Origin of the sequence: Methanolinea mesophila, assembly GCF_017873855.1 — an archaeon.
Taxonomy (GTDB): Archaea; Halobacteriota; Methanomicrobia; order Methanomicrobiales; family Methanospirillaceae; genus Methanolinea_B; species Methanolinea_B mesophila.
Map to the genome: position 1 here is coordinate 113,882 of NZ_JAGGKR010000001.1, position 55,874 is coordinate 169,755.

The window sequence follows — 55,874 nt, forward strand, 5'->3', positions numbered from 1 at the left end:
CCCCTGTCTTTCCGGTCTTCGCCTCCCGGATCATCCGGCACAGGTCGAAGTCTTCCCTGCTGATCCTGATCATAGTCTTCGCTCCACCTGGTTCATCCCCCTGCAACGGGAGGAAAGATCGCGAGCTCGTCCCCTTCGTGAAGACCTTCCGCCTCCCGCTCCCGGTTCGGGAGCCTTCGGCGGTTGACCATCACGATCACGTGGTTTTTTATGTGGCCCTGCTCATCGAAGAGCGCTTCCCGGGCCGTGGGATCTCCCGAGACCAGGCAGGCAACCCCGTCACGGACCGTTGAGCCGTCGGGGAGCTCGATCTCGAGCTTCGTCCCCATGAGCTCCCGGAACCGTGCAAATGTCTTAACCCTGATTTTCATGCTATTCCCCGGTTCAATCCCGTTCTTCGCGCCCCCCGCAGGTCTCGCAGTCGGGATCGCGTTCAAGCGGCAACAATTCGCATTCGCAGTGTATCCCGTCCCATACGAGCATCTTCCCGGAGAGAAGGGCTCCTTTTCCGGTGATGACCTTGATCGCCTCGAGAGCCTGGATCGAGCCTATAATTCCGGCCACGGCTCCCAGCACGGGATGACACTCTTCCGGGGGCGGGTGGGGTATCGCACACCGGAGGCAGGGGCCGGAACGGGGCAGGACTGTCGTCGCCTGACCCGCAAAACCGCTCACCGCCCCATGGACCAGCGGGACCGCCTTCCGGCGTGCCTCCCGGTTCAGGATGTAGCGTGCCTCGAAATTGTCGAGTGCATCGATAACCACGTCCGCACGCCCGATAAGGGCGGCCGCGTTGGATCCGGTAATCCGTTCCGCATCGGTGGTGATCAGGATCTCCGGATTCAGCTCCGTCAACTGCTCTTTTGCCGACGAGACTTTCTGCATCCCGATACCTGCGGAACGGTGAAGGATCTGCCGGTTGAGGTTGCTCGCTTCGACCCGGTCCCCATCGATCAGGTGGAGTGTCCCGATTCCTGCGGCGGCGAGATAGAAAGCCGCCGGCGATCCGAGCCCCCCGACACCGCAGATGCAAACTTCCGCTCTCGCAAGACGGTCCTGCCCCTCCTCTCCGATAAGCGGGAGTTGTCGCAGATATCGCAGGGGATAGTTCAGGCCTGGCATGGAAGGTCCGACGTCTCTGGATGATGCGGGGGATGTTTTCCCGTTCACACCTTTCTCATCATAATTGTCACCGCCGGATCATAACAGTATTCTGATGCGGGCAGCATTCTGCCACACTATTGACCCGGTATAGTGCACCCGATCCTTACCGGCCACCGGCTATCCGGGCTATTACCCTATCCCTGGTCCGTCTCCCGTGTATCGCCATCTATTTGTCGTACGGTGACTACATTCAGGCATGAAGTGCCATTTCCTCGGAACCAACGGGTGGTACGACACTCCTGCCGGGAACACCACCTGCATCCTGATCGAGACCCCCGACCTTACCGTGGTCCTCGACGCCGGATCGGGTCTCTGGAAACTGGACCGCGTAGCCCGGATGGACCTGCCGGTGCACCTGTTTCTCTCTCATTTTCATCTTGACCATCTCTTCGGAATGCATACCCTGAACAAATTCCCTCTTGGCCACGTTCTCAGTATCTACGGTCAGCCCGGGACACGGGAGGTCCTCTCCACGCTGGTCGGTCCTCCGTTCACCGTCGGGCTGCACGACCTTCCTTTTCCGGTGCACATCATCGAGCGGGAAGAAGGAGACTATCAGGACCCGTTTCGCGTATCCTGCCGATATCTCCGGCACTCGACCCCCTGCATGGGCTACCGGATTACCCTCGGAAAGAAGACCATTGCGTACTGCCCCGATACCGGGTATTGCGAAAATGCGGTCGAACTGGCGAAGAGTGCCGACCTGCTCATTGCAGAGTGCGCGCTCAGGCCGGGCGAAGAGAGCCCGGAATGGCCGCACCTCAACCCGGAGACCGCGATAAGGATTGCACGCGAGGCGGGGTCGAAACGGTTGGCGCTCGTTCATTTCGATGCCCGGGCCTACCCTTCCCCCGGGGACAGGGACCGGATCGGGTACCTGTACGCGAGGGAGTGTCCCTCACTCGTCATCACTCACGACGATCTTACGCTTGACCTCTAGGCGAGCACTCTGCCAGGTCATCATGCGAAAAATTGCGTCTTGCGGGCTCACCCGGCATTGCGTTTCAGCTTCCAGATAGCCAGGCTACGGGTCCCGCGAAGATCTGAGGGACAATGGGCGTTTTTCCCGAAAAAAACCTCATTTTTTTTTACGGGTTTTGTGCTGGAATCCCGGATGGGAAGAGGTATGACCCCCTCGCGTCGGGCATGAAGGATATCTTTTTGTAATCCGGGGCCCAGTAGGGAATACTAATTTTTGGAGGTATATGGATGGGAAGGCCCGACCTTTGGCACAGGAACGTTATTGAACTGGCAGTGGCGGACGGGCGGTTCTCGGCATTTCTCCGGGCGATCCAGTCTGCAGGGCTCTTTGAACTTCTCACCGGTCCCGGGCCGTTCATCCTGTTCGCTCCTGTGGACACCGCGTTTGTCTCGATCTCCCAGGGCTTTTTCCAGAGACTTCGTCTCGCACCGGAAGCCCTTTCCCGACTGGTCTCCTGTCACGTGGTCAGAGGGGCGATGGAGATATCGAGGCTGACCGATCCCTGTCACCTCCGTTCACTTGCCGGCAAGAGCCTCACCGTCATTCCGGGAAGGATCCTCAGGGTGGAAAACGCCCGGATCCTGGCCGACGACCTGGTTTCCCGGAACGGCAGCCTGGTCCCCATCAACAGGCTCCTGCTGCCGAAAGACCTGCAGGAACACGGAACGTGATCGAACACGGGAATGGTTTCCTCCCTACCGGCCAGGTTGACATCACATCTTTTTTTACACGACGTTCCAGGAGGATCCGTCTTGTCCGCCATGGCAGTACCCCGCACAAATCTCTGATATTTTAAAAAAAAATAGGGACATTGTCCCTGGAAGGGAAAATCCAATACTTAGCGTACCGATCGGATCAACCCGTCGAACATCGTGTTCAGCCTGTCGACGGCGGTCCCGAACTGGTCGAGCCCCGTCCTGTTCACCGAACCTTCCCGTTCATATGATTCAGCCAGGGCATTTCCTGTTGATTCGAATGCAGCGATTCCGCCCCGGAGTTCATCCAGGGAGACCTGGTCCGCCCCGCTTGCGGTAATAAGGTCCGGCCCGGGTACGGCCAGGGCATCGTCGATCTCTCCGGGGGATATAATGAAGTCCTGTTTCTTTCCGGAGTCGCCGGTAAGAAGGTACCCGTACAGGTCGCCCGATCCGGCGAGCATCGCATTCTTTGCGTCGGTAAGCCGGACTGCCGCACGATCACCGGCGCTTCCGGAATCTGCGGCGACTCTCGAGGAATAATCCCGGTAAAACCAGTCCATCTCGTTGGAGAGGTCGTCAAACTGGTCTTCCATGTTCTTGAGAGACTCCCGGTCCACGGTACCCCCCGAGCGGGAAATGTCGAGTATGTCGTTCACCGACATCTGGTATGCGTCCTTCATCATCAGGATGGCCTGGAGCCCGGCATACTCCTGGGAATGGTCCGGCCGGGTAAGGTCCGCCTCGCCTGCGAAGGTCGCGGCTCCGGTATCGAAATGATCCATACTCGCGATGAAACCCTCCGTCTCTTCACTGTTCCCGGTCAGCAGGGAGGCGAGGGCCTCCTCATGCGCCTCGAGGATATCTGCCTTCATCCCCGCGAGCGTGAGCGCGGCCGCGGTATTCCCGGGGGGAGGCGGGACGGTGGCCGGGGGAGTCGGAATGGGAGTAGCTTGTCCCGTCATGTCCGGTCCCTGAGGAGCCGTACACCCTGAGACAAGCATCACGGCGAGAAGAAATATTGAGAGTGGAATTGCTGTCCTTTTCATGGTCCTTATTCAGGATAGGGCCGGATAACGAATAAAACTATCAGATTTCCATGATACGAAGTTCTCAACCTTCGCCCGGATTTCACGGGCCCCCCGGGCGTCCGGACTCGGGTATATGACCTATGACCTCCACATTTCTGTGCAATGGATTTCGAGGTTGAACCCTACCGGTCCCGTCATTTTTCGCAGGTTTGCGGGCTGGAACTCAGGGGGGAGGAGTGCGGGTACGCTGCGGCGGTGTTTGTCCGGCAGATGGAGGAACTGACCCCCTCTGCTTTTTTTATCGCCACGGCCGCTGACGAGGTTATTGGGTTTGCCGTAGGGGCCATGTCGGGTACCGGGAACCATGACTCCTGGGTCCTTCGCCTCCGGGTCCTTCCTCCGTACCAGAGGAAAGGTATCGGGACCGCCCTCATGCACAGGCTTCTCCGGGCCCTTGCATCGGAGGGCGCCGGGAGGGTTTTCCTCTCGGTATCTCCCCTGAACACATCCGCACTGGCGCTTTATATAAAATTAGGGTTCCTGGTGACCGGAGAAAGAGCCGGGTATTTCGGACCGGGTGAAGACCGGTTGATTCTCGTCAGGGACCTTTCCGGTCCATTGTCGTAGGAAAAGAGGGGAAGATCTCAGCGCCTTCTCATAACCAGGAGTGCAGTGACCAGGAGCGCCCCGATTATCAGTTCATTCCACAGGCCGGCAGGAGTCGGGGGAGAGACCTGGACCAGGCCGGCGTGCACAGAGACGACCTGTCCCGGAGTGACGGTAAGGTTTGACGTATAGTCATTATACCCGGCAAGCTGCACGACGAGCGAATGGGTTCCTGCCGGGATGTTATCGAGGGTAAGGGGGGTTATCCCCCGGAGCGCATCATCGAGGAACACGTTTGCCCCGCTCGGGTCGGAATTGACCTGTACAGACCCGCTCTGGCCCAGGGATGTACCCGGCACGAGGATGGCGTTTACCCTCGAGGTCTGTCCGGCGGCAACCGAGATCGAGTCATTGTAGTCCTGGTAATTCACTATGGTCAGCTCGAGCAGGTGGTCGCCCGGCGCGATCCCCGTAAGCTCGAGAGGGGTGCCTGCATGCGTCATCCCCTGGTAGGCCCCGTCGAGGAAGACCGCAGCGCCCACCGGGGTGGAACTCACCTCGATATCGCCGGTCGGCGCCCTGGATGCAGGAGCCAGGGTTGCATCGACGATTGTCACCGCATTCTGCGTGACCAGGACCGTGGACGTCCAGTCCTCGTACCCTGCCAGGCGTATCCGCACGATGTGGTTCCCGGCCTGCATGCTCCCCACCGTGATGTCGGAATGGCCCTTAAAAAAGCCGTCCACGTATACGTCCGCTCCCGAAGGTGAACTCTTCACCTGGATGCTCCCGATCTGGGTGAGCGCGTTTAACATGGCATTGACCGTAACCGACCCGCCTTCGGGGATATTCACCTGCGTGGAAAACGGCTGGTACCCCGAGAGGAAGGCCTGGACAACGTGGGGGCCGGAAGTCATCCCCTGGTACGTCCACGGCGCCTGCTGGCCGTTCCCCCCGTCAACGGTGATAAGCGCCCCTCCCGGGGACGAGGTCACCACGAGCGTCCCGAACGGGGTAACGGGTTCCAGCCGGGCCACCACCGCGACAGTCTGGCCGACCGGGGGGTTATCCGTCAATGTTTTCGAATAAGGGAGATATCCGCGGGAGGTAACCCCGAGGGTATGAGGCGGGGAGGAGGAGATCGGCACCGCGATCGTCAGGGGCGTTTCTCCCTGGAACACCGAGTCGAAGGTAACTTCCGCCCCCGAAGGTATCGACTCCACCTGGAAATACCCGATCATGTCCGTGTTCTCCGGGATTGCTCCACCTGCCAGCGCGATAAGCCCCATGAGAGAGACCGCAATGAAAAGCCTGAATATTCCGGCCATAGCACTCTTCACCTGCTCCTAGGGTGAGAGAGGCGCGATAAATTATTTAATTTTATCATCGGTCCCGGACGCGCAGGCTGCGGCATACGATTTTTCAACAGGCTCATATATTATGCGGTCAGATATGAGACTGAAGGCCCGGGATAATGCTCGAATATCTCAACAAATATGAAAAACTGGTATATTATACCCTGAGCATACTCCTGGCGTTCGTGATCTTCTTTGCCGTACTCGAGTTGATCTGGCTCATCATATCGGGGCTCTTCAACGAAACCGGCCTTCGGCTTGATAATTATGAAATACTCAATCTCTTCGGCTTTTTCCTCCTCATCCTGATCGGGATCGAACTGCTCGATACCATCAAAGCCTATATCACAAAACACGAGATCCACGTGGAAGTCATCGTGCTGCTCGCGATAATCGCGGTGGCCCGGAAAATAATACTGCTCGATCCGCTCACCACCGGGGAATCCCAGGCGGTGAGCGATATCGCATTGATCGGGCTCGGGGTCATCGTGATCGCCCTCGCAGGGGCATACTACCTCATAAGAAAATCAGGAATCAGTCAGATTTGATCCCGTGACCCGCCCTCGGGTGGTCCCGCATTCTTTCCGGACCCGGGATATCCCGGTCTGTTGCCAGGGTGATCTTACCCCGCCACCCAGTCTTCCTCAACGACCTGAAGATGAAAAAAGATCCGCTCAACAGGTCTTCCTGCACAATCACGGGGTGTTGCAGGGAAATGGATATGAAGGCGACAGGCAACAACAGGCAGCGATTCGTAATGCTTTTCGACCGGATCCTCAACCGGGCCAAAGGAGAACTCCTCGACGGACTGATTTCCGGGGAGTATGTCGACCATAACCCCGTGCCGGATCAGGCACGGGCGCCGAAGGGATTAAAAGCAGGTTGAAGGACCTGCGTGCTGCATTTCCGGACCTGCAGTTCTTCCCTGAGGGCCTCGTCGCGGAAGGAGACCTTGTCGCAGTACGCTATCACTGGACGGGAACCCGGACAGGGAGGTTCCTCGGTCTTGCTCCAACAGGAACACAGGTGCTGGTCAAATGAATGGACTTCTATCGGTTCTACGGGGGCAAGCGGGTGGAACACTGGGACTCCGCCGACCAGCTCGGGCTGATACGGCAGCTCGGAGTTTCCCGAACTCCGCTGATCCACCTGCGGGCGATAACCCGTTAAGGTTGAACGACAATACTTCAGGAGTGAGCGTAAACCCGCCGGGGGAGGTGCAACCGAGACTTCTCCCTGCCGGACGGGCTCATATGCGCGAGCGATCATGAATCTACCTCATGCAGTGGTGCCGGATGAAGAACACGGGGTACAAATCGACCCCCGGTCGCGACCGGAGTTCGCGCGAATCAGCGCCATCTGCGACAGGATATCTGGCTCGAAAACCCGCGGGGAACTCGGGATGGCCCTCGCCCGGGAGGTGGGACACTATTCCATGTATGACCTCCAGGTGATATGCGGCAGGCTCCAGCACGAGATCTCGCGTCTGCCTTCACCTTATCGCGAGGCTATACGCCCGTACTTCCTGGAACAACTCTTCGGCATGCACCACAGGCTGCTCCTCATGGACCGGGAAGGATCGTTTCTCCCGATGACCTCCCTGGTCCCGGACCCCGATCTCTTCCTCTCCTTCTGCAGTATGGTCCCCGAAGGGTGTTTCCGCTGGGAGGACGGCAGAGAGTATGTAGCCCACTTATATTCGCCCTATCACCGGCTCTTTTACTACCTTGTCAGCGCGTTCGCCATGTTCGTCCTGGAACTCCCGGGCCACCCCGCAGGCACCCCTTTCCCGGGCGGCTTCCGGGTCGAGTTACGGGACAACCGCTACGTGTGCCCGATCCGCGACAGAGAGGAGGATGTACCCTACTCCATCTGCAATTTCTGCCCTGCGGTCCAGGACGAGAAGAACAGACCGGAATCGGAGTGAGCTCCAACCCTCAATCCCGGAATACACGGCTTTTAAAAACAATCCCCGGCATCCCCGAGGAGGAACGGTGCGGGGTTCTGCGGGGGTTCCGCGGGGCCTCCGGAGAGAAGGAAATTTTCGAACGTTCCCCCGATCCGCACCGGTTTCTCCTCGAAAGGAGCAACAGATTAATAGTTCCGCACAATCGAGCTACATTGGATACCCATGCTGAATGTTGAGGGAATAAGTACCGAGGCTAAGATCGGAAAGATCCTGATTCTCGTGGCCATCGTTATCGGCCTGCTGGTAATCATCGCGCTTGCGATCGTTGCGGCTTTCATCTACACCGCAGGAAGCGTCTCAGGGTTCGGGGCGAACCTCACCATCCCGCTGCTGATAATAATCCCGCTGCTCGCGCTGAAGGTCGTAGGGCTTATCATCGGGTTTTTCGCCCTCGGCTCCACCGAGAAGAAGGACTTCAACCGTGCCGGCATACTGGCCATAATTTCATCGGTCCTGCCCCCGCTGGACCTGATCATGCTCATTGGCGGGATATTCTGCCTGGTGAGCAGGGAAGCAAACCAGGAGAGGGCGCCCGCGGAACTCGTTCCTTCCTGAAACGGAGATCATTCTTTTTTTCTCACTCACCTTCGTTCTCTCTCCCAAGCGCTCAGATGACAAGGAATGCTGATGGAAAAAGAAAATAAACGGACCACGTCGCACACGACGGGGTTGGAGACGACCGGGCCGGAAGACTCACCAGATACTCCGCGCTACAGGGAAGTTCAGCGTTTCCGGCAACCGGTCCTCTGGGTACTTCTGCTGGGAATTTCCGCAGTCTCCCTCTGCACTGCGGCGGGCATTGCCGTAGAACATATCGCGCCTGGTCAGGCCGGAATATCCGATCCCTTCTTTACCGCGGCAGGTATCCTGTTCGGGGCGGGGCTCCCCCTCTTTTTTTGGTTCCTTGCCCTGGAGGTCGAGGTTATCGATAAGTGTGTCCGATACCGGTTCTTTCCCGTTCATGCATCCTACCGTAGTGTTGCGTTCGATGCGATCGCAGGATACCGCGTGGGGTCCTGCCGTCTTGCCCGGGAATACAGCGGCTTCGGGATCCGGTACCGGTGGAAAGGGTACGCCTGCACCGTTCGCGGTGACAGGGGGATCATCTTTACTCTCAAGGACGGGTCCACCGTGATTATAGGATCGGCAAGTCCTGAGGATTTTGCGCGGGCGATTGCCCGGACTTCGGGAATCTTACCGGCCGGATGACAATTTTGGGTGGGAACCCTGTAAAGCCGGATGCACAATCCGGGTCTTTCGCAGAAGATAATCTTTCGTATATTCCTCTGGCGACACTCTTTCTTAAGCAGGCGTTGTGAAATCCGATCAGGCGGCTCCCCCAGGGTTACCGATCCCTGTCGACGGTTCCCCTCGCAGGATCGGTAGACTACGCGGAGCCCGCTACAGCCCGTCATCCACTCATGGAAGCTCTTCCTGAGGGCACCGGTGCCCGTAAAGCAGGTTTTCCAGTGGTTCAACCCATAATTCCCGGTCTCCGACCAGGCACCGCTCGTGGACATCCATTGCCCATACCGGATATGGGACGCATGCCACATCGAGTTCGGGAATCGGGACTGAAGGCAGCCGCGAAAGGTCGATGAACTTCTCGCCGGGAAAATGCTCTTCCACCAGACGGTCGAGTCCGTTGATCATCTCCAGTAAAACGTACACATCCTCCCGGTCCCAGTTCATGATCGCTTCCGCGAGCCGGACCGCCTCGTCTTTCATTGGATATTCCAGCAATCTGCACCGCGGGTGATAAACCTGATCCGCGGTCGCCCTCCCGATACACAACGGGGAGCAGGACAGTCCTCTCCGGACTTATTTCCGGCCCGGATCCGTTCCAGACCCCTCGTCCCGGCCTTCTACCCGGATGGAAAATGGCTCCCGTGCAAAATGAATGACCTGCTGGGCATACGGAAGCTCGATCCCCGAGTCCTCCAGGACCTTTTTCATTCCCGGGAGAATCCCCGTCCGGAGCGAGATATCGTCCCTGGTATTGGCCCACTCGGAGGGGAACCATACCCGTGCCTTGATGATTACGGAATTCGAATCGATATCGCTCACGAAGATGTCAGGCGGAGGGTTCTTCAGGGCGAATGGAAATTGTTCCAGGTGAGCCCTTAACAGGCGGATCGCGCGGTCGGTATCGTCCTCGTATCGGATCCCGAGGGTATACTCGTACCTCCTGGCCGCGTTCGCATAGTAATTGGAGACCTGAGTACCGTATACCTGGTCGTTCGGGACCCGGATGAATACCCCTGACGTTGTCCTGACCAGGGTGGAGAAGAGCTTGATGCCTTCGACAGTACCGCTCACTCCCCCGATCTCGACAAAATCCCCTGCGGAGATCACCCGCTCCTGGTGGAGTGCGACCCCGGAGACGAAGTTCGAGATCACCTTCTGGCTTGATACGGCGATAACCACCAGGATCCCGACGATCCCAATGAGCATGAATGTAAAGCTCACATCGAGGAAACTCGGCACGGCAATCCCGATCGCGATGACGAAGATGAGAACCTGCACTATCCTTATGAAAAATTTCAGCTGGTCCTTCTTCATCCGGTGCCCGAACTTTTTCCGGAGATAGATCGCCACGATCTTCGCCACGATGAACGCGACGATAAGGCTGACAATAAACAGGGCGACCCGCGTATAGGTGATGTTCCCGAGGACGTGCTCCTCCCGGAGCTCGAAGATCTGGTTGACGGTAAAATTGAACGCTTCGGGGATCATGCGACACCATGCTCCATGAGAAACCCTTTATGCTGCACGACGGGTATCTTCTGCGCTGAGTACAGGGGGAGGGATTCGGTAAGACCGGGGAACGGAGCGCGGGGTGGGAACCTGGTCTGGGCAACGACGTGGGAATAGATCTCCATTACCGCGGCCATCGCCGCTATTTCACCGTAAAAGATCCTCATCTCGCTCCGTTCGAAGATCGTCCTCGAGACCTCGATATAATCTGCCGAACGATTCTTCAGGGTTAATTCAAGCACTCCCTCGCGATGCCTGTCGGGTGCAGGCGGCGAGCCGCCGACCCTGCTGTAATACCATCGGGTGATAATCCCGGCGTTCGGAGTCCCGTACAGGGAAAATTTCACGGGTGCGAACGAGAAAAGGTCCAGGATATCGTAATCTCCCTCGGCCCCCAGAAACACCCCAATCTCCACCGGGAAGGTGAGATAGACCTTCCGTTCGGTCCCCGGACGCAATACTATCGCAGGAAAGGCGATCTCAAGGTGCTTGCAGAGCGGCACGGGGAGGTTGATCGGCTCGACGGGATTGATGAGCAGTGATTTCTCGTCGTTTCCCAGGATCTTCTCCACCCGGCTCTCTCCTATCATCCTCCGGTAGGTCGTTGTTCCCTCGTGCGGTCCCGCCGAGATCGTGATGAGATCGTTCCGGTATTCATAAGGCAGTGGGTGGACCCCGTACACACCCAAAGGTGACCGGTGGATAAAATAAAGGTGCTGATACCCTGTCGACCGCGATCCGGCTATTCACGGCGCGGTCCCGGCATACCTTCCCCGGGTCCGGCGTTCCGCATCGCCGAGAACAGGGTTCCGATGAAACAGAAGGCGGCCCCGATCACCATGATAACGCTTATGGATCCCGCGAGGAGGGTCGGGTCCGCTTTTGTGACCGGGCCGGTATACCCGGCGAGGAGGAGCTGGTATGCGAGCAGGATGCTGGAGAGAGATACTCCCAGGGTCATCCCCAGGTTCCTGATGGTCGCAGAGAGGCTCGATGCGATCCCGAGCTGTTCCTTGGGGAGCGCCCGCATTATCTCGGTATTGTTGGGGCTCTGGAAGAGCGCACTTCCGATCGATAACGGTACGAAGGTGAGCACGATGGTCCCGAGGTCCATCGTGAGCGCCCCGTAACCCAGGAGGAGCATCGATATCCCGCAGAGGAAGATTCCCGCAGCCGCGGTGAACCTGTACTGATAGCGGTCATAGAGCCATCCGCTCACCGGAGAGGCGATGATCATGATGATCGGTGCGATCAGGAACACGAGCCCCACCTGCGAAGGCTGCAGGCCCATGACCCCTTCGAAATAGAACGGTCCGACGAGGTTCACCATAAAAAACGCGATGAAGAGCAGTATCATCGCGATGCTCGGCAGGGTGAACAACCTGTTCCTGAATATGGAGAGGTCGAGGAGGGGATCCTTCTGCCGTCTCTCGTTCGCAAAGAACACCCCGAACGAGACGAGGAAAAGGATCAGGTACCCGATGGCTGCCGGGGTAATGCCCGTCCCTCCTGCAAGCTCTCCCATGAAGAGGATAATGGCGACCATGAACAGGATCATGGTGATTGCGCCGGCCCAGTCCATTTTCAGGCGGGCCTTCCTTTCTTCTCCGGGATGCATGTACTTCAGTGCAAGGGGGAAAATCACCGCCCCGATAGGGACGTTGATCAGGAAGATGTACTCCCATCCCAGGGTATCGGTGAGAAAACCCCCGAGGACGGGTGCGATCATACTGGCGATTGCGATTGTCGCGCCCACGTATCCCATGGCCCTTCCCTGCTCCCCGGTGGGGAAGATCTCGAAGAGCAGGGCGGCACTGATCGAAAAGAGCATCGCCCCTCCCGTTGCCTGGAGGACCCGGAAGAGGATCAGCTCGGAGAGGCTTCCCGAGAGGCCGCACGCGAGCGAGCTCAGCGTAAAGAGCGCGATGCCGGCCAGGAACAGCTTTCTTTTCCCAGTATACTCGGATACTTTGCCGAAGATCAACAGAAGGGATGTCTCGGTCACCAGGTACCCGGTGATCACCCACTGGGACCCGGTCACCCCTACAGAGAAAAAATCGGTGATGGTGGGGAGGGCGATACTGACCACGATCCCGTCGACTACGGCCATTGCCGTGCCGATAAGGACCATGAGCATGATGAGGGTCCGGTTGCAGGCCCCTGGTGATAGTGATCCACTCCCGGTGCCCGGTTCGACCTTCATCAGCGCTGCTCCTCTTCCCGTGAGCGCATATTTTTCTTTCCGGTTATTCAAATATCTGCTGGTGGAACCGAAAAAAGCACCGATAAAAAAGAAGTTATGTGGTGGATCAGGGCTTGACGACCAGGGTGGTGACCGGCGAATGGGTTACTACGTAAGTGCTCACGCTCCCGGCGAGCATCCGTTTTACCTGGCTTTTCCCTACTGAACCCACGATTACGAGGTCGGCATTGAGATCCCCGGCGGCCCTGACGATCTCCTCCCCGGCATGACCATGTTTTTTGTGGATGGTCACGACACCACCGTTGGCCTCGATCTCGTTCCGGATAGACCGGAGCAATGCATCGGAATCTTCTTCCATCTCCCGGATGGTAAGTTCCCTGGCGACATCGCCCTCCGGCCACCCGGATTCGATCACATAGATCAGGTGCATCCCGGATCTCCAGATCTTCGCTTCATCGACCCCCACCTGCAGGACCTTGTGCGTAATAGGCGAACCGTCAATCGCGATGAGAATTGTATGGAACATTCTGACCGGATGTAGGATATCCCCCCGAGCTCATAAGTCCTTCCTATCCCGGTCGCCTTTCACTTCCCGTTCCGGATCCTTTCCAGGGCCGACTGTGCAGCGTTCTGTGTTGCTTCGGCCTTGCTGCTCCCCACGCCTTCCCCGTACAGCGTTCCCTCGATCAACACATGGTAGGTGAAGACCGGACGGTGATCCGGCCCGTCCTGGGAGGTGAACCTGTACACCGGGATGGGACGATGATGTTTCTGAAGGAATTCCTGCAGTTTCTTCTTGTGATTCCGTTCGGCGGAGAAATTTTTGAGCTCGTCGTTTAAAACCCCGAGCACGATCTTCTTGGTCTGCCGCATCCCGAGGTTCAGGTACAGGGCCCCGATAAACGCTTCAAAGGCCCCTGCGATAATCCTCGAGTTCGGCTCCTGGCCAGGGCCGAGCCGGATCAGAGTCTCGAGACCTATCCCCATGGTGGGAACGATGGCGGCGAGATTCTGGTTCATAGTGACCTCCATCCTCTGGGTCATCTCCCCCTCGCTCAGGTGATCCGCACGGTAGAGGTGCTCTGCTACGATAAGGTTGAGGACGCGGTCTCCCAGAAATTCCAGGCGTTCGTTATTCGCCTCGACACCCGCGGTTCCCTGATCCCCGGGAGTCGCGGAGCGGTGCGTAAGCGCCCTGTCATACAGTTCGAGGTCTTCGACAGAAATCTCTTTTAATCCGATTTCCGGTAAAAATAAAAGTTTTTCAAGCTCTTTACGTCGGTTTTCTTCCATGTAACCCCCCTCACATGTGGTGTTACCCGGATTTTTCGCCGGGCTTACTGTGTTTCAGGAGATCGATGATCTCGCTGACATCAGGAACAGAATGAATAGGATATATCCTGAAAAAAATCATCCGGTGTTCCTCGTCAAGTACGATATGTGCCCGCTCGGAGATTCCGTTCTTCTCGCGGAACAGCCGAAACATCGTGGCAACTGCACCGTGGGGCCAGAAATCCGCAAGCAACGGGGTCCGGGAGACTCCGAGCGTCTTTGCCCATGCCCTCTTGGACTGGACAGAATCCACGCTGATCGCCACCGCGACGGTATTGAGCGATGAAAACATCGCTGCATGCTCCTCAAGAGCCAGGACCTGTCCGGCGCAGAACTCCGTCCACGCAAGAGGATGGAAAGAGAGAATAATCTTCTTTCCACGGTGATCGGAGAGGCGGAATTCAACGTCGTTCTGGTCCATCAACCTGAAGTCGGGTGCGACTTCCCCCATGTGCCCCATATAACTGCCCCTTTTCCGGAATATGTCTCGCTTGTATATGAGTTCTTTCCTCGTTCCGGAAAATAAAAAGGTTCAGGGTCCGGACTTCCGTGCGTTGAATCCCGTGGAGGGCTTGGCCCGGAGTGGCATTCGCCGCCGGTACGTTCCGGGGCTCCCCGGCATCCCGGCCGGGAATCACAATAATTCCGGTTTTGTAACCGATCTGTCGTAATTCACCCGGTATGACCCTGCCGTCCCTACCGCGGGCGGTCAGGGATGATCAGAGGGGGCCGTCAGGTATGCAATTTCTTTACCTCCGGAGCACCAGTACAGGATGGACCGTGAAGACGTGAAGAACGAGATGAATGGCATGCAACCCGTAACGTTTACTCTCCGGCCGATCGGCGTCGTCCGCTCGCCGTACCACTCCATGCGGGACGCCCCCCGCCAGGGCCGGCTGTCCCCCGGAGTGCTCTCGAAGATAGCCATATTCGAAGAATTCCGGCCGGGTGTGGGGGACCTGGGAGGAGTCCGGCATATTATCGTCCTCTACTGGCTCGACCGGGCCGAACGGGATCTCCTCCATGCCACGCCTCCGGGGACTACCACGGAGAAACCCGTATTCGCAACCCGTTCGCCAAATCGTCCCAACCCCATCGGACTTTGCGTCGTGGAGGTCATGAAGATCTCGGAGGGCTGCATCACCGTAGCGGGGCTCGATGCACTCGATATGACCCCGGTGCTCGATATCAAACCGTATTCACCGGGGATCGACGCCATTACGTGCGATGGGCCGGGTCAGAACACGCCGAACCAGGCCATGTAGGACACTATCACCATCACCACAAGGATGATGATCCCGATCTTCATCAGGCAGCCATGGCAGATCCGGCTGCGGGTGTGGATGCACTCGTCGCAACATTCGCCTCCGCATATCCGGCACTTTTCGGCCGAAGGTTTTTCGTGGTGATGGACACAGTGGGTCATACCATACTATTCGGGGGAAAAACGTTAAAATCTCTTCGAAATGAATGAAAAAAAGTTATATGTGCTCATTCGCCCTGTAGCGGGCCAGGAGCTGAGACGCGGTAGGGGTATTGCTCTTCCCGGCAACCAGGGTTGAAAAACTCCGGGCCGGCAGCACGTTGAAGACAAGTTCATAACGCTGGTCGTCCTCTTCGGCAGGCATCCACGCGGGGTGATAGGTAGCCGAAAACTCCTGGGTCCCTGCACCTGAGATTACATAGTCCCAGGTGCGCACTCCCCCGGCACCTTCTCTCGGCGGATAGGAGAACGGTCTCTTGAATTCATCCGATTTCAGGGTAAGTCCATCGGTCGCCTGGACATCCCACCTATACCCGGTGGTAGGGTTCTCGTGGAGGGATATGATCACCAGATCGTTCACCCGGGCGTCGACAACCCTTCCGTTATCCTCTTCGTCAAAATACATGATCTTTGCAGCAGCCGGCTGCACCGCGAGAAGGATGCAGATTATCAGCAGCCCGCAATACACATACACCTTTTTTTGCACGGCTTCACCTCGGATCGCTACCAGATATCTTTGCCTCGTCCGCCATAAAGACTCTGCGTAACGGGTGGCGGACGTTTCGGACCCCCGGAAGGCGTGTCCTGTGGGCGGCCTCTCCCCTGCTATTCGACTTTTATCGGTTTTTTCTCTTCTTTCTGCCCCTCGGGCTTCATCGATTTCTTGGCTTCCCTGACCATGTCCTTGATCGCGGCATCGAAATTTTTCCCGGCATCGTCGATCTTCTTCTGGATTACCTTATGCCCATCCTCGGTAGTGATGAGGTCATGAGCGAGGCTCACGATATTCCCCATGACCTTCGAAAAATCCGCAGATACCTGCTCGATCTTCTTTTCCATCTCTATGGCTTTTACCGCACTTTGCTTCGAAGGTTCGTCGGGGATCTTTTCTTCCACCCACACGCCGTTTTCAAAATGTCCTCGTGTCCCGGCCATAACTATCATTTTCTCCTGGATTATTCCTGTTTGTACCGGAACGTCTTTTCGTCCCGGGGCAAAGGATATACATACTTATTTCCAGGTAATATATCCTTTTTCCGGGTGATTTTCCCGTGGCGCCGGACAGGGTGCGGAGAAGAGGGGCGATGCGTCCTGGAAAAAATATGCGCGAGTGACCGGGTACGAGTTCCCGGGCCCGGGGCTGACGAGCGATGACTGAAATGTTCGAAGAGCAGGGAAGGGATACACAAACCCTGGCGGACCACCGGAATGTGCTTTTCCATGGATTCCGTGCCGGCGTCTTTTTGTTCGCGGGGGTCCTCATGGTTCCGGCCCTAGTATCGCTGCTTTCGGGTGTCCCGTTCCCTCTTATCCTCGCAGTGATTGGGAGCACGCTCGTGATAGAATATGCCGCGGTTGTCCCTGGTGCCGCGCTCCAGGTTCCGGCATACGTCACGGTCACGGTAGCGTTCTCGACTGCACTCGGGATCATCGCCGGGTCGCTCGAAATATTCGAGGCTTTATTCAGGACCTCCCCTGCCCTGTCGGGTTTTATCGCCCGTGCACGGAACAGGTCAGCGGGAAAATTCACGCGAAAATACGGGATATGGGGTCTTGTCCCGGCAATTCTTGCCGCCGGGTTCTACATAACCCCCGGGCTTGCGTTCGTCCTGGGAATGCCGAAATCGCGGTCTGTCGCCATAATGTCCGGTGCATTTTTTCTCGGAGAACTCATAACCCTCGCCATTGCCACAGGTGTGCTCCGGTTGTTGTGAGCACACCGGTCCTGGATCGCCCGCAGCGGCAGGTGCCGGGTCCGTCCTGAAATAAGGTTCCGGTCATTCCGCCAGATCCCCCCGCTGATACGAGTGTCTTCCGGGACTTCCAGGATCCCTCCGGGGGGACACCCTGCCTGAACAGATCCTGCAGTTCCGGGGGTACCAGGCGATTGTGAATATCCGTCTGTTATACTGACCCACCCGACGGCGGGTAACTGACCAGGATGTATCCGGCCCTTCGTCACCACCTGTCATTCTGCATGCAATTTTCGTGATTTCCACGCCCGGAAAGGAGATATTTTCTCCATCAGGCCCCATTTTCCGGGATCGTGGTTCCGGAGGTATATCCAGGCCTGCATTACCTTTATTGTCTTTTCGCGCCGAGTCTAGATTGGTGGCATATGAGATATCGGTATTTTCGGGGAGCCATAGCTCCCGCAATAATTATATGTTGTTTTCTGGTATTTTCCAGCCCCGCAGCGGCTTTTGTTCCCCCTGCGGGTGAATATTACGGGACCGTCACCATCGACGGTTCCCCTGCTCCGGCAGGAACCCAGATACAGGCGATCATCAACGGCCAGGTGAGGGGAAGCATCGTCACCTCCGTCCCCGGGCAGTACGGCTCGAGCTGTCTGTTCGCGACCCGGCTGATTGTACAGCCGACAGAGGCGGACAGCGCGAGTCATCAGCCGATTCGGCTGGAATTCCTGATCAACGGGGTGAAGGCGGACCAGACCATGTTCTTCTCAAGCGGAATTCGTTCGGTCTCACTGTCCATGCATCACCCGGATACCCCTTCGCCCACCCCGACTCCTACGGTGACCACACAGCCTCCCACCGCTACGCCGACCCCTGAACCGACATTAAAAGCCCCCGTGGCTGAGATAAACGGGGATCCGTTGTCGGGAAATGCACCCCTCGACGTTTGGTTCAGGGATGTTTCCGGGAATGACCCTGCCCGCTGGAACTGGAGTTTCGGGGACGGGACCTTCTCTACGGAGCAGAATCCCACTCACCGCTACGTGTCCCCCGGGGCCTACACTGTGACCCTGACGGTCTGGAACGATGCGGGAAACGGATTTACCGCTGAGCCGGGTTTTGTCCGGGTCACTGGAACCCCGTTCCTCATGTTCCCGGGTTCCGGACGGTACCCGGACGACCTTGACGGTGATGGGAAATATGAAGACCTGAACGGCAATGGAGGGCTCGATTTTCTCGACGTCATTCTCTACTTCAACAACATGGACTGGATCGCACAGAACGAGCCGGAAGGGATCTTCGATTATAACGGGAACGGGAATATCGACTTCAACGATCTGCTGATCCTTTTTGACCGGGTATAGATTGCCGGTGCAGGAGTCCCCTGACGTGCAGGAGGGGGCGCCGGGGCTCCCCTCCTGTCCACCGGAAATTCAGGTTACCTAGGGACGGGCCGTGAATCAGCTATGGGAGGCAAGCCGGGTTTCCCCGCTCCTTCGTTGAAAAATTTTTGATCGTCCGAAAAAGGCGGTATTTCTGTCCAGCGGGAGGAAAGATCTTCGCTTCGTCATGCAGAGTTCCGGTGTCCCGGAGCCAGGACCTCTTTTCCCGGGGCCGGTCAACACGGGGCTATTAAGTTCCGGTTCACCCCGGGTGACGGCCTGCGGTTCAGATCAGACCCCGTATCAGGACCTTCACCCGGTCTTTCAGCCCGGGGACCCGGCGTATGTCTCCCAGTTCGTCGGTCCCGTCTACGAGTATCTCTCCCCGGGGTTCGATCCCGATATTTCTCATGAACGGGCCGATCACCTTTTGCACACACGTAAAGTTTTCCTGGCCGTTTCTCCCCGCGACCGCGAGCAGCACCCCGTATGTCGGTCTTCCATCCTCATGCGGGGCGATTGTTCTCTCGGCGTGATACGCCTGGAACCGGTCGATGAGCACCTTCAGTCCTCCCGGGACCGTATTGGTATAGACCGGGGTACAGACGACCAGGAGACGGCACTTCCGGACGTCGTCGATGGTCTCTGCCATTTCGTCCGCGAACGTGCACGTGCCGGTATTATAGCACTGGTAGCAGCCGATGCAGGGAGAGATAGCCATGTCGTGGGGATAGATCACCTTCACAGTCCGTTCCAGCCCCGATGCCTCCTCCATTGCCCAGGCCGCCATGATACTCGAGTTCCCGTCTCCGCGGGGACTTCCCTGGATTATCACCACCTCTGGTTCCGCCCCGGCGGGCGGGGGAGTACTCCTCCTTTGCACGATCCCGGACAGGAATTCACGGGTATCACCGCGAAGCGACTCCGACCAGATTTCCGCTTTCCGGTCGAGCGCCGCCTTGGCTTTCAGTGGGTCGAGGGGGCTGTACTCGTAGGTATTGGTCCGGAAGACCGCCAGTATGTCGCCTTTCTTTTCGAGTGTGAGTGTGTAACGCTTCAACCGGGGATAGACAGACGAGAGGTCTTCCTCTGCAAGGGTCAGCACGAATTCCCCTTCGTTCGTGAGGATGATTTCCTGTCTGATCAGGTGCTCCTTTCCCGCCATTACCACGCATGAGACCCGGGTTCGTATATACGCTGCGATCACCGGGAGAGCGCCGGGGCTGATCTCCGGGCTTCGGGAAATTTCCGAGGGGTTTTTTAATGTTCCGTTGACCTTTCCGCGAACCGGAGGAGCCCTTCCCGCCGAAGATCACTACTCCACGGCGCTCATTATCGCCGGGACGGACGTATAGGTCCTTGTTCCCTTGTGTTCTCCGCCATTCCCCGGATTTCCGGGTAAAAAATATCGTCGTGATGACGGGAGAATTCTCGGCAGGTTGTGTCCGGTACCGGGCTACCGCCGGTATCCCCAATTTTATAAGAGCGGGTGCGCGAGCGGGCAGACACCATATTCGGCTTCTTCCGGTATCGGGTGAGCGGAAAAATGTGCCCGTTCGTTATAGCGGGTCAGACGGACCTCCCGTCATCTCCCGACGCTGCAGGACTGTTACTCGAACATCGGCCCCGGTCCTCCGCCGGGTCCGGCAGGAGGTTCATGTTCGACCTGGAGTTCCTTGACCATCCAGCGGAGAAACGATATCCCGACCGCTCCGGTGCTGACTACCGCCTGGAGGGCCATGTCCAGTACCCGCATGGTGAACTCGGGGTGGTAGGGATAGATATATTTCGTGACCGTGAATCCCACCACCCGGTTTCCGTCCAGTATCCGGGAGTACGCAGTGAGCGCGGAGGTAAACGCCCTGGTTAGTTCGTAGATGAATTTCGCGTCGTTCTTTTCATAGAACTCGTTGAGGTGGCCGATAGCGTGCTCGTCCGGGATGGTTATCTGGAACGCCACGATGCAGTAATGGGACCCTTTCCGGTGGTCGATGAGGAGGGGGTATTCACCGAAACGGATCCAGAAGCCCCAGTTTCCTTTTTCCTCCATCTCATTGACGATTTCCACGTCCATGCTCGTGAGATACTGCCTAATGGCCTCCCGTGCTTCCTCATCCGTTCTAAGCCGGATCTCGCTGCTCATAGTGTTCAGCTGGGGTCGGGCATGATATAATCATATACACAGGCCGGATCACGGGGGTATGACGAACCTCCAGCCACAGTAAAAACCCGGGACCGGGGGATCGGGCGGGCAGGAGATGCACTCCACCCTTATCCGGGGGTCGATGACCCGGGCAAAACTGCGGTGCTCCACTTCCCCGAGCTCCCGGCAGGGGAACTTCGGGAGGCCCTTCCTGTCCCTCGCCTGCTGCGTACGACAGGTGACCAGGTAATATTCGAGTGTGCGGGGGTCCACTCTCGTCACGCGCTGCTCGTTTACGAATGAGAACAGCCGTTGCCGGAGAGCCTGTTCGAGGGCATCGAGTCTTCCGTTATCCGGGAGCTGCAACCGTTCCTTGATCCGCCGGGCTTCGATGGCCGAGAAACGCTCCCAGACCTCTTTGTCGCAGGATATCGCTGCTTCCATCCCGAACCTTGCCTCGACCGCGATGAACCAGAGCCCGTCGATCGCATGCCAGTTCTTTGCCGCATCCACGAGTTCCCTGCCGGCATGCCCCTGATTTGCCATATCAAACGTTCACCGGATTAAAGTGCACCGGGAAGGAAATATACCTCCCGGGAAGTCCCCGCCATGAAATATCTCTGGTAATCTCGCGTGTCCGGGAAAGAAGTGACATCATGAAAGTGCATCGGGAGGTGTCCGGATCCGTCGTCCGGGCATCCGTCGGGGTGGTGAGACGTTCCTGAATCTGCACTTTAACCAGGAAAAGTGGAACCCATTGACGCAGGGAGCGTCCCGCCGCAGCGGTGCCCTCATACGATTGGCCCGGTATTCTGTTATCGATCGGTATTCATCGGTATCATTCAGCCAGGATTACACTTTTACCCGCGATATTGCGCAACGGTGTGTTGCTGCACTGGCGGGGGGGAGCCTCGTGAACTTCACGAAGTGAGGACGTCAACAAACCTGTTTTTTCCCGGAATTACCTGTTGATCTTTTTGTAAGACTCATGAATTGTAAAAACCGCAGAATGTTACTGGACATTCGAGAGTCTTCCCTTCACCTCGTCGATGCTGCAGTGCCGGGCTTCCATCATTGCCGTGATGATCGCATCGGAGAATATCAGCGCAGACGCCTCGTACAGGGTTCCAAGCGGGGCAAACGAGGCGGAGGTCGATCTGTACTGCCCGGTGATCTGGCGGACTTCATAGCCGGCGGGCGCCTCCACGGTATAGGCGAGGGTTCCAGAAAGGACCACGGCACAATCTGCTATCCGCATAATCCTGGAATCTTCCGCCCCGGTGATCAGGCAGATCCTGGCACCGACATCCCGTGCCGTTTCGCATATGTCCACGATGGAATTCGTCTCACCCGATCCCGAGAATGCGACAAGGGTGTCCCCGGGGGACAACGCGGGGGTGATAGTCTCGCCAACTACGTAGGACTCGAACCCGATGTGCATGAGCCGCATCGCGAATGCCCTGGATACGAGGCCTGATCTCCCGGCCCCTGTCACATAGATCCTTTTCGCGGCGAGCATCTCGTCGAGAAAGCAGGATGTCTCCTTTCGTTCTAGATCAACTGCGATCCCCTTTATCCTGGTCGCCATCAACTGCATGAGTTCGCCGATGGAGTAACAGGAGGTCTCCAGATCCCTCTCCCCGTCTTTCATCCCTGATCATTCTTGTGCTCCATCCCTACATCAGAATTTCGAGATCAGATCACTCCACCGTCCGGGGAGCGTCTATAAATCCGGACGAATAGGTGTATGGCGACAAGATGATGCGCCGGGGCAGCCCTCTGAATCCCTCAGCGTTCCCCCTGGTATGCGGAGTTATGGGCAGGTCTGCCGGTCCCCGCGTATACCGCCAAGGGGGTCCCGGCTCACCTTTGGTTTTTCCGGCCTGTTGCGGGAATCTTTATCCGTTAACAGGATATCTTAGCAATTGTATGTTATCTCACGTTGCGGAGAAAGTAAAAGGCTTTCTCCTGAAACCTGCCGCTACATTCCAGGCTACCCGATCCGAGAGCCTGACCAGCGCCTTTCAGTACTACGTGGTTCTCCTTGTCATCTTCAGTATTCTTAATGCGATAGTATCGATCACCGTCGGTGTAGTATTCTTCACCGACTACGTAAACCAGATTGCAGCAACCGGTCTCCTCGGGACTATCGGCGCGAACGTCCTGTCGGTGTTCACGGGATTCGTGGCAACCCTCAGCCTGTTCATGGCCTATTTCCTCTTCCTGATCCTGCTCTTCGGGGTATTTCTGGACGGGTTCTTCTATCACGTATTCGTGTTGCTCTTCGGAGGGACGAAAGGAGTGGTACAGACTATCAAGACCGTGATGTACGCGTCCACGCCGTTCTTTATCCTGGGGTGGATCCCTTACATCTCCATTATCGGAGTCATTTGGGCGTGGATCCTTCTCATCCTCGGGATAAAGGAAAACCATGAGATGGTGCTCGGTCATGCAATCCTGGCGGTAGTCGTTCCCCTGGTGCTTGTCCTGATATTCGTGGTCCTGGGCATCGCGGTAGTGGGAACCTTCATGGCCGCCCTGATGAGTCTCGTCCCGGGCGGACCTTACTAACTCTTTTTTCCGGTTATGAGGTACTTCAGGGGGTACAACCCGTCCTGAACAGACCTCTCCTGCTTTGAGGAAATTTGTACTCCACGAGAGGACTGGCCATGTCCCCCGATTCCTCTCTCCATCCGGCCCCGGGGGTTTATTCCTCGGATAATAGATTCTTCAGCATCACCAGATGAGAATCAAGGCTTTTTTTCTTCATCCAGGTCTCTTTCATCGGGGTCAGGACCTCATCTCCGTGGAGCTCCCCCGCGACACAGCCGGAACTGCCGTCCTGGAGCGCGTTCACCGCTGATGATCCCAGCATGCTCCCAAGGACTCTGTCCCTGGCCGTGGGCGACCCCCCGCGCTGGACATGTCCGAGCACACAGACCCTGGAATCAATCCCGGTCGCCTCGTGCACTTCCCTTGAGAGTCGGAAACTCCATCCCGGGTTATCCGCCTCCGCGACCACGACGATGGCGCTTCGTTTCCCTGCCCGGAAGTACTCTCTGAGCCGGGAGATGAGCTCCCATTCGCTCATCGGGTCCTCAGGAATGAGCACCTCCTCTGCGCCGCCCGCGATCCCGCTTTCCAGCGCGATGAACCCCGTATCCCGTCCCATCACTTCGATAAAGAACAGGCGCTCGTGAGAAAGGGCGGTATCCCTGATCCTGTCGATCGCCTCCAGTGCACAATTTATGGCGGAATCAAAGCCCACGCAGTAATCGGTTCCATAAACATCATTATCGATCGTCGCGGGGACACCCGCCACCTCGATACCGGTCTCTTCCTGGAACAGGGTCCCGCCGTGGAATGTCCCGTCGCCTCCGATCAGCACCAGGCCATCGATCCCCGCATCCCTGACCATGGATGCGGCACGCGACCTCCCCTCCCGGGTCTCAAACTCGGCCGAGCGCGACGTTTCGAGGATCGTGCCGCCCCTGTGTATGATATTGCAGATGACACTCCGGTCCAGAGGCGTGAATTCCCCGCGGATGAGCCCGGAAAAACCCCGGAGGACGCCGACAGGTTCGATGCCGGCGGCCAGCGCCGTCCGCACCGCCGAGCGTATGCAGGCATTCATCCCCGGCGCGTCTCCTCCGCTGGTCAGAATCCCGATCTTTTTCATCGTTGAGCCTTTTCACCTGCCTTTCCAGATAAACCTTTTCTTAAAGGATTCGTACGGGTTGTTTCCACAGCCGGAAATAGCAAAATTCCTTGAGAATGTTGCGTTCCTATGGTCAAGGTACCATCCGGACGCTGCTGGCGGGCAGGCGAACAATTTCATTGAACTGCAGTCCGGCTGGTGAGCACTTATTTCTGCCCGGGAACCGCCCAGTCAGAAGGGTCCGGACCCGCCGGATTCTCCCCGGGCCCTCGGAACTATCGCAGCGTGGCCCGCCGAAAAGAACGAAACCATTGTAACGGGGGTCCCGGGGCCGGGGAGATCACCATTCCAGGACTCCCCGGGAAGTGTCGAAGGTCGGGGAGGACGCCGGCGGTCATGCTCCCTGTGGAGAGTCCCACTCCCAGGCGGCGGACACCCCGGTGGATGTCTCATATCCGGCAGGCTGGAACGACCGGCTTCACCCTTCTCAGGCCGAAAAGAACAATAACGGGAACGACAGGATGAATTGCCATGAAGATTGGGGATGAGGGCTTCGTCCCGCTCGATGTGCCGGTGGAGACGCGGGATATATATCGCGAAAATTACAGGGAGATAACTCACGGGCGCGGACGGCTGATGCTCTTTGCAGGCGACCAGAAGATCGAACATTTAAACGACGACTTCATGGGACCGGGAATCCATCCGGATGATGCCGATCCCGAGCACCTTTTCCGGATCGCCGCGAGAGGAAGGATAGGCGTGTTTGCCACTCAGCTCGGGCTGATCTCCCGGTACGGCATGGACTACGGGAATGTCCCGTACCTGGTGAAACTGAACTCCAAGACAAACCTTCGAAAAACCGCCGACCAGGACCCCTTCAGTCCGATGCTCCACACGGTCGGGGACGTAGTACGGTTCAGGGATCGGAGCGGGCTCTCAATTCGTGCCGTGGGATATACGGTCTATCCCGGTTCCGAGTTCGAGTCGGAGATGCTCCGGCAGGCGGCCCGGATCGTGGTCAGTGCTCACCGCTACGGGCTGGTGACGGTACTCTGGATGTACCCGCGGGGAAAAAGCGTCCGTGACGAGACCGCTCCCCACCTCGTCGCCGGGGCTGCCGGCATCGCCGCGGCGCTGGGAAGTGACTTTGCGAAGGTGAACGTGCCTGAAAAAGACGGGGTCCAGGTCCCGGAATTGCTAAAAGAGGCCACTAATGCCGGGGGGCGGACGAAGATCATCTGTTCGGGGGGACCGAGCGTGGACGAAGCGCAGTTCCTGAAAGGTCTCTATAACCAGATCCATCTCGGAGGGACAAGCGGGAACGCCACCGGGCGGAACATCCACCAGAAGTCTCTTCAGGAGGCTGTCAGGATGTGTGATGCCATTGCTGCCATCTCTCTCGATGATACCGGCCCGGATGAGGCTTTGAAAATTATCGGAAAGTAGATCCCGTTTGGGTACGCGAGGCAGGGATCCCTTTTCCTTCAATCTGCGGGCAAATTTCCCCCGGGTTTTCCACTCTCTTTTACCAGGATGCCCGAAGGTTCCCTGCCGAATACGCGGTAGGCGAGCAGCTTCACCCGGTCCTGGAAGAAAAACATGACCAGGGTGTATCCATACGATCCCGGCGAGCTCCCAGCCGATAGGGGTCATAAAAATTCCATACACGGCAATGAGCGTGGCCGGAAACTGGGTGCCGATAACCGCGAACAGGAGGATTTTTGCGGGAGGTATGGACCAGAACGGCCCCCGGGTGCGTGCGACAAGCACCGTGAGATGCCCGCCGACGGAAAGGTTAAGGTAGACCATGGTCTGCACCATGTCCTGGGACAGGTGCGGTAGGTTTCAAGCCTCGGTGCGGCCTCTTCAGGTGTCAGGCCGATGAAAGAGCGGGATAGTTTCTTATCCAGTTCTTAGGCCGTGAGCATCTCCCCCGCGGACTCGCGGTCTCGATCCCGTATATTTTCCGGCTTCCTGGCGTGCATTTTCATCTCCCGGATCGCGGGAATGGTCTCACTCCGGTCAACCAGGATCTTGTCTTGTGGTAATCCGGGCAATCCCGCCGGTTTACATCCTGACAAAACCCACATGTGACCGGTCATCATCATGTGATCGACCATAGGGTCATACCGACTGTGCCTGTCACGGTACCATTTTAAGAATGTTTCCCAGGATTACGGGTGTCGCCGGGCCTGCGTTATCATTCCCGGCACCCCTGCATGTGTCAGGGTAATGAATAGAAGTTCCGATGGGAGCGTATGCAGGTGCCGCATGGACAAAATATATATGCTTGCCACACGGTATCCGGGCTGATCATCTGCCTTCCGGGGGAATGTGGGAGAAGAACCGGTTCCGGGTCCTTTCATTCTTCTTTCGGCAGACGCATCGTAATCGGAGGTGATCCACATGAACAGGTACGCGGGCACCATTGTCCTTCTCGCATTCCTGCTGGTTACCCTGGGGACCGCGTCAGGTTGCATCAGCACAATGGATACCGCAGGCACGGGATTCCCCCTCCAGAATGACACCCCTCCGGTACCTGCACAGGAATCCGCCGTCGTCAACCTCACTGGTAATCAACCGGATTATTCAGCAGGATCTGAGAACGAATCCATGCCGGCAGACGAAGCCCCGCAGGAGAATTCATCCTTTACGGGCACACTCGTTAATTACTCCCTGAATGAATCCCTCATTATCCCCGCCGACGGATCCGGCAACTCAAATCTTTCAGGGGAACTGTCGAACGATTCCCTCAACGAATCCCTCATTATTCCCGCCGACGGGTCCGGCAACTCAAATCTCTCAGGGGAACTGTCGAACAATTCCCTCAACGAATCCCTCATCATTCCCGCCGACGGGTCCGGCAACTCAAATCTTTCAGGGGAACTGTCGAACAATTCCCTCAACGAATCCCTGACCTACCAGGAAGAAGGATCAGCAAACACCACTCTGACCGGTGATCAGGAAACCTCACTGCGCCTTGAGGTGATCCGCTTCCTCCCGTCAACTCCGCCGGTTTCATCCAGGTTCGCATTCCCCCTCAACGGGACGTTATCCGCAGGGATATCCGGGATTTCCTCCCGCCAGGTCGAGTATGCATGGGATATCAACGGGGACGACTACCCGGAGTATACCTCAGAAAACCCGGCCCACTCCTACGGGGCCCCCGGCGAATACGAGGTTACGCTCACTGTTATCGACACCACAAGCGGGCGTAACGCTACCCGGACCGACCTTCTCTGGGTCCCTGAATACCTTGTGCCGCTCCACCCTGGGTGGAACTTTATCTCGGTACCGCGGGAGCTCGCACCATACGCCATCCTCGGAAAGATCATGGACCTGAACCTCACCGGAAACCACCCGGTGCTCGGGTATCAGCCACTGACCGGGTGGGAACCGCTTGATGGCGGGACGCGGGTCAGGCCGCTTGACGGGATCTGGATCTATTCCACGGAAGAGAGCGAACTCTCGTTGATCTTCAGCACCGATCCCGCGCACCCCCCGGCGGTCAAGGAGCTCTTCTCCGGGTGGAATGCCGTCGGTTTCACCGATATCGCACCGGTCCCGGCAAACGAGACTCTTTCATCCCTGGGCGACCTGTGGACCAGTTGCACCGGGTATAACGCTTCAACCCAGACGTATGACTCTTCGATACTCAGGGATTCGAAGGGAGCGAGCAATGATTCCGGCCTGCTTCGCCCCGGCCAGGGTTATTGGGTGTACGTCTCCGGAAACGGAACTCTTGCAGCCATCGGAGCATGATTCTTTTGTCCCGCGAAAAAAACGGTTATCCGCCCCTGCCTGGAGGGGACTTCTCCGAGGAAGGGGAAGGCAGCGCCCGGGCTTTTCTGCCCGCGCTTCAGGCGCTCTCTTTAAGAATTCGTTTCAGTTCCGGGACATCAGCGACACGACCGGAGACTTTCAGCTCCCCGTCCACTGCGAGCGCCGGGGTGAGCATCACCCCGCGGTCAATTATCTCGGTGATGTCATCCACTTTCCTGACCTCGGCCTCGATCCCGAGCTCCTTTACCGCGATCTCCACGTTCTTCAGCAAACGCGTGCATTTCATGCAACCCGTTCCGATCACTTCGATTGTTTTCATAGATATACCCCTGTAGATTCCGCCGTCCTTTTTCCTTTATTGGTCATTCCTGTATCATCTCCTCGATCTCCTCCACGCAGGGGATTCTTCCCTCAGCCCTTATAACCCCGTCGATAACCAGGGCAGGAGTGAGCATAACTCCCCGATCGGCGATGGAATTTATGTCTTTTACCTGGATAACCTCCGCATCCGCCCCGGTCTTTTTCACCGCCTCGAGGACGTTCGCATGCATCCTGCTGCACTTCACGCACCCGGTCCCGAGCACCTCGATCCTGATCATCGCTGTTCTCCCTCAGGCCCCCGGGGGCCTGTACTCGCGGTACTCCCTGAGGAGAGCCTCGGCATATGCGGGTGCAGCCGCCCGCGGGACGTAATTGTACACCTTTACTTTCTCAAGGAGGGTTTCCTTAAGGCGGGCTTCATCCGATATTCCCAGTGCGTTTACCTCCGAAAATACCTTCTCCATCATGGCAATCCCGGTGGGTATGCCGTTGACGGATATGGTCTTTACCTGCCGGAGGGCGTCAGCCGCACAGCAGGGCGGTTTATCATAGAGATTTGTCATCGCGGTTCACAACCCCAGCGCCCCGAAGAGGTAACCCCCCACAGTGGCGAATATGATCACGAGCACGGCATATGCAACCGTCTTCTTCCCCCCGATGACCCTGTAGATGACCAGGAGGCTCGGCAGGCTGATGGTAGGGCCGGAGAGGAGGAGTGCGAGTGCCGGTCCTTTTGCCATCACCCCAGAGAGGTACCCCAGCGTCGTCCCGATGATCGGGACCTCCAGAAGGGTGGGCATGTAAAGAATTGCCCCCACGAGCGCAGCCAAAAAGCATGAGAACAGGTCGTTCGACCCGAAGTAAGGCTGGAACGTCTCCGGGGGGAGAAAATACGCAAGCACCCCGAGGGCAAAGGTCCCCACGATAAGGAGGGGCAATATCTTCTTCGTAAGGTCCCAGGTTTCCAGCCCCCAGATGGTCACCTCGTCCCGGGTGAAGTAATAGATAAGCAGCACCGCGATACCCATAGTCAGGAAGTAGACGACGAACAGCCGGACAAGCACGTCCAGGAACCCTGAAGTCGCCACCAGGAGCACCGCGACGAGAAGAACGAAGAAGAGCGGCACCACCCAGCGGGGGCGTTCCTCCTCGCAGGGCGCGGCGTCGGAGCGGGGAGCACCGCTCCCTTTCTTCTGTCCGTCCTGGACTTCGTGCCGGAAGAGCCAGGCCATGATCAACCCGATGGCGATCGCACTCACCACCGCGACCACCGCACGGGCGAATCCGAGGTCAAGGCCCAGGACATTTGCGGTATAGACGATTGCGAGGATATTTATCGCAGGCCCGGCGTAAAGGAAGGTGATCGCGGGTCCGAGTCCGGCGCCTTTCTTCAGGATTCCCGCGAACATGGGGAGGATGGTGCAGGAGCACACCGCAAGGACCGTCCCGGATACCGAGGCGATACCATAGGCGACGGATTTCTTTGCATCGGGACTGAAATATTTTAGAATTGCCTCTTTTTTGAGGAATGCAGCGATCCCGCCGGCAATGAAGAATGCCGGCACAAGGCAGGTCAGCACGTGCTGGCTAAGATAGGAATACAGGGTATCCCAGCCGGCAAGAAGCGAGCCGGTGAGGGGGTCAGTCATCCCGGGCAGGCCTCCTTCACCGGGACTCTCCCCACACCTTTCCGCGTATCCTTCATTCCATATTCCTCATCGCATATACCTCGTGCACCCCGGGTGTCCGGTGTGGGAGGGGTTCACTATTTCAACTATATTTGAAATATTCCGGTATAAACCTTATCACCCGGATGTATTTCCGTCCGGGGGCCGGCGTTATCATTCACCGGGCCGGGCCGGCAGTTTCAAAAAATGTTGTTTGAACCGGAATCCCTGCCTACCGCCCGGTTCCGGACTTGGGACGCGGGACCATATACACATTCTTCGTGACCAGGTAGCCTACCAGCGTGGCCACGATCACGACGAGGATGATCCCCCACTGGAAAAAGATGAGGATAAGGAGCGGGATCACCACGAATGGTGACTTGAGGATGCAGACGATCATTCCTGCCATGACCGCGGTGATGCCAACCGTCAGCGGGATGACGGGAAATACGAGGCTTATTGCCATCCCGAGGGTCCCACCGGCAAAAATCAGGGGAAAGATTGGGCCGCCTTTGAATATCGTGGCCATGCACCATGTACTCGCGAGGATCTTCGCCACCACCAGGAGAAACAACGTGGCCGCCCCGAGCGCAGCCCCCTCGATGAGTACCGTCTGGAATTCATACTGACCGGAGAAGAGGATCAGCGGAGCAGCAATACCCAGGAGGCCCAGCACAAGTCCGCCGAGAACTCCCCGGAGAACCGGTCTCCCGGCCAGGGGGGTCATCGCGCGGGAGAAGATACGGTAAGAATATACCAATGCGAGACCGGCGACACCCCCTATGAGACCAAGCACGGCGGCATAGAGGAGGTCGATCGGAATGAACTCCGCATAGGAAGGAACAGGATACAGCGCTCCGGACGTGGTCGCGGTCGCCCCCAGGAATACCCCGAACCCGACCAGGGCTCCGCTGATCCCGATCAGGCTCAGTATTCTGATATTTTTTGTCGTATCCTTCGTTTTATCACCGGACCAGGTCCCCACGCTCCCGCCCATATCGACGGCCGCCATCTCGGGTCCGAGGCTTGCGCCGAAGATCAGGGATAAGAATATCGCAAGCAGCCCCCCGGGGAGGTACTTTGGTTCGAACCTCCCCGACTCCCGGAACATGAACAGGGTCTGCTGGAGAAGCCCGACATGATCGCCAAAATGCCGGAGTGTCAGTCCGACCACAAGTCCCCCGAGGATCGTCATCGCCAGGATGAAGAACGGACTGTACCGGGTCCCCTGCCAGATGAATCCTGTCACTGTCGTCTGGGCGGCAAGGAATACCACCATTGCGCCTGTAGTGACCAGGAACAGGAGTAGTGCGACCACGAAAAACTTCCCCGAGGGCATGGGTCCGCGTAGGCGGGGAATTTTCATGAATCCCCCGCCATAGAGGAGGCGATCAGCGTACCTGCATAAACTCCCCGTCCGCCGTCCACCACGGGGGTTTTACCGGAACGCCTGAATGAAAGCCCCTGCATCAGTTTCGTCGTCATTCGATACTCCCGTGGGCCGAACATGCGAAGATCATGGTAGCGTATCTGGGAATTCAGGGGTTATATTTTTTCATGACGAGGTCGTGAACCATTGGCCGCTGATCCACGGTGTGCCTGACGGATATACGGTGAATCCGGGGCTGCCCAGGGAGGAGGGAAATCGGTTCGTTCTTAAGAGCGATTAAATTGTTACTCACTCCATAGGAGTTGTTTTTCCAGGATATGAACCGGTATCCCGGTCCATCGTAACGAGGGGATCCTGCCCTTTACAAGGCACACTGTGAAGGCGACCCCCATGACGAGATCGTTTCGTGGGAATCGGCACCCGGACTGCGGGCGCATCACGCTTTTTGTTACCGCAGTGATTGCCTGAAACCTTCCTGCCCCGGCAACGGTAGGTTCCACAAATCATGAGAAAATTGTGTATTTTCGGCAGATCCCTCTACCAGTTGGAAATTACCAGATTTCCGGACGATGGTGATTCGATCCGGCCGCGGGGTCCTATCTTCCTTCATCGACACGTTCATGAACTTTTTCCAATGGAATTTCCTCTTTTCGGAGTGTAAATTGAGGGTAAAACTCCACATGGTAGTAAGAGAAGCCACCGTTTTGGGGATATATATAAATACCAGCAGCTCTTTTAGTATTTTGAGGTAATCAAGGTGGCAGATTTACCTATCGCTGCAGTCGTAAGGATTGCCAAGCAGAACGGAGCAGAGAGAGTCGGTAGCGATGCCGCGGCTGCTCTTGTCGCAAAGACCGAAGACTACATTGCAAACCTGGTCAAGGAAGCAAACCGGCTTGCGATGCACGCAGGCAGAAAGACTATCAAGGAAGAGGACGTGGATCTCGCGGCAAAGTCCGCGTAAATCCACCCTCTCTTTCTTTCGTTTCCTGGAATTTTAAAAGCCCTGGCGGAAGCGCTCTTTTCGTGAACAATCACGCCCCTGGATGAATACCGCGATCATCCTCCTGATCATGGCCCAGGTACTTTCCCTGGCCGATCGACTGGTCGGGGAAATTGAGAGAACCCGGCATCCCGGTAAAAACATAAATTTCGCCTGGGTTTAACGTCATCTCCGTCACACGGGATCACAGGGCTTCCCGGGATTGATCAGTACCGCCCTTGGAGGACTCACCGGGGAAGGGACGGGTCAGGAGAACGTATCCCCTGCCGGGATTGTGAATGCGAAGGTCGAACCCTTACCGATATCGGATTCCACCCATATCCTCCCTCCATGTCGTTCCACGATCCTCCGGGAGATCGCGAGCCCGATACCGGTTCCCGGGTACTGCTCCTTGGTGTGAAGCCGCTTGAAGATCTCAAATATGGTCTCGGCATAGTCAGGATCGATCCCTATCCCGTTGTCCCGGACTGAAAAGACCCAGAACTCATCCTTACGGGTGGCTCCAATCCGGATCCAGGGGACATCCTCCCCCCTGAACTTGATCGCGTTGGAGATCAGGTTCTGGAATACCTGGGCGATCTGCGTGCGGTCCACAGGGACCGTGGGAAGATATCCCACCTCGATCCTCGCCCCGCTCTCCTTCGTGGAGACCGAGAGGCTTTTGAGGGCATCCTCCACCACTACGTTCATGTCGGTCGGGGCAAGCGGTCTTGCCCTTGAATTGATCCTGGAGAACTCGAGGAGGTCGTTTACCAGGGCGTCCATCCTTTTTCCGCCCTCGACCACGTAATCGATGAACTCGTCCGCATCGGCATCGAGTTTTCCCTGGTAGCGCTGCTGGAGCAGCTGGGAGAAACTCGTCACCATGCGAAGCGGTTCGCGGAGGTCGTGGGACGCCACGTACGCGAAACGCTCCAGTTCTTCGTTCGATCTCGCGAGCTCTTCGGCTTTCCTCCGAAGTCTTGCGTCCATCTCTTTCCGGCCCGTGATATCCTGCCCCTGGGCGATCACGGAGTGGACGGTGGTCCCGTCCGGTTCGTACAACGTGGCAGAGTTCCACAACACCGTCCGAATCTCCCCGGTGTTCGTAACAACCGGGATTTCCACGGATTCCCACCGCTCTCCCTTCGAGGTCTTCCGGATCAGGTTCATGTTCGCATCCCTGCATCTGCCGGGAAACAGGCTCTCGAGGGGCATTCCCACCACTTCCTCCGCATTTTTCCCTACAAGTACCTCGAACGCCCGGTTGAACCGTGTGATCCGGTACTCAGGGTTCCATACGATGATCGGGGCATTGGCATATCCGATCAGGTTCTCCAGGTACTGTGTAGTCTCCCGGAGCGTGCGTTCGCTCTTCCCGAGTTCGTCCAGGTTCTGGCGGAGCTCTTCCTCCTTCTCCGCGAGGTCCTCGTTCAGGACGACAAGTTCCTCGTTCTTGGCGGCAAGTTCCTGGTTCTTGGCGGCAAGTTCTTCGGCCGCCCGGATCCTCCCGGTGATATCGTGCACCATTCCGACCGACCTGATGATCGAGCCTGTCCCGTCCCGGTAATGTTCGCACTTTTCGTGGACAGATCTCACCTCGCCGGTGTCTTTCCGTACGATCCTGTGCTCGATCTCGTAGTGATCCACGCCCTCGCGAAGGGACCCCAGGTATGCAGCGTCCACCGCGTCGCGATCATCAGGGTGCACCGCGTCCAGGAAGGCCTCATATGTCGCGCCGAATACACCCGGTTCGAGGCCGAATATCCGGTACACTTCATCCGACCAGGTAAGACGGTTGGTACGCACATCAAGATCCCAGCTCCCGAGGTGGGCAATTGATTCCGCTTTGGAGAACAGTATTGTACTCTCACGGAGCGCACGTTCGCCTCTCACGATCTCATCATAGTTCTGGCGCAGTTCTTCCTCGATCTCGGCAAGCTCTTCATAGAGGACGTTCAGTTTCCGGTTCATATCCGAGAGTTCGGTGTTTTTCCGGAGCAGCTCCTCTTCCACCCTCCGTTTTGCGGTGATGTCACGGATGGTCTCGATGGCCCCGATGGTTCTGCCCTCGTCGTCCCTGATCACCGATGCTTTTGCCCAGAGATGTGCTCCGCTTCCGTTATTGAACCCGGGAGCGAACGTCTCGGCGATCACGACGTCATCGCGGTCCTCGAAGATATCGTAAAGATGCCCGATGTCCCGCTTTCCGGTGATGACGAAGTCATTCAGCATAGGCCTCTCCTCCCCGTAGAACGGGATGGAGTACAGGTAGTTCCCCTTCCCGAGGATATTCTCCTTCGGGACAGAAGTCATCGTCTCAATTGCCCTGTTCCAGGCGATGACCTGCTGGCGGTCGTCAAGGACAAAGGTCGCGTCCGGGAGGAACTCGATGATGTCCATCAGCTCACGATGGGATTTTTTCAGATCCCGTTCGGCCACCTTCATCCTGGTGATGTCCCTTGAGGTGACCAGCGCGGTCTTCTGGTCTCCGCTCTCGTCGCGTAACGGATGGATGGTATAAAGCCGCCACCTGATCCCTTCCGGATCGCGGAAGACATTCTCCCCGGTCTTCGATGTCCCGGTCAGAAATGCAGCGGCGAGGTCTGCCCGGAATGACCCGATGGATTCCATCACCACGCCTGCCCGGTCCCAGATATCCTCGACCGATCTCCCGCAAAGATCGGCGGGCTCACCGGAAACTGCCTTTGCCACCGCGGCATTCACATATACACACGTACCGTCCCGGTCCACGATGTACACGAAGTCTTCCATCGAGGATAGTATACCCTGGAGTTTTCTCTCCTGGAAGGCGACCTTCTCGGAGAACAGGTGAAGTTCATCGTTCTGGGATCTCAGTTCTTCGTTTGCGACCTCGTACTCTTCGTGCAACAGCTGGTAACGGTCCGCAAGGGCCTGGAGATCTTCTTCGGCCTTCTTTCTCACCGTGATGTCCCGGTTGCTCCCGCGGCGACCGATAAATTCTCCCCGGTCGTCGAACAACGGCCTGCAACAATGGTTTATCCATCGGATCTCCCCGTCACGGGCTATTATCCGGAAGTCCAGGCAGCAGGTTTCATCCCTGAATTCATGAAAAATTCGATCCCGGTGTTCTTTCAGGATTCTCCCGTCTTCGGGATGGACGATCGATTCCAACAGGTCCGGGTCCGCAATAAATTCTTCCGGGGAATATCCCGTAATGCGCTCGCACGCCGGAGAGAGGTAGATATACAGGTTATCCGGTCCAAGCAGCTCTTCCCAGTCATGGCTGGTATCGATCAGGTTCCGAAAGAATTGTTCCTCATTATTCACGAGATCTCCTCTCCGATGCGTCGCAGTATTGTTGTTGTTCCCCGGCAAAATTAAAATTTATTATTGACCGATTTACGGACTTCTTTTTCAATTTCCCGGCGGTTGATATTCTGTTTCACTCAGAGATATTAAACACGTCTATTTGGGGTTCTCATAGGCAGGTGTGATGTAAAAGGTTGGGATTCACCCGCCTCCTGCAAAAAACTATAAATACCAATTGTCCGGAGTCATCATAACGAAGGTGGTGTGGTGTGCGATACATAGCGTACTTATCGTTAGTAATCCTGCTCCTTTTCCTCTCGGGTGCGGGGACGGCATCTGCCGACCCCATCCCTCCTCTCGTGGCAGGTTTTTCCGCAAATCAGACTTCAGGATTCTCCCCCCTCACGGTGCAGTTCACCGATACGTCGACCGGGACAGGCATCTTCAGTTATATGTGGAACTTCGGTGACGGTTCTCCTATCGGGACCTATCCCGACCCGATCCATACGTTCACGGCCGAAAGCTCCACGGTCTATAATGTGACCCTCGTAGTGACCAATTTCGAGACTTCGAGCACAGCCTCGACATTTATCACCGTGAATGTCTCCGGCCCGCCGCCCGAGCCCCCGGTGGCTGAGTTCGACGCCGATCCGGATCAGGGACCTTCCCCTCTCGAGGTGCATTTCACCGATCTCTCGACCGGGACCCCTCCCTTGAGCTACCTATGGGACTTTGGGGACGGGGGCCCGGTCTCCACCCAGGAGAACCCGGTTCATATCTTTACCTCGGACTACACCCGGACATTTCCCGTCACTCTCACGGTGACGAATACCGCCGGGTCAAGTTTCGTGGTGCACAATGTGGTCGTAGAGTCCTCCTGCCCGCCCGCTCCCGGACGGCACTTCAACGTCACTTTGCCGAGCGGATGGAACCTCTTCTCGACCCCGATCCTGCTCGACCCGGACCAGGCGAAACTGGAACGGCTTCTCCGGTTCTCCGGCGACGATTGTCTCATCGTCCTTGGGTGGAATGATGGGTCCTGGTTCATTCCTTCCGGGGATTACACCCTCTCCCCGCTCGATGCCCTCTATATCAAGATGAAACGCGCCGGGATAGTCTCCCTGTATCCCTCCGACGAGGTCTCCGCACCCCCGACGAGGGTGCTCGACGCCGGGATAAACCTGATAGGCCCGGCTCCGGCGTTCACTTCCGGCGTGTTCCCTGCGATGCCGCTCGACCAGGCCCTGATCAGCATTCAGGAAGGTGCAAACCACGGACTCGGGTACCTCATGGTGATCAGCCCGTCCCTGAATCAGCCGGGATGGGGGTATGCCAGGGGCGGGCCGGTCCAGGACCTGCTTCCCTATAAGGGCTACTGGGTCGTGATGCAGAACGCAGGGACCCTTATCGGGTTCTCGACCACTCCTCTCCCTCCCGAACCGGCACTGCCAATCGATCCGCACACTATTCCCAAATGGGTGAACCAACTGAACGGACCGCCGCCGGTCTACGTGGGGGACGAGGATGGACGCTACGAAATTACCATGTCAAGTTTCTGCCAGCAGATCCTCCCCCCGCCATTCCCGGAGACCGAGGTCTGGGGCTACGGCGGTGAGGCGAAGGATGGTGTTACCGGTCAGCCCCTCGGATTTGTGAGGAACTCTCCCGCCCCCAGCTTCGAAGCAGAGAAAGACATACCGGTCACGGTGAAGTGGGAGAACCAGATTGAGGACCCCCACCTGTTCGCCGTGGATCCCACGCTCCACTGGGCAAATCCGAACCAGATGCCGCACCCGATCCCGCCGTTCAACCCCTATCCGCCCGGTTATCCCGATGCGCAGTATCCTGTCCCGCTGGTAACCCACCTCCACGGAGCGGAAGTCCAGTCCACTTCGGACGGAGGCCCGGAACAGTGGTTCACCTCGACCGGACTGCACGGGATGGACTACCGGACTGAAGAGCCGACAGACCCGGATTCCGCGGTGTACATCTATCCCAACAGCCAGCAGCCGGCGACCCTGTGGTATCATGACCATGCGCTCGGCATCACCAGGATCAACGTGATGTCCGGACTCGCCGGGTTCTATCTCTTAAGAGACGAGGACGACCCGGTTGGTGCGGTCCTTCCGCAGGGGAAGTACGAGGTACCCCTTGCAATCCAGGACCGTGTGTTCCTCTCTGACGGCTCCATATTCTTCCCGTCCGTTGGAAACGTCCCGGACGTCCACCCCTACTGGAACCCCGAGTTCTTCGGCGATACCATCATGGTGAACGGGATGGTCTGGCCGAACATGAACGTGGACAGGGCGGCATACCGGTTCAGGCTGCTCGACGGGTCCAATGCACGGTTCTACACACTCACGCTGTCGAACGGCATGAATTTCACCCAGATTGGGAGCGATGGCGGATATCTCAAGACGGCGGCGGAGCAAAACGAGCTCACCATCGCCCCGGGAGAGCGTGCGGATATCCTGATTGACTTCTCGAGCCTTGCTCCCGGGACAAAGGTGATCCTGATGAACGACGCACCGACGCCGTTCCCCAGCGGGGATGCCGTCGACCCCGCCACGACAGGCCAGATCATCCAGTTCACCGTGACGTCGGGCGTGGGGCCGGGGATGCCCGTCCTCCCCGCCGAATTGAACCCGACCCTGAACGGGACCTTCCCCACCCTCCCTGATCCGGTGAACACCAGGATCCTGACCCTCCAGGAGGTCGTGAGTCCGGAAGACGAACCGCTGGAGATTCTCCTTGACGGGCAGAAGTGGATGGCGCCGGTATCAGAACTTCCGGTCCAGGGAACCACCGAGGAGTGGATGATCGTTAATCCCACCATGGATACCCACCCCATTCACCTCCACCTGGTACAGTTCCAGCTGGTCAGCAGGCAGGCGTTCGATGTCGACACTTACCAGACCGACTGGATCGCCCTGAACGGCGAGCCCCCGCTCGACCATCCCACGATAAACGTGCCCAACCTTACGCCTTACCTGCTTGGAAGCCCGTCGGGGCCACTCCCGAGCGAGACCGGGTGGAAGGATACCGTCCAGATGAACCCCGGTGAAGTGACTACCATCAGGATCCGCTGGGCCCAGCAGGACGGCGACGAATATCCGTTCGATCCCACGATCGGACCGGGATATGTATGGCACTGCCACATCATCGACCACGAGGATAACGAGATGATGCGGCCCTACATGGTAGTCGCCTGAACTCCACATTTTTTAGCGTCCGGGCTCGGATCCCGGATGTTTTCAAAAGAATTTACTTTGCTGTACCCTGTCACCCTATACGTTTTTGTTTTTAATTTAGCCCTGGCGAAACCTTTGAAAATGCAGGAATACTTGAAAGAAAACATGGATCTGACAGAGCCGAAGAATTTACCGCTCACGCCTGCCGTGCGGAAACCGGGGGGGAGAACCGGGATATCAATTGTATACCCGGGACCGACCCCTCCTTCCATAAGGCACGGACGCAAGTCGGAAACGGTCAGCTGGGAACCAGTTTGAAAAAGAGGTAAATAATATGCCGGCGTGTCCCCTGGCCGCGGGACTACGGGACCCACTCGTATACGATATCGCGGGCTTCAGGCGACCCGCTCTTGCCTTCACCTTCAGTGATGAATACCATCTCGTTCATCCATGCCAGGTTCTTGGCCATGGTCATGTAGGTGACAGGTCCCACCCATGCCTGGACTCCGGGGCTCTTCATTCTCCCGGCAAACATGAATTTCCATACCGCCGTCTCTCCTCCGGTGAAATTTATGAACCCCTGCCCGTTTCCTGTGGTGATTCCACCTGGTCCGACGATATCCTGGAATGTTATCACGGCCATCCCCTTCAGGCCCTTTGCGGGTCCGAACCCGGTCACTTCCCCGCTTGCGGTCATCTCCATGGTCATACCTTCGGGGCCCACGGCCTTTACCGACATTCCCATGCTTTTCCACTCGATTTGAAAGACTTTCTGTCCGATTGGCAAGATATTGCCTCCTTGTCTTTATAATCACGTAGCTCGCCGGAGTGCTCCCCGGTCAGGCACCCCTCACCCTGTGAGTTTAAGTAGTTTATGCCGGTGGAGCGGATGCATTCCGAAACCGGGGAAACCCTTCCGAGCGGGCCCGGACCGATCGGGTTTTGGGCGCTCTGTCAACAGGCTGCAGGTCTGCATCTATTGTGACAGCCCGCAAGCTGCGGGAAAATACGCATAAAAGAGATATTAGGAAATAATTCAGTGTTTCCGGCGCCGGACCCGTACCGATTCCGCGTGGGCGAACAGTCCTTCCGCCTCCGCGATCGTTTCGACGATGTCCCCGATCGCCTCGAGACCGGTCCGGTCTACCATCTCGACCGATGCCGTTTTACAGAAGTGGTTCACATCGAGTCCTGAGTAAAGTTTCGCGTATCCTGCGGTCGGAAGGACGTGGTTTGTCCCTACAGCATAATCACCGCTCGCGACCGCCGAGAACCGCCCGACAAAAATCGCCCCTGCATTCTCAACCCGGGTCACCAGGGCAAGGGAGTCCTCGGTCTGGATCGAGAGATGTTCGGGGGCGACCTGGTCAGAGAGCGCGACCGCCTCATCGAGGTTCCGGACGACCACATACCCGGAATTCAGCAATGCTTTCTCGATTATCTCACGCCGGGGGGCATTCTGTGTCATTGCGGCGACCGCCTTCCCTACCTTCCCGGGCAGGTCCCGGTCCGTGGTGATCAGGAGGCAGGCCGCATCGGGGTCGTGCTCCGCCTGGGCGAGGATGTCGGATGCCACGATCTCGGGATCGGCGGTGCGGTCCGCGATGATCGCGACCTCGCTCGGGCCTGCGGGAAAGTCGATCTCCACCTTCTCCCGGAGCATCATCTTCGCCATGGTGACATACACGTTTCCCGGTCCGACGATCTTCTGCACCGGGCGGACCGTTTCGGTACCGAGCGCCATTGCGGCGATCGCCTGTGCCCCGCCCGCGTTGTAAATTTCGGTCACACCGGCGATGTCGAGGGCGACAAGGGTAAGCGGTTTGACGGGGGGAGGCGAGCAGGCGCATATCTCGCGGACTCCCGCCACCCGTGCGGGTACCGAGCACATCAGGGCGGTCGATGGATAGGCGGCGCGGCCGCCGGGCACGTAGATGCCGACCCTGTGCAGGGGGGTCGTCTTGACCCCGAATACGATCCCCGGTTCGATCGAGTCGAGCCAGAGGCCCCGGGGCCTCTGGAGTTCGTGGAACTGCTCGATGCGTGCCTCGGCCTCGATGAGCCGCTCCACGACCGCATCATCGACGCTCTCGTACGCGGCTGCGATCTCCTCTTCATGCACCGCGACGTCCTCCAGCACCACGTGACGGGACATGGCCTTCAGCGCGGCATCGCCTTCATTCCGCACCCTTTCGATGATCCCGGCTACATTCTGCCGTACATCCTCAAGACTGGAGGCTCTCCCTGCAATCCAGGTGTCGATAGAGACTTCCTTCCACATTGTGAGAACACTTCGGCAGAATGGCTTGTTAAGGTTCCGGGAGGATGAGAGGACCCGTGGGTCGCCGGATCCGGGCTGATGCCTCATTCCGGTTTGCCAAAATTAATGAGATTCTATTCCTAGAGAGGATACTAGTGTGATACGCGTCCTCTATGTCGACGACGAGCCCGGTTTGCTCGAACTCGCCAGGCTCTTCATAGAGAAACTGGGAAATTTCTCCGTCGATACGGTGGAGTCCGCGTATGGTGCCCTCGAAAAGATCGACATCGGGGACTACGACGTAATCGTCTCTGATTACCAGATGCCGGGCATGGACGGGCTCGAACTCCTCAAAAAACTCCGTGCTTCGGGAGATACCACCCCCTTCCTCATCTTCACCGGGAAAGGGCGTGAAGAGGTTGTCATCAAGGCATTCGAGAACGGGGCCGACTTTTATATCCAGAAAGGGGGCGACCCGAATGCACAGTTCGCGGAACTCTCTCACAAGATCCGGCAGGTGATGAACCTCCGCCAGGCGGAAACAGCGCTCCGCGAGAACGAGGAAAAATACCGGAATCTCGTGGAGAAAGCGAACGAGGCGATCCTCATCGCCCAGGACGGGATAATCCTGTTCGCGAACCCGCGTCTGGCGGAGATACTCGGAATCCCGGCGAATGACCTCGAAGGAACGCAGGTTTCGGACTACGTCCACCAGGACGACCTCGAGATGGTGATGTCCCGGCATGTCCACAGGCTCTCGGGAGAGGACGTCCCTGATACCTACGAATTCAGGGTTATCGGCTCCAATGGACAAATTTACTGGGTAGTCGTGCACGCTACGAGGATCCAGTGGAAAGAAAGACCCGCCCTTCTCATACTGCTCGACGACGTGACCGCCCGGAAACAGGCAGAAGAGGAACTCCTGGCCTCGAACGAACAACTGGCAGCTGCAAACGAGGAATTGAAACACCAGTTCCATCTCCTTTCCCAGAAGAACGAGGAACTTCACGGAGCGTACGAACAGCTCGCTGCGGCCGAGGAGGAACTCCGGCAGAATTACGACGAGCTCGCCCAGAACCAGAAACTGCTCACGGAGAGCGAGGGGAGGTTCCGGCGGATAATCGAGACCGCATTCGAAGGCGTCTGGCAGATGGACGACCAGCTCCGCACCACGTTTGTCAACAGCAGAATGGCGGAGATGCTCGGGTATACCCCCGAAGAGATGCTCGGGAGGAAGATCACCGCCTTCATGCCGGAAGAAGAACTCCCCGGCCACGAAGCCCTGATAGAGCGAAGGCACAGGGGCAACGGTGACCATTACGAACGGCGCCTCATCCGGAAGGATGGCAGGGTGATCTGGACACTGGTATCGGCAACCGCGGTTACGGACCGGGATGGGCGGTTCCTCGGTTCGTTCGCCATGCTCTCGGACATCACCGACCGGAAGAAGGCCGAGGAGGAACTGCGCGAGAGCAGGGAACGGCTGGAGAACATCATCGATTTCCTCCCGGACGCAACGTTCGTGATCGACCCCGGGGGCAGGGTGATAGCCTGGAACAGGGCCATCGAGGAGATGACCGGGATCAAGGCGGAAGATATCCTCGGCAAAGGGAATTACGAATATGCACTTCCCTTCTACCGGGAACGCCGGCCGATACTCGTCGACCTTGTCTTAAAAGACGACCCGGACGTGGCGGCACAGTATCCTTTCATCATCCAGGACGGGGAGAAGCTGATCTCCGAAGTCACCCTCCCCCAGTTCCATGAAGGAAAGGGGGGTCATTTCTGGTTCACCTCGACTCCCCTGTATGATACGAATGGCTCGATCGCCGGGGCTATAGAATCCATCCGGGACATCACCGACCGGAAACAGGCGGAGGACGAGCTGCAGCGGGAGACGTACGAACTGGGGGCTGCATACGAGGAACTCGCCGCATCGGAAGAGGAACTGGCCCAGAGCTTCGACGAGATGCAAAAGAGTCATGCGAGGCTCGAGCGGAGCGAGAGAAGGTTCCGGCAGCTCTTCGAGGCGATGTTCGAGGGGGTTGCGCTCCACGAAATCGTGTATGACAAGGACGGGGCCCCGTCCGACTATCGAATCCTCGCGGTAAATCCCTCGTTCGAGAGAATTTTAGGCATCGGACGTGAAAGTGTCCGCGGTAAAACCAGCAGGGCTGTATATGGAATGGCAGAGCCTCCCTTTCTCGATATTTACGCCCGGGTGGTGGAATCCGGGGTGCCGGAATCATTCGAAACCTATGTCCCGGGGATGGACAAATATTTCCGGATATCTGTATATTCCCCGCATATCCACCAGTTTGTCACGATCTTCGAGGACATCACCGACCGGAAAACCGCCGAGATAGCCCTCACCGAGGCTCGGGATCAGGTGAACGCCACGCACCGGCTCGCCCACATCGGGGTATTTTCGTGGAATGCTGAAAAGGACATCATTACGTGGTCGCCCGAACTCTATCGTATCCTGGGAAGAGACCCGGCCTGTCCCATTCCCTCGTTCCAGGGACTGGAACCGTGCTTTACCCCCGCGAGCTGGAAGGATCTCAAGGCCGTATCTTTGCGGACACTGGACCAGGGAGAACCGATCGACATAGAACTGGAGATTGTCCGCCCCGATGGGACAATCTGCCTGACGCATACCATCGGCGGTCCGATCCGCGACAGTTCGGGAAGAATTACCGGCATCCACGGAACGGTCCAGGACACGACACGGCGCAGACAGGCGGAGAATGAACTTCGTGAACGGGAGCGGTTCCTCTCTACGCTGATCAGCAACCTCCCCGGCTTTGCCTACCGGTGCAGGAATGACCGGGACTGGACGATGGAGTTCATCAGCGACGGGTGCGAGGCGGTCACCGGGTATTCACCGGTGGACTTCATCGGAAACGCCACCCTGGCATTCAACGACATCATTCATCCGGAGTACCGGGACAAGCTCTGGGATACCTGGCAGGAAGATCTCGAACACAGGACTGTCTTTGAGGAAGAATACCCCATAATAACCCGTGACGGGAATATCCGCTGGGTGTGGGAGCGGGGACGCGGGGTATTTTCCGGGGACGGGACGCTGCTCTTCCTCGAAGGGTTCATCACCGATATCACCGGGCGCAAGCAGGCGGAGGAGGCGCTCAGGCAGGCATACCGTCAATTGAAGATCCTCACCGGCATCACCCGCCACGATATCCTCAACAGCATCATGGTCGCCGAGGGTTACCTCCAGATCATGGAAGGGTCGGACGGCGCCAGACAGGGAGAGTGCTGCAAAAAGGTCCACCAGTCCATCAGGAAGATCCAGCGGCAGATCGAGTTCACCCGGGAATACGAGGACCTCGGGTCGAACGAACCGATCTGGCACCCGCTCCCTGCAATCCTCCGTGACATGGATATCCCTGACGCGATGAATCCGCAGATCGATGTCGCCGGGGTGGAGATCCTTGCCGACCCTGCACTCCCGAAGGTCTTCGAGAACCTTCTCGACAACACGCTCCGTCACGGGGGGAAGAAGGTCTCCGGGGTCCGGGTCACCTGCGAGGTCTGTGAGGACGAGCTTCTGGTCACCTGGGAGGACGACGGGGTCGGTGTCCCGGAGGATGAGAAAGAAAGGATATTCGACCGCGGTTACGGGAAAAATACCGGTCTCGGGCTGTTCCTGGCCCAGGAGGTCCTTGGAGTGACAGGGATCGGGATCAATGAGAAAGGAATCCCCGGGGATGGAGCCCGGTTCGTGATCCGGGTGCCGAGAGGCGGGTACCGCTTCACTACAGGTTCAGGCAGGGATTAGCTTCCGTTAACTATTCGGGGAGCGAGACCCGCTCACGACGGGATCAGAAGGGGAGAAGAAGTCCGGTCGAGGATTTGTGCTCCGTACCGGGGCTCATCAGGCCCTCCTGAATCGTTACACCTCTTTTACGAGTCCCATCAGGCAGTACTGGTAGGGCAGCCCCTGCGGCACTTCATAAAACCGGTCCTCCAGACGCTTATAAATTTCATCGACAAGACCGGCATGCCCGGGCGACAGCCCCACACGCAGGGAGGACTCGCTCCACGCCCGTACCACCCGGGCAAGGGAATGCGCCAGCCGGTGTCTTTGGCCTGCGTCATGCAAGGATCCGCACGCTCGTGAAAAATATGCGCAGGGGACGGTCATCGTGTCCATGTACTTCAGCGAAAAGTGCTGCCTGATGGCATCTTCTTCGACCAGGTTTCTCATCTCTTCCGGAGTGGCAAAATAATCGGGAATGAAAATATTATCGAGCTCTTCCCGTGAAATACAGCCCTCATCATAAAGGGTGCGGCATATATCCCGGAGGTTATTGTATCCTGGCGACGCCGGCCACTGATCGCCGCCGAAACTGGTCAGGTTCGCAAGCCACAGCATTCCTCCTCCGACCAGTTCACGTGAGCGTTCGCGAAAGAATGACCGCCAGTCGGACTTCCATTTTTCAACGAATTTTCTTCGATCGTACCCGGACAACTGGTTCGCCTGGATGCAGGCAGGGTGCCGGAAGAACCCTGCGGAAATGGTTTTGGTGTCCAGCCAGTGCAGTGACGTGGAAGAAAAGCCGATATGTACGCTGCCGGCCGATCCAAGCGGTTCGTAAAAAGATCTCCGGATATACTGCGCCTCGATATTCTCCATTTCCGCAAGATGAGACTGTGCCCAGAACCGATTGAACGGGGCCGGATCTGCAATATCTACATAGACCAGTCTGATTCTTCGTTGTGGGTGTACCTTCCTGATGTACCCGATACTATTCCCGAACAGCCGGCTTGAATTCGCTCCGTCGGCCGCCCCGTAATCCGCGATCGTAAAGGGAGTTTCGGCCGGCATGCCGGCCAGAACGGGGTGTATCGATTCGAGGTACTCCAAAATCCGCGGTTCAACAAGATGTTCGACCCGCTTCGCGGTATCAGATACCTGGCTGTAATCCGTGGTCATGCTCGGCACGTAGCACCGCGATTCCGGGTCGGGAGGGTTATCGGGAGGCACAGGAATCATCCGGTGACAAATGGCACAGTCATCCTTTCAGCACCATCCCGGGGGATGTGTTTCCGCTGCACTTCTCTGCATGCTCTTTTACGGGAGATCGTTCCGGGAGACATATATCTGTGAAAAAGTCTGGGTTTCCAAAGTCTTCAGCGCACCGCTTTCTTCACGAGTGCCGCGATCCTCGCCTCTTCGGCGTTAGTCACCTCTTTTATCGCAAAGGCGACCGGCCACATTGCGCCTTCGTCAAGGTTTGCCTCGTGCAGAAAGCCGAGGGTCGCATACCGGGTACTGAACTTTTCCGCGCTCTGGAAGAAGCAGACGATCTTACCGTTCCTGGTATACGCAGGCATCCCGTACCAGAGCTTTGGCGAGAGGACGGGCGCGCTGGCCTTGATAATGGCGTGGATCCGCTCGCCAATGACCCGATCCGGATCCTGCATCGTGGCAATCTTCTCGAGCACGGCGCCTTCCCCGTTCTCCTTGTCTGCTTTAGGGACGGGCTTCTTTTGATCGGGGCTTGGAGTTTCTTTTGCTGTTTTTTTCATAAATTGCCTTGCAATACCTGGAAGATTAATAAATTTACCTGTTTCCACAATTACTTTGATCTTATCGACCAAACTGGGGCGAGACCAAGGTATGATCAGAGGTGAGCAGGTCAAATGTTTTACTGTGGAGTGGCCAGTCGACTAAATATACATTTCTGACACATCGAACACCGGCGAGGTATTTTATGCGAATATTGAACCCCGGATTCTTCTGGTTGAAGATACCATGTTGTTGCACGGTTCCCGGAGCAAGACCTCGAATTTATGGGTATCGGGGCAGTTGCACGCAAACGCCAGATCCGGTTCTCACAACAGGTTTGGAGAAAATGATGATATCCTGGGAATCTATTAAAAAAACTGGAGCCTATTGAAGGGTAACGACTCCGTGCGTGGTGTGCCTGGATTCAATCCAACTGATATCATTCAAATTTGCCCAGGAGATTGAGGTACGATGATAAGCCGCCAGGGGGACTTGAACCCCCGACCTGCTGATTACGAATCAGCCGCTATACCGCTAAGCCATGGCGGCGCTCTCTCATAGTATGGTGTTCTCTGGTAATTAATATTGACAAAAGAGGGGTGACGCGGTCAAGAATATCCCCTGATGGTGGTCACGTTCTCGGCCGGCTGCGCACCGGTCTGCTCGATCTTTCCGAACTTCCCTTCGTAATCTGCCATGGTCTTGGTGAGCACCGCAAGGAGGTTCTTCGCGTGGCGGGGGGTGATGCTCACGATCGCCTTTGCCTTGGCCTGGTTGATCCCCGGGATCTGGTGGAGGAATATGAACGTGAACTCGTCGTCCTTGTAGGCGATCTGTATCATATTGGAATAGACCGGGTCGAGCGTCTGGGGGACGTTCACCGCGATCTCGTGCGGTTGTTGTGCCATGAATAGTACTATTCCCTTCCTTTCGGATAAATACATTCGGGAAAACAGGAATCGGGGCAATTTTTCGGTTTAATTGCAGGAGCGGCTGCTCGCGACCGGAACCGGTGTGTGTCCGATATTGGCGATGCGATGACGATGAAATGAGCGAAAGAGATCACAAGAGAGATCGTGCCGGATGCGCGAGCCAATGGATAATCCGCGAGTGGGACCTGAGTTTCATCCACTCAGGTCATCGTTAACGGCAGAATTCAGACAATCCCGGAAGTCATCCCTGATATTTTTACACGGTAATCCGGACCTTCGATATAAAAAAAGGAACATGACATACCGTACGACATATCCCGGTCCGGGGCTCGTCCGGCTCATTCAGTTCGTTGTCGAAAAACGGCGGGATATGCGGTCGATCGCTCCCTGGCTCGCGGCCTGGATGCACTCGTCCTCGTCGAACGCAGAGGTGCGCAACGGTCCCAGTGCCTGCGAGCTCCCGATCTTTCCGAGGACCCATATGGCGAGCAGCCTGACTCCGGTATCGTCATCGTAGATCTTCCGGAGCAGCGGCTCGAGCGCGGTCTCCCCGCATTCGGTAAGTTGTCGGGCGGCCTTCCACCGGAGATTGATATCCCGGCACCTGAGCATGCGGATCAGGCGCATAACCTCCCCCTGGTCTTGCATTCTTCATCATCCCCAAACAAGTCTGTTACATGTTAGCATTGTGCAGGCTGAGGGAGATAAAACTTCTCCCATTGCAGATCTCCCCGGCAATGAATCCTCGAGGGAGATGAAAACCATATTTCCCGCGGATTTTTTTAAGATCCCGGGGCGTTCCCGAACTTTTCCCTTCGGGAGGACTCCCCTGGCTTTTCAGGCAAAGGTTTATACGTCCTTTATACGTTGTATCTGTTTGGCATATCCTGGGATTTTCGGGTTTGCGGCACGCGGTGCTCCGGTAGTGGCAGAGATATATGCCGGCGCAGCAGCGGATGCAATGGGACGATTCCGGGATATTACAAGGTGGCAAATATGTGCGAAATCAACAGGCGACTCCTTCTACTTGCGGGAGTCCTGACTCTGGTCCTTCTCTTCAGTACGGCCCCGGCAATGGCATCACGGCCGACCGTACTGACATTCCAGGCCATGCCGGACGAGATCACCGCCGGCGGGTTCGTGGAGCTCTCGGGAATACTCAAGGATTCTTCCGGATCCGGGCTCACCGCGCAGCCGGTGCTGATCGAGGTATCGAACGATGCGCTCACCTGGAAGACCCTCTCCATTGCGACCACGCGGCTCGGGAATTACTCCGCGGTCAAGACACTTACCGATCCTGGATACTATTATTTCCGGGCGAGTTATGCCGGGAACATCATGTACGGGGCCTCGGCGAGTCCTCCGGCACTCGTTGTGGTGACCTCGCCGGCGGGACCCGGGGAATCGACCATCTCGCTCGAAGTCACTCCCGGTTCGGTTGACCTCGGGGAGACGCTCACGTTCACCGGAACCCTGGCGAACGCCACATCGATGGAGGGCCTCGGCGGGCAGCCGATATTCCTGGACTATTCAACCGACGGGGTAAGCTATTCCATTCTCACGCTGCTGACTTCGGATCCCGATGGAAACTACACCTTCAGCCAGGCCCAGTATGCTCCCGGTGAGTTCTGGTTCAGGGCCAGGTTCGAGGGCAACTCCATGTATTCCGGGTCCGGGAGCGGGATCGCAGACGCGACCGTGAACGGTACCCCGGAGGCCCTCGCCACAACGCTCACGATCACTGCAGATCCGACGAGCGTCGTTACCGGGACGCCCGTGAAGATCACCGGAAAACTTACCGCGACCGCGAGCGGCATGCCGATAAAAGACCAGTTAATCTTCCTACAGGTCTCCAATAACGGGGTGAACTGGAAGCCGGCCGGTCTTTTCACCACCTTCGCAGACGGGAATTATACCGTATACCAGTCCATGGTCAACCCCGGGACGTACTACTTCCGGGCAGAATACCAGGGAAGCGACGGTACCTACCTCCCCTCAGGGAGCGGAACCGTGATGGTGACGGTGACCGGGAAGACGGCGAAGTCGACCATGCTCACCGCAGAGGCAACTCCTGACTCCATCGACCTCGGCCAGCAGGTGAAAATCTCCGGGAACCTCACCGAGACTTCGGGCGGGAAGGGACTCTCCGGCCTCGCGGTGAAAGTCTACTACTCGACCGACGGGTCGGAATGGAAGGCCGCAGGCCTGTCCGCGGCCCGTCTGGGTGAATACCAGGTCAGACATACGCCATCCACGGCCGGAACCTACTATTACAAGGCGGTCTTCTCCGGGAGCGTGGCGTATTCCCCGAGCGAAAGCCCTGTCGTGACGGTTGAGGTCAACGGTCCGCCTCCCCCGAAAGCCACAGCGCTTACCGTAACCACGGATACATCGAACCCCGGGATCGGGCAGATGATCGCCCTTCAGGTAAGGCTCGCGGAAGAGGAGAGCGGCACCGGGATCGGAGGGAGAACCATACACCTCCGCCAGTCCAAGGACGGGGTGAACTATAATTCCGGATGGATATTCACGACCTATGCCAACGGGAATTATACCTTCCTCATTTCGCTCGCAGACGGAGGGAACTACTTCTTCCAGGCGACCTTCGATGGCGACTCTTCGTACCTCGCATCGCAGAGCCAGCCCCTGCAGGTCGTGGTGAAGAAGCAGTCTGCCCTCACCATGGACATATCCCCGGTGGTACAGGAGGAGAACGGTGACTACCAGGTAACCGGAAGGCTGACCGAGGCATTGACCGGGAATGGTATCGGAGGAGCCGAGATCGATATCGAACGATCCGCCGATACCACGAATTGGACCGAGATCGGCTTTGCTACCTCGCTGCAGGACGGAAGTTACCAGTTCACGGGGACTGCAGATGAGGCGGGGACGTTCTATTACAGGACCGAATTCGAAGGATCCGTCCCTTACACCGAATCGGTAAGCAACTCGATAGGGGTTATCGTCAACCCGACGTTCGAGGAATGAAGAGACCGGATAATCCTTTTTTCGGCCGGTACGCATGAAAAAGAAGGAACGAACTGAGCAGGGCTTGTCCTTGTCCTCGGTAATTACCGCTTCGATCTGCCCTCTCAAGTTATATTACGGCTATTCCCCCGATGAACGAGCACTCTGGCGTCATGCCGTCTGCAGGCAGGTCTCGTCCCACCTGGAGCACGACCCCGTGGGGGATACGGTATGGGAGGAGATCCAGTCAATCTATCCCGGGATAGCACCCGAGTTCCGGGAGTACTTGGACCATTGCATCGCCGCCTGTGCGGCCCTGCCCCGCGGGAGAGAGTGGTCGGAGTCGGATGTTCCCGTACGTTCGGAACGGCTGAACGTGTTCGGTAATATTGACAAGATGTTCTCCTCCCCGCCGTTTTTTGCTGTTACCAGGTCTTCCCACGCACCCCGTGCAGGGATCTATGCCACCGACCGGTTGAGGGTGGCCGGCTATGCCATGTGCCTGGAGGAGATGGAGGGAAGGGAAGTAACCTCCGGCATCGTGGAGTATATCCCCGACGGGATCGTGAGGACCTGCATGCTGCAACCCATCGACAGGAGGCGTTTCCTCGCCGCTCTCGGGAGTGCCCGCCGCGTCGCCGCGGGTGAGACGCCGTCCAGGTCCAGAAATGCTCCCTGCGATCGCTGCGGTCACCGGGAGCGGTGTGCTCCCCGGGGAAAAAGACTCTCCGACCTCCTGGGGTGACCGGCCCGCATCTTCTTCTGCCCGAAATCGTAAAACCTAACGGTCTTCAGGGAGAAAACTGGTTCAGGAAAGAGGGGTAGGCACTACCCCGGGAATTCAGGGTGACGAGCATGAAAAAGACACTTCGGTACGGAGCAATCGCGATAATCGTAATTATTCTCATGTGCATCTTTGCGGGCTGCGTGGACCGGCAGACCGCTCCGGCCCTCGCGTCGGGAGAAACCATCCCGATCCGGGTGATCACAGAGGAATTTCCTCCGTATAATTATGCAGGCCCCGACGGAGCCGTGACAGGCCAGTCCACCGCGGTGGTGCAGGAGATCATGCGAAGGACCGGGGTATCGTATCCCATCGAGATCCTTCCCCTCAGCGAGGGTCTCGAGGCTGCCAGGACCGGACCCTCCACCGCCATCTACTCGCTCGCAGTGACCCCGGAGAGAAGAGACAACTTCACCTGGGTGGGGCCAATCGGGACCTACACCATGACATTCTTCGCCAGGAACGGGTCCGGCATCCAGGTCCGGAATATCGACGATATCAGGTCTTCCGGTCCGGTAGGGGTAGTCCAGGGGGACCAGAGAGTGGAAGTGCTGAAAGAGAACCGGGTGACGGACCTCTCGTTCTGCACCAATGACACCGAGTGCCTCCTGCGGGTCGCCGCCGGCGAAGAACCCCTCTGGCTCGGGTCGAAAGAGGGACTGGCATACGACCTCGCGAAGGCCGGACTCGCCCCCGATGCAGTCGTCCCCGTATATACTCTTCAACAGACCGAGCTCTTCATCGCCTTTTCCAGGGATACGCCGGCGAATGTCACTGATGGCTGGCAGCAGGCACTGGACTCGATGTACAAGGACGGCACGTTCCACCAGATCATGGACCGGTGGCAGACACCCGCTTCCGGGATTTCACCGCCGGAGGTGGTCGGATCCGCCGATCAGGACGTAATCCTCGCTGCGGTCACATCCCTCACCGATACGACCCTCGAAGGGGTCCATTCCCTCCTCCGGGCACTGGCCTCCACCGGGGACGTCCGTTCGGGGGATCCCGCAAAAATCGTGCCGGTCCTCAAGTCAGTCCAGGCGGACAACCCTGACATCCTGGTATGGTACTCGTACCCCAACGGGACCTACTTCACCTCGAACGGCCTGGTAAGCGAGAGCCTCGCGGACCGCCCCTACTTCCCCACCCTGCTCTCGGGGACCGAGGTCCTCGGCTATCCGGTGACGAGCAGGTCTACCGGCAGGCTCTCGGCCGTCATTGCGGTCCCGGTCACTGAAGGCGGAGCCGTTACGGGGATCATGGGGTCTTCGGTCTACCTTGACCTGCTGACGGAGAAGATCGCCCGGGCCCTCCCGCTCCCGCCTTCGCTGGAATTCTATGCCCTGACCCCGGACGGTCATTACGTGATACACTCGGTGGAGGCCAGGATCCTCCAGGACCCGGCGCTTCTCGGGAACCGGACCTCCTTCGGGCGGGCAATCCAGGACATACTCCATGGCGGGAATGGCACCGTCGCGTACGACCTGGAAGGAACGTCATGGAATGCCACGTACGGTACTTCCTCCTTCACCGGCTGGAAGTTCGTGGTGGCGGAACCTGATCCGGTTACGACCTGATCCAATCCTTTTTTTAAATCCAGTGGTGATTCGAAATCCGCCTGGCGCCCTGGATTTTTTTGAGACCGAAAGATCCCTGGCCCGATTGAAGCAGGGACCGGAACGCCGGGGTTTAATGTTTCTGCTGTTCCAGCAGGGTCAGTGAACGGATATATTCACCGCGGGCTTCCCGGGTTGTCCCTACGATGAGCCACTTCTCGCCGCCGTGCCGCTCGCATACGCCCCGGGCCTCGATGGTCTCGCCTGCGAGGGCCTGCCCGCTGTAGGTATGGGTGAAAGACAGGACCTTCGAGATCTCCGGGTGTCGCACCAGGTAGACCGCAGGATTATCAAAAGCAAGCGATGCGTCCGTGACTATGGCCCGGAGGGTCATCGTCCCGTCCTTCTCCCCCGGTCCGGGGATCATCCGGTCCAGCTCGCCGTAGGAACGGGTGTAAAGCAGGTCGAAGTACGTGTCCCCGATCACCCCGCGGTTCCATTTCCGCACTTCGTGAAGCATGAACTCATCGAACGAGGTCTCGGGGTTTCTCTTCCTGTACACCCGGTGCCACATCTCGTCGTCGAGGTCCATGACGACCCTCTTTGATATCGCCGTACGGAGGGTTTCCTGGGCCGAGAACCAGGTGGGGCCATAGACCACGAGGTCGATGTCCGATGTCCCGATCTCGAGGCCGCAGAGAAACGAGCCGGTGATCCCCATACACCCCGGGGGGAGCCCGAAGATCTCCAGGAGCGCCCCGATCCGTCGGTCTCTCCGTGCACAACCGGGAAGCTCTTCCTCCGGCTTGAACACCCTCCTGATATCTTCGTAGGGGACCCGCTGTATCCGGTCTGAATACGAAGGTTTCTCCGATGCGATCAGGGCATACGCCTCCTCGAACTCGAGTTTCCGGTAGCGTTGGCCCTCCCGGTTGCTTCGTTCACCACGAGGGTCGGGGACGTACCGGAGCACGCACCCCACCCGGTCCGCATTATCGTACGCGGAGACCGCATAGAGCCAGCCGTCCCGGTCCTCTACAAAGTCCCGCAGGCGTATCGGTTTTTTGGCGTTCATTTCCTTGCAGCTCCGGCCAGGAATCCGGCGACCTCCTCCAGCATCGCCCCGGGCCTGACGATCTCCATGGAGGTAAGGTCGACCACGGTGCTCGGGGTTCCCGGAAGTCTCCCCCCGTCGATAAGGAGGTCGTGGGGTGCCCGGCATTCCTCCGGGGTGACCGGGTCCCGGCCACCGGAAATATTTGCCGAGGTGGCCGTGATCGGAGCATCGAACCGGTCGATCAGCTGCAGGGCGAGGGGGTGGTCCGGGAACCGGATCCCGACCTTTCCGAGGCCCACGGTGAGCATCTCGGGGATGACCTTCTTAGCCGGGAGAATTACCGTGACAGGCCCGGGAAGGAACCGGTCAATGAACTCGCCGGCGAGGTCGTCCACCCTTGCAACCCAGCAGATCATCTCTTCGCTCGAGACCGCGATGGATATGGGCTTCGAGAGGAGACGCTGTTTCGCCTCGTAGACCTTTAAAATTGCCTCTTCGGAGAGTGCGTCCCCTCCGAGGCCGTAAATGGTCTCGGTGGGATAGACCACGAGCCCGTCCTGCCGGAGCACCTGGACGGCCCTGTCGATGATATCCATTAAAATTCCTGGCCCCTGACCCTGGTGATATCAAAGACGGCCTTGGTCGAGACGTGCATGACCGCGAACACGCCTGCCTGGAGCGGGTCGGTGACCACCATGTCCGCATGCCGGGGGACGCTGCCCGCCATCTTCAATGCGATCACGGGGATTCCGGCATCCCGAACGCGGTCCACCGCCCGTGAGATCTCTCCTCCCATCAGGGACCCTGCGAGCACCAGGATCGATGCCCTGGGGAGTCTCGCTACCGCATCGACCGCCTCGGCAACCGTCTTTTCCCCGACGAGGGGGATGGTGTCCACCGAGATACGTTCTCCCCGGATATTGTGCCTGTCGGCCTCGTTCACCGCTCCCATGGCGACCTGCGCCACCTGTGCGCCGCCCCCGATGATGATCACCCTCGTCCCATAGATATGGGAAAAAGATTCCGTGCGGGTGATGTCCCGGACCGAGGAGATCCCGCTCAGTTCGCAGATCATCTGGTCCTGGTCCACGCCGTCCTCATACTCCACGTAGAGTTCGGCCATCCCCTTCCAGGGACCCGAGTCGAAGATCTCCTGGTGGACCATGAGCACATTTGCCCGGCAATGTGCGACAACCGTAAAAATGTCCTTCAGAACGCCTTTTCTGTTCTCGGCAATGATCCTGACGGCGTACACGCCGCTGGAAACCTCGTTCATGAACGAAATGCGATAACCGGGATTCGAACCCGGGCTAGAGGCTTGGGAAGCCCCTGTCCTACCACTAGACTATTATCGCCCGCTGATGCATAATCTTATTGCGGCCATTCTGTCTTAAAACTTGTTTTCGTGGTTTGATGAACAGTTCTCCGATCCGTGGTTCCTGCTGTGTCCGCCAGCCGTAAGCTGTATCTCCCTGATGACCTCCCGGTGATACGCGAGCAGCATATCGCTGATCACTCCGAACATGAAGACCTGGAACCCCACGACGATCAGGAGCACCGTGAGGATGGTGAGGGGCAGGTGGTCGATATGCTGGAACCATTCGTAGAGGACGTAGGCGCCGGTCACAAACCCGGCGATCATGATGACAATCCCGATTATGCCGAAATAAAACAGGGGATTGTTCATCTTCGCGAGCCGG

The 55,874-nt window shown here is 57.6% G+C and carries 59 protein-coding genes and 2 tRNA genes (2 of these 61 running past the window's edge); 22 read left to right on the top strand and 39 right to left on the bottom strand.

Annotation, left to right across the window (positions count from 1 at the left end):
• The 3 genes in view from J2741_RS00535 to J2741_RS00545 are tightly spaced (at most 19 nt apart) and all read right to left on the bottom strand, a layout consistent with a single transcriptional unit that may run on beyond the window.
• A protein-coding gene (locus tag J2741_RS00535; protein WP_209673077.1) for a molybdenum cofactor biosynthesis protein MoaE crosses the window boundary here: on the bottom strand, positions 1-73 show its 5' end (the start). 326 nt of this gene lie to the left of the window's left edge; the window shows 73 of its 399 coding nt (coding positions 1-73); its start codon is at positions 71-73; the stop codon falls past the left edge of the window.
• Positions 74-92: 19 nt separating this feature from the next.
• Positions 93-371: a ubiquitin-like small modifier protein 1 gene (locus tag J2741_RS00540; protein WP_209673079.1), complete on the bottom strand. Its 279-nt coding sequence runs from the start codon at positions 369-371 to the stop codon at positions 93-95.
• A gap of 13 nt (positions 372-384) precedes the next feature.
• Positions 385-1,170: a HesA/MoeB/ThiF family protein gene (locus J2741_RS00545; protein ID WP_342452198.1), complete on the bottom strand. Its 786-nt coding sequence runs from the start codon at positions 1,168-1,170 to the stop codon at positions 385-387.
• Positions 1,171-1,360: 190 nt separating this feature from the next.
• Here J2741_RS00545 and J2741_RS00550 point away from each other — a divergent pair, with 190 nt between their 5' ends.
• The gene (locus J2741_RS00550) at positions 1,361-2,104 is read left to right on the top strand and encodes an MBL fold metallo-hydrolase (RefSeq protein ID WP_209673081.1); all 744 of its coding nucleotides are present in this window, start codon (positions 1,361-1,363) and stop codon (positions 2,102-2,104) included.
• Positions 2,105-2,373: 269 nt separating this feature from the next.
• Complete coding sequence (locus J2741_RS00555; protein ID WP_209673084.1) at positions 2,374-2,817, top strand: fasciclin domain-containing protein; 444 nt, start codon at positions 2,374-2,376, stop codon at positions 2,815-2,817.
• Between the two features lie 167 nt (positions 2,818-2,984).
• On the opposite strand, the gene J2741_RS00560 is transcribed toward J2741_RS00555, so the two are convergent.
• A complete protein-coding gene (locus J2741_RS00560) occupies positions 2,985-3,806 on the bottom strand; it encodes a hypothetical protein (RefSeq protein ID WP_209673086.1) in 822 nt (273 codons plus the stop codon).
• Positions 3,807-4,034: 228 nt separating this feature from the next.
• On the opposite strand from J2741_RS00560, the gene J2741_RS00565 reads away from it, so the two are divergent.
• Entirely contained in the window at positions 4,035-4,499 is a 465-nt protein-coding gene (locus J2741_RS00565) for a GNAT family N-acetyltransferase (RefSeq protein ID WP_209673087.1), read from the top strand.
• 17 nt (positions 4,500-4,516) lie between these two features.
• Here the strand turns inward: J2741_RS00565 and J2741_RS00570 are convergent, their stop codons facing one another.
• A complete protein-coding gene (locus tag J2741_RS00570; protein WP_209673089.1) occupies positions 4,517-5,806 on the bottom strand; it encodes a PEGA domain-containing protein in 1,290 nt (429 codons plus the stop codon).
• 146 nt (positions 5,807-5,952) lie between these two features.
• Between J2741_RS00570 and J2741_RS00575 the strand changes: the two genes are divergently transcribed.
• The 7 genes from J2741_RS00575 to J2741_RS00600 all read left to right on the top strand — a co-directional run bounded on the left by J2741_RS00575 (position 5,953) and on the right by J2741_RS00600 (position 9,011).
• Positions 5,953-6,381, top strand: coding sequence for a phosphate-starvation-inducible PsiE family protein (locus J2741_RS00575; protein WP_209673091.1), 429 nt, complete (start codon positions 5,953-5,955; stop codon positions 6,379-6,381).
• A gap of 167 nt (positions 6,382-6,548) precedes the next feature.
• Complete coding sequence (locus tag J2741_RS00580; protein WP_209673093.1) at positions 6,549-6,719, top strand: hypothetical protein; 171 nt, start codon at positions 6,549-6,551, stop codon at positions 6,717-6,719.
• Positions 6,716-6,874 (top strand): ester cyclase, encoded by a 159-nt coding sequence (locus J2741_RS00585; RefSeq protein WP_209673095.1) that lies wholly within the window; start codon positions 6,716-6,718, stop codon positions 6,872-6,874. Before J2741_RS00580 ends, J2741_RS00585 begins: the two co-directional genes overlap by 4 nt.
• A complete protein-coding gene (locus J2741_RS12840) occupies positions 6,875-7,003 on the top strand; it encodes an ester cyclase (RefSeq protein WP_245249319.1) in 129 nt (42 codons plus the stop codon).
• Between the two features lie 97 nt (positions 7,004-7,100).
• Positions 7,101-7,760 carry a DUF2115 domain-containing protein gene (locus tag J2741_RS00590; RefSeq protein ID WP_209673097.1) on the top strand — a complete coding sequence of 220 codons (660 nt, stop codon included), beginning with the start codon at positions 7,101-7,103 and terminating at the stop codon, positions 7,758-7,760.
• Between the two features lie 204 nt (positions 7,761-7,964).
• Complete coding sequence (locus J2741_RS00595; RefSeq protein ID WP_209673099.1) at positions 7,965-8,357, top strand: hypothetical protein; 393 nt, start codon at positions 7,965-7,967, stop codon at positions 8,355-8,357.
• A gap of 72 nt (positions 8,358-8,429) precedes the next feature.
• Positions 8,430-9,011 carry a hypothetical protein gene (locus J2741_RS00600; RefSeq protein ID WP_209673101.1) on the top strand — a complete coding sequence of 194 codons (582 nt, stop codon included), beginning with the start codon at positions 8,430-8,432 and terminating at the stop codon, positions 9,009-9,011.
• A 210-nt stretch (positions 9,012-9,221) separates the two neighbouring features.
• On the opposite strand, the gene J2741_RS00605 is transcribed toward J2741_RS00600, so the two are convergent.
• The 7 genes from J2741_RS00605 to J2741_RS00635 all read right to left on the bottom strand — a co-directional run bounded on the left by J2741_RS00605 (position 9,222) and on the right by J2741_RS00635 (position 14,545).
• Positions 9,222-9,530, bottom strand: coding sequence for a hypothetical protein (locus tag J2741_RS00605; RefSeq protein ID WP_209673103.1), 309 nt, complete (start codon positions 9,528-9,530; stop codon positions 9,222-9,224).
• A 93-nt stretch (positions 9,531-9,623) separates the two neighbouring features.
• A complete protein-coding gene (locus J2741_RS00610; RefSeq protein ID WP_209673105.1) occupies positions 9,624-10,538 on the bottom strand; it encodes a mechanosensitive ion channel family protein in 915 nt (304 codons plus the stop codon).
• Positions 10,535-11,242, bottom strand: coding sequence for a DUF432 domain-containing protein (locus tag J2741_RS00615; protein WP_209673107.1), 708 nt, complete (start codon positions 11,240-11,242; stop codon positions 10,535-10,537). The genes J2741_RS00610 and J2741_RS00615 overlap by 4 nt, the downstream gene beginning before the upstream one ends.
• Before the next feature lie 59 nt (positions 11,243-11,301).
• The gene (locus J2741_RS00620) at positions 11,302-12,762 is read right to left on the bottom strand and encodes an MFS transporter (RefSeq protein WP_209673109.1); all 1,461 of its coding nucleotides are present in this window, start codon (positions 12,760-12,762) and stop codon (positions 11,302-11,304) included.
• A 106-nt stretch (positions 12,763-12,868) separates the two neighbouring features.
• Positions 12,869-13,288, bottom strand: coding sequence for a universal stress protein (locus J2741_RS00625; protein ID WP_209673111.1), 420 nt, complete (start codon positions 13,286-13,288; stop codon positions 12,869-12,871).
• A 59-nt stretch (positions 13,289-13,347) separates the two neighbouring features.
• A complete protein-coding gene (gene rnc / locus J2741_RS00630; RefSeq protein WP_209673113.1) occupies positions 13,348-14,055 on the bottom strand; it encodes a ribonuclease III in 708 nt (235 codons plus the stop codon).
• 22 nt (positions 14,056-14,077) lie between these two features.
• Complete coding sequence (locus J2741_RS00635; RefSeq protein ID WP_245249320.1) at positions 14,078-14,545, bottom strand: redoxin domain-containing protein; 468 nt, start codon at positions 14,543-14,545, stop codon at positions 14,078-14,080.
• A 322-nt stretch (positions 14,546-14,867) separates the two neighbouring features.
• Between J2741_RS00635 and tsaA the strand changes: the two genes are divergently transcribed.
• The gene (gene tsaA / locus J2741_RS00640; RefSeq protein ID WP_245249323.1) at positions 14,868-15,359 is read left to right on the top strand and encodes a tRNA (N6-threonylcarbamoyladenosine(37)-N6)-methyltransferase TrmO; all 492 of its coding nucleotides are present in this window, start codon (positions 14,868-14,870) and stop codon (positions 15,357-15,359) included.
• On the opposite strand, the gene J2741_RS00645 is transcribed toward tsaA, so the two are convergent.
• From J2741_RS00645 to J2741_RS00655, 3 genes are all read right to left on the bottom strand, one after another.
• The gene (locus J2741_RS00645; protein ID WP_209673117.1) at positions 15,332-15,520 is read right to left on the bottom strand and encodes a hypothetical protein; all 189 of its coding nucleotides are present in this window, start codon (positions 15,518-15,520) and stop codon (positions 15,332-15,334) included. The genes tsaA and J2741_RS00645 overlap by 28 nt on opposite strands.
• Before the next feature lie 55 nt (positions 15,521-15,575).
• Positions 15,576-16,064, bottom strand: a complete 489-nt coding sequence (locus J2741_RS00650; RefSeq protein WP_209673119.1) for a protease inhibitor I42 family protein — start codon at positions 16,062-16,064, stop codon at positions 15,576-15,578.
• A gap of 119 nt (positions 16,065-16,183) precedes the next feature.
• The gene (locus tag J2741_RS00655; protein ID WP_209673121.1) at positions 16,184-16,522 is read right to left on the bottom strand and encodes a hypothetical protein; all 339 of its coding nucleotides are present in this window, start codon (positions 16,520-16,522) and stop codon (positions 16,184-16,186) included.
• 206 nt (positions 16,523-16,728) lie between these two features.
• On the opposite strand from J2741_RS00655, the gene J2741_RS00660 reads away from it, so the two are divergent.
• Positions 16,729-17,292 (top strand): hypothetical protein, encoded by a 564-nt coding sequence (locus tag J2741_RS00660; RefSeq protein WP_209673123.1) that lies wholly within the window; start codon positions 16,729-16,731, stop codon positions 17,290-17,292.
• A gap of 404 nt (positions 17,293-17,696) precedes the next feature.
• The gene (locus tag J2741_RS12990) at positions 17,697-18,638 is read left to right on the top strand and encodes a PKD domain-containing protein (protein WP_280897019.1); all 942 of its coding nucleotides are present in this window, start codon (positions 17,697-17,699) and stop codon (positions 18,636-18,638) included.
• A 304-nt stretch (positions 18,639-18,942) separates the two neighbouring features.
• Here the strand turns inward: J2741_RS12990 and J2741_RS00670 are convergent, their stop codons facing one another.
• The 4 genes from J2741_RS00670 to hxlB all read right to left on the bottom strand — a co-directional run bounded on the left by J2741_RS00670 (position 18,943) and on the right by hxlB (position 22,450).
• Positions 18,943-19,821, bottom strand: coding sequence for a flavodoxin family protein (locus J2741_RS00670; protein ID WP_209673125.1), 879 nt, complete (start codon positions 19,819-19,821; stop codon positions 18,943-18,945).
• 444 nt (positions 19,822-20,265) lie between these two features.
• A complete protein-coding gene (locus J2741_RS00675) occupies positions 20,266-20,799 on the bottom strand; it encodes a hypothetical protein (RefSeq protein WP_209673126.1) in 534 nt (177 codons plus the stop codon).
• Positions 20,800-20,847: 48 nt separating this feature from the next.
• The gene (locus J2741_RS00680; RefSeq protein ID WP_209673128.1) at positions 20,848-21,345 is read right to left on the bottom strand and encodes a DUF6125 family protein; all 498 of its coding nucleotides are present in this window, start codon (positions 21,343-21,345) and stop codon (positions 20,848-20,850) included.
• A 466-nt stretch (positions 21,346-21,811) separates the two neighbouring features.
• Positions 21,812-22,450: a 6-phospho-3-hexuloisomerase gene (gene hxlB, locus J2741_RS00685; RefSeq protein WP_209673130.1), complete on the bottom strand. Its 639-nt coding sequence runs from the start codon at positions 22,448-22,450 to the stop codon at positions 21,812-21,814.
• Positions 22,451-22,728: 278 nt separating this feature from the next.
• Here hxlB and J2741_RS00690 point away from each other — a divergent pair, with 278 nt between their 5' ends.
• Positions 22,729-23,370 carry a YIP1 family protein gene (locus J2741_RS00690; RefSeq protein WP_209673132.1) on the top strand — a complete coding sequence of 214 codons (642 nt, stop codon included), beginning with the start codon at positions 22,729-22,731 and terminating at the stop codon, positions 23,368-23,370.
• 136 nt (positions 23,371-23,506) lie between these two features.
• Here the strand turns inward: J2741_RS00690 and pfkA are convergent, their stop codons facing one another.
• Entirely contained in the window at positions 23,507-24,478 is a 972-nt protein-coding gene (pfkA, locus tag J2741_RS00695) for a 6-phosphofructokinase (protein ID WP_209673134.1), read from the bottom strand.
• A 510-nt stretch (positions 24,479-24,988) separates the two neighbouring features.
• On the opposite strand from pfkA, the gene J2741_RS00700 reads away from it, so the two are divergent.
• On the top strand, positions 24,989-25,903 hold the full coding sequence (locus J2741_RS00700; protein WP_209673136.1) for an aldolase: 915 nt from the start codon (positions 24,989-24,991) through the stop codon (positions 25,901-25,903).
• Positions 25,904-26,863: 960 nt separating this feature from the next.
• Entirely contained in the window at positions 26,864-28,219 is a 1,356-nt protein-coding gene (locus tag J2741_RS00705; RefSeq protein WP_209673138.1) for a PKD domain-containing protein, read from the top strand.
• Positions 28,220-28,316: 97 nt separating this feature from the next.
• Here the strand turns inward: J2741_RS00705 and J2741_RS00710 are convergent, their stop codons facing one another.
• The 6 genes from J2741_RS00710 to J2741_RS12995 all read right to left on the bottom strand — a co-directional run bounded on the left by J2741_RS00710 (position 28,317) and on the right by J2741_RS12995 (position 31,713).
• The gene (locus J2741_RS00710) at positions 28,317-28,559 is read right to left on the bottom strand and encodes a thioredoxin family protein (protein ID WP_209673140.1); all 243 of its coding nucleotides are present in this window, start codon (positions 28,557-28,559) and stop codon (positions 28,317-28,319) included.
• Between the two features lie 43 nt (positions 28,560-28,602).
• Positions 28,603-28,839 (bottom strand): thioredoxin family protein, encoded by a 237-nt coding sequence (locus J2741_RS00715; protein WP_209673142.1) that lies wholly within the window; start codon positions 28,837-28,839, stop codon positions 28,603-28,605.
• A 12-nt stretch (positions 28,840-28,851) separates the two neighbouring features.
• Entirely contained in the window at positions 28,852-29,124 is a 273-nt protein-coding gene (locus tag J2741_RS00720) for a hypothetical protein (protein ID WP_209673144.1), read from the bottom strand.
• A 6-nt stretch (positions 29,125-29,130) separates the two neighbouring features.
• Entirely contained in the window at positions 29,131-30,210 is a 1,080-nt protein-coding gene (locus J2741_RS00725; RefSeq protein ID WP_209673146.1) for a permease, read from the bottom strand.
• Between the two features lie 250 nt (positions 30,211-30,460).
• On the bottom strand, positions 30,461-31,594 hold the full coding sequence (locus tag J2741_RS00730) for a chloride channel protein (protein WP_209673148.1): 1,134 nt from the start codon (positions 31,592-31,594) through the stop codon (positions 30,461-30,463).
• Positions 31,591-31,713: a hypothetical protein gene (locus J2741_RS12995; RefSeq protein WP_280897031.1), complete on the bottom strand. Its 123-nt coding sequence runs from the start codon at positions 31,711-31,713 to the stop codon at positions 31,591-31,593. Before J2741_RS12995 ends, J2741_RS00730 begins: the two co-directional genes overlap by 4 nt.
• A gap of 662 nt (positions 31,714-32,375) precedes the next feature.
• Between J2741_RS12995 and J2741_RS00735 the strand changes: the two genes are divergently transcribed.
• The gene (locus tag J2741_RS00735; RefSeq protein WP_209673149.1) at positions 32,376-32,582 is read left to right on the top strand and encodes a histone family protein; all 207 of its coding nucleotides are present in this window, start codon (positions 32,376-32,378) and stop codon (positions 32,580-32,582) included.
• 285 nt (positions 32,583-32,867) lie between these two features.
• Here J2741_RS00735 and J2741_RS00740 read toward each other — a convergent pair whose 3' ends face one another.
• Positions 32,868-35,912 carry a PAS domain-containing sensor histidine kinase gene (locus tag J2741_RS00740; protein WP_209673150.1) on the bottom strand — a complete coding sequence of 1,015 codons (3,045 nt, stop codon included), beginning with the start codon at positions 35,910-35,912 and terminating at the stop codon, positions 32,868-32,870.
• Between the two features lie 251 nt (positions 35,913-36,163).
• On the opposite strand from J2741_RS00740, the gene J2741_RS00745 reads away from it, so the two are divergent.
• Entirely contained in the window at positions 36,164-39,106 is a 2,943-nt protein-coding gene (locus J2741_RS00745; protein WP_209673151.1) for a PKD domain-containing protein, read from the top strand.
• Between the two features lie 340 nt (positions 39,107-39,446).
• Here J2741_RS00745 and J2741_RS00750 read toward each other — a convergent pair whose 3' ends face one another.
• Positions 39,447-39,824: a hypothetical protein gene (locus tag J2741_RS00750; RefSeq protein ID WP_209673152.1), complete on the bottom strand. Its 378-nt coding sequence runs from the start codon at positions 39,822-39,824 to the stop codon at positions 39,447-39,449.
• Between the two features lie 297 nt (positions 39,825-40,121).
• Positions 40,122-41,366, bottom strand: coding sequence for a histidinol dehydrogenase (gene hisD, locus J2741_RS00755; protein ID WP_209673153.1), 1,245 nt, complete (start codon positions 41,364-41,366; stop codon positions 40,122-40,124).
• Between the two features lie 136 nt (positions 41,367-41,502).
• Here hisD and J2741_RS00760 point away from each other — a divergent pair, with 136 nt between their 5' ends.
• Entirely contained in the window at positions 41,503-45,144 is a 3,642-nt protein-coding gene (locus J2741_RS00760) for a PAS domain S-box protein (RefSeq protein WP_209673154.1), read from the top strand.
• 114 nt (positions 45,145-45,258) lie between these two features.
• On the opposite strand, the gene J2741_RS00765 is transcribed toward J2741_RS00760, so the two are convergent.
• The 5 genes from J2741_RS00765 to J2741_RS00785 form a co-directional block, all read right to left on the bottom strand.
• Entirely contained in the window at positions 45,259-46,302 is a 1,044-nt protein-coding gene (locus tag J2741_RS00765; protein ID WP_209673155.1) for a hypothetical protein, read from the bottom strand.
• 197 nt (positions 46,303-46,499) lie between these two features.
• Positions 46,500-46,898 (bottom strand): iron chaperone, encoded by a 399-nt coding sequence (locus J2741_RS00770; protein WP_209673156.1) that lies wholly within the window; start codon positions 46,896-46,898, stop codon positions 46,500-46,502.
• Positions 46,899-47,355: 457 nt separating this feature from the next.
• Positions 47,356-47,427 (bottom strand) — tRNA-Thr (locus tag J2741_RS00775).
• Positions 47,428-47,486: 59 nt separating this feature from the next.
• A complete protein-coding gene (locus J2741_RS00780; RefSeq protein ID WP_209673157.1) occupies positions 47,487-47,786 on the bottom strand; it encodes a DUF3467 domain-containing protein in 300 nt (99 codons plus the stop codon).
• 366 nt (positions 47,787-48,152) lie between these two features.
• Positions 48,153-48,458, bottom strand: coding sequence for a HEAT repeat domain-containing protein (locus J2741_RS00785; RefSeq protein ID WP_209673158.1), 306 nt, complete (start codon positions 48,456-48,458; stop codon positions 48,153-48,155).
• Between the two features lie 348 nt (positions 48,459-48,806).
• Here J2741_RS00785 and J2741_RS00790 point away from each other — a divergent pair, with 348 nt between their 5' ends.
• The 3 genes from J2741_RS00790 (at position 48,807) to J2741_RS00800 (ending at position 53,138) form a co-directional block, all read left to right on the top strand.
• Positions 48,807-50,798, top strand: a complete 1,992-nt coding sequence (locus J2741_RS00790) for an Ig-like domain-containing protein (protein WP_209673159.1) — start codon at positions 48,807-48,809, stop codon at positions 50,796-50,798.
• Positions 50,799-50,832: 34 nt separating this feature from the next.
• Positions 50,833-51,522 carry a CRISPR-associated protein Cas4 gene (locus J2741_RS00795; protein WP_209673160.1) on the top strand — a complete coding sequence of 230 codons (690 nt, stop codon included), beginning with the start codon at positions 50,833-50,835 and terminating at the stop codon, positions 51,520-51,522.
• Positions 51,523-51,632: 110 nt separating this feature from the next.
• On the top strand, positions 51,633-53,138 hold the full coding sequence (locus J2741_RS00800; protein ID WP_209673161.1) for a transporter substrate-binding domain-containing protein: 1,506 nt from the start codon (positions 51,633-51,635) through the stop codon (positions 53,136-53,138).
• Positions 53,139-53,250: 112 nt separating this feature from the next.
• Here J2741_RS00800 and J2741_RS00805 read toward each other — a convergent pair whose 3' ends face one another.
• The 5 genes from J2741_RS00805 to aglJ all read right to left on the bottom strand — a co-directional run.
• The gene (locus J2741_RS00805) at positions 53,251-54,192 is read right to left on the bottom strand and encodes a DNA polymerase subunit beta (RefSeq protein WP_209673162.1); all 942 of its coding nucleotides are present in this window, start codon (positions 54,190-54,192) and stop codon (positions 53,251-53,253) included.
• Entirely contained in the window at positions 54,189-54,770 is a 582-nt protein-coding gene (locus J2741_RS00810; protein ID WP_209673163.1) for an L-threonylcarbamoyladenylate synthase, read from the bottom strand. Before J2741_RS00810 ends, J2741_RS00805 begins: the two co-directional genes overlap by 4 nt.
• The gene (locus J2741_RS00815; RefSeq protein ID WP_209673164.1) at positions 54,770-55,450 is read right to left on the bottom strand and encodes a DUF5612 domain-containing protein; all 681 of its coding nucleotides are present in this window, start codon (positions 55,448-55,450) and stop codon (positions 54,770-54,772) included. The genes J2741_RS00810 and J2741_RS00815 overlap by 1 nt, the downstream gene beginning before the upstream one ends.
• Before the next feature lie 8 nt (positions 55,451-55,458).
• Positions 55,459-55,529: transfer RNA gene (locus tag J2741_RS00820), tRNA-Gly, on the bottom strand.
• 35 nt (positions 55,530-55,564) lie between these two features.
• On the bottom strand, positions 55,565-55,874 hold the final stretch of the coding sequence (gene aglJ, locus J2741_RS00825) for an S-layer glycoprotein N-glycosyltransferase AglJ (RefSeq protein ID WP_209673165.1). 656 nt of this gene lie beyond the right edge of the window; only the last 310 of its 966 coding nucleotides appear in the window; its start codon lies off the right edge, out of view — the gene reads right to left on this strand; the stop codon is at positions 55,565-55,567.

Excerpts from the sequence above, each read along its gene's own strand:
- J2741_RS00540 (WP_209673079.1), bottom strand. The coding sequence starts at position 371 with ATGAAAATCAGGGTTAAGACATTTGCACGGTTCCGGGAGCTCATGGGG.
- J2741_RS00550 (WP_209673081.1), top strand. The coding sequence starts at position 1,361 with ATGAAGTGCCATTTCCTCGGAACCAACGGGTGGTACGACACTCCTGCC.
- J2741_RS00555 (WP_209673084.1), top strand. The coding sequence starts at position 2,374 with ATGGGAAGGCCCGACCTTTGGCACAGGAACGTTATTGAACTGGCAGTG.
- J2741_RS00560 (WP_209673086.1), bottom strand. The coding sequence starts at position 3,806 with ATGACGGGACAAGCTACTCCCATTCCGACTCCCCCGGCCACCGTCCCG.
- J2741_RS00565 (WP_209673087.1), top strand. The coding sequence starts at position 4,035 with ATGGATTTCGAGGTTGAACCCTACCGGTCCCGTCATTTTTCGCAGGTT.
- J2741_RS00570 (WP_209673089.1), bottom strand. The coding sequence starts at position 5,806 with ATGGCCGGAATATTCAGGCTTTTCATTGCGGTCTCTCTCATGGGGCTT.
- J2741_RS00575 (WP_209673091.1), top strand. The coding sequence starts at position 5,953 with ATGCTCGAATATCTCAACAAATATGAAAAACTGGTATATTATACCCTG.
- J2741_RS00580 (WP_209673093.1), top strand. The coding sequence starts at position 6,549 with ATGGATATGAAGGCGACAGGCAACAACAGGCAGCGATTCGTAATGCTT.
- J2741_RS12840 (WP_245249319.1), top strand. The coding sequence starts at position 6,875 with ATGGACTTCTATCGGTTCTACGGGGGCAAGCGGGTGGAACACTGGGAC.
- J2741_RS00590 (WP_209673097.1), top strand. The coding sequence starts at position 7,101 with ATGAATCTACCTCATGCAGTGGTGCCGGATGAAGAACACGGGGTACAA.
- J2741_RS00595 (WP_209673099.1), top strand. The coding sequence starts at position 7,965 with ATGCTGAATGTTGAGGGAATAAGTACCGAGGCTAAGATCGGAAAGATC.
- J2741_RS00600 (WP_209673101.1), top strand. The coding sequence starts at position 8,430 with ATGGAAAAAGAAAATAAACGGACCACGTCGCACACGACGGGGTTGGAG.
- J2741_RS00605 (WP_209673103.1), bottom strand. The coding sequence starts at position 9,530 with ATGAAAGACGAGGCGGTCCGGCTCGCGGAAGCGATCATGAACTGGGAC.
- J2741_RS00610 (WP_209673105.1), bottom strand. The coding sequence starts at position 10,538 with ATGATCCCCGAAGCGTTCAATTTTACCGTCAACCAGATCTTCGAGCTC.
- J2741_RS00620 (WP_209673109.1), bottom strand. The coding sequence starts at position 12,762 with ATGAAGGTCGAACCGGGCACCGGGAGTGGATCACTATCACCAGGGGCC.
- J2741_RS00625 (WP_209673111.1), bottom strand. The coding sequence starts at position 13,288 with ATGTTCCATACAATTCTCATCGCGATTGACGGTTCGCCTATTACGCAC.
- rnc (WP_209673113.1), bottom strand. The coding sequence starts at position 14,055 with ATGGAAGAAAACCGACGTAAAGAGCTTGAAAAACTTTTATTTTTACCG.
- J2741_RS00635 (WP_245249320.1), bottom strand. The coding sequence starts at position 14,545 with ATGGGGGAAGTCGCACCCGACTTCAGGTTGATGGACCAGAACGACGTT.
- tsaA (WP_245249323.1), top strand. The coding sequence starts at position 14,868 with ATGGACCGTGAAGACGTGAAGAACGAGATGAATGGCATGCAACCCGTA.
- J2741_RS00645 (WP_209673117.1), bottom strand. The coding sequence starts at position 15,520 with ATGACCCACTGTGTCCATCACCACGAAAAACCTTCGGCCGAAAAGTGC.
- J2741_RS00655 (WP_209673121.1), bottom strand. The coding sequence starts at position 16,522 with ATGATAGTTATGGCCGGGACACGAGGACATTTTGAAAACGGCGTGTGG.
- J2741_RS00660 (WP_209673123.1), top strand. The coding sequence starts at position 16,729 with ATGACTGAAATGTTCGAAGAGCAGGGAAGGGATACACAAACCCTGGCG.
- J2741_RS12990 (WP_280897019.1), top strand. The coding sequence starts at position 17,697 with ATGAGATATCGGTATTTTCGGGGAGCCATAGCTCCCGCAATAATTATA.
- J2741_RS00670 (WP_209673125.1), bottom strand. The coding sequence starts at position 19,821 with ATGGCGGGAAAGGAGCACCTGATCAGACAGGAAATCATCCTCACGAAC.
- J2741_RS00675 (WP_209673126.1), bottom strand. The coding sequence starts at position 20,799 with ATGAGCAGCGAGATCCGGCTTAGAACGGATGAGGAAGCACGGGAGGCC.
- J2741_RS00680 (WP_209673128.1), bottom strand. The coding sequence starts at position 21,345 with ATGGCAAATCAGGGGCATGCCGGCAGGGAACTCGTGGATGCGGCAAAG.
- hxlB (WP_209673130.1), bottom strand. The coding sequence starts at position 22,450 with ATGAAAGACGGGGAGAGGGATCTGGAGACCTCCTGTTACTCCATCGGC.
- J2741_RS00690 (WP_209673132.1), top strand. The coding sequence starts at position 22,729 with ATGTTATCTCACGTTGCGGAGAAAGTAAAAGGCTTTCTCCTGAAACCT.
- pfkA (WP_209673134.1), bottom strand. The coding sequence starts at position 24,478 with ATGAAAAAGATCGGGATTCTGACCAGCGGAGGAGACGCGCCGGGGATG.
- J2741_RS00700 (WP_209673136.1), top strand. The coding sequence starts at position 24,989 with ATGAAGATTGGGGATGAGGGCTTCGTCCCGCTCGATGTGCCGGTGGAG.
- J2741_RS00705 (WP_209673138.1), top strand. The coding sequence starts at position 26,864 with ATGAACAGGTACGCGGGCACCATTGTCCTTCTCGCATTCCTGCTGGTT.
- J2741_RS00710 (WP_209673140.1), bottom strand. The coding sequence starts at position 28,559 with ATGAAAACAATCGAAGTGATCGGAACGGGTTGCATGAAATGCACGCGT.
- J2741_RS00715 (WP_209673142.1), bottom strand. The coding sequence starts at position 28,839 with ATGATCAGGATCGAGGTGCTCGGGACCGGGTGCGTGAAGTGCAGCAGG.
- J2741_RS00720 (WP_209673144.1), bottom strand. The coding sequence starts at position 29,124 with ATGACAAATCTCTATGATAAACCGCCCTGCTGTGCGGCTGACGCCCTC.
- J2741_RS00725 (WP_209673146.1), bottom strand. The coding sequence starts at position 30,210 with ATGACTGACCCCCTCACCGGCTCGCTTCTTGCCGGCTGGGATACCCTG.
- J2741_RS00730 (WP_209673148.1), bottom strand. The coding sequence starts at position 31,594 with ATGAAAATTCCCCGCCTACGCGGACCCATGCCCTCGGGGAAGTTTTTC.
- J2741_RS12995 (WP_280897031.1), bottom strand. The coding sequence starts at position 31,713 with ATGACGACGAAACTGATGCAGGGGCTTTCATTCAGGCGTTCCGGTAAA.
- J2741_RS00750 (WP_209673152.1), bottom strand. The coding sequence starts at position 39,824 with ATGTCGGTAAAGGCCGTGGGCCCCGAAGGTATGACCATGGAGATGACC.
- hisD (WP_209673153.1), bottom strand. The coding sequence starts at position 41,366 with ATGTGGAAGGAAGTCTCTATCGACACCTGGATTGCAGGGAGAGCCTCC.
- J2741_RS00765 (WP_209673155.1), bottom strand. The coding sequence starts at position 46,302 with ATGACCACGGATTACAGCCAGGTATCTGATACCGCGAAGCGGGTCGAA.
- J2741_RS00770 (WP_209673156.1), bottom strand. The coding sequence starts at position 46,898 with ATGAAAAAAACAGCAAAAGAAACTCCAAGCCCCGATCAAAAGAAGCCC.
- J2741_RS00780 (WP_209673157.1), bottom strand. The coding sequence starts at position 47,786 with ATGGCACAACAACCGCACGAGATCGCGGTGAACGTCCCCCAGACGCTC.
- J2741_RS00785 (WP_209673158.1), bottom strand. The coding sequence starts at position 48,458 with ATGCAAGACCAGGGGGAGGTTATGCGCCTGATCCGCATGCTCAGGTGC.
- J2741_RS00790 (WP_209673159.1), top strand. The coding sequence starts at position 48,807 with ATGTGCGAAATCAACAGGCGACTCCTTCTACTTGCGGGAGTCCTGACT.
- J2741_RS00795 (WP_209673160.1), top strand. The coding sequence starts at position 50,833 with ATGAAAAAGAAGGAACGAACTGAGCAGGGCTTGTCCTTGTCCTCGGTA.
- J2741_RS00800 (WP_209673161.1), top strand. The coding sequence starts at position 51,633 with ATGAAAAAGACACTTCGGTACGGAGCAATCGCGATAATCGTAATTATT.
- J2741_RS00805 (WP_209673162.1), bottom strand. The coding sequence starts at position 54,192 with ATGAACGCCAAAAAACCGATACGCCTGCGGGACTTTGTAGAGGACCGG.
- J2741_RS00810 (WP_209673163.1), bottom strand. The coding sequence starts at position 54,770 with ATGGATATCATCGACAGGGCCGTCCAGGTGCTCCGGCAGGACGGGCTC.
- J2741_RS00815 (WP_209673164.1), bottom strand. The coding sequence starts at position 55,450 with ATGAACGAGGTTTCCAGCGGCGTGTACGCCGTCAGGATCATTGCCGAG.